The 57,671-nt window shown below is 68.0% G+C and carries 47 protein-coding genes (1 of these 47 cut by a window edge); 24 read left to right on the top strand and 23 right to left on the bottom strand.

The window, feature by feature from the left end:
- Positions 1–219 precede the first annotated feature (219 nt).
- The 6 genes from ACYX7E_RS02425 to ACYX7E_RS02400 all read left to right on the top strand — a co-directional run bounded on the left by ACYX7E_RS02425 (position 220) and on the right by ACYX7E_RS02400 (position 6,820).
- Complete coding sequence (locus tag ACYX7E_RS02425) at positions 220–1,461, top strand: site-2 protease family protein (protein WP_462078938.1); 1,242 nt, start codon at positions 220–222, stop codon at positions 1,459–1,461.
- Between the two features lie 195 nt (positions 1,462–1,656).
- Complete coding sequence (locus tag ACYX7E_RS02420) at positions 1,657–3,174, top strand: alpha/beta fold hydrolase (RefSeq protein WP_462078937.1); 1,518 nt, start codon at positions 1,657–1,659, stop codon at positions 3,172–3,174.
- Between the two features lie 187 nt (positions 3,175–3,361).
- Positions 3,362–4,120, top strand: a complete 759-nt coding sequence (locus ACYX7E_RS02415) for an ABC transporter ATP-binding protein (RefSeq protein WP_462078936.1) — start codon at positions 3,362–3,364, stop codon at positions 4,118–4,120.
- Positions 4,117–5,286 carry an ABC transporter permease gene (locus ACYX7E_RS02410; protein WP_462078935.1) on the top strand — a complete coding sequence of 390 codons (1,170 nt, stop codon included), beginning with the start codon at positions 4,117–4,119 and terminating at the stop codon, positions 5,284–5,286. The genes ACYX7E_RS02415 and ACYX7E_RS02410 overlap by 4 nt, the downstream gene beginning before the upstream one ends.
- Before the next feature lie 141 nt (positions 5,287–5,427).
- A complete protein-coding gene (locus tag ACYX7E_RS02405; protein WP_462078934.1) occupies positions 5,428–5,883 on the top strand; it encodes an Rrf2 family transcriptional regulator in 456 nt (151 codons plus the stop codon).
- Entirely contained in the window at positions 5,873–6,820 is a 948-nt protein-coding gene (locus tag ACYX7E_RS02400; protein ID WP_462078933.1) for an NAD(P)/FAD-dependent oxidoreductase, read from the top strand. The genes ACYX7E_RS02405 and ACYX7E_RS02400 overlap by 11 nt, the downstream gene beginning before the upstream one ends.
- Positions 6,821–6,872: 52 nt before the next feature.
- Here the strand turns inward: ACYX7E_RS02400 and ACYX7E_RS02395 are convergent, their stop codons facing one another.
- The 5 genes from ACYX7E_RS02395 to rpmH all read right to left on the bottom strand — a co-directional run bounded on the left by ACYX7E_RS02395 (position 6,873) and on the right by rpmH (position 12,001).
- Positions 6,873–7,934, bottom strand: coding sequence for an energy transducer TonB (locus ACYX7E_RS02395; RefSeq protein ID WP_462078932.1), 1,062 nt, complete (start codon positions 7,932–7,934; stop codon positions 6,873–6,875).
- 239 nt (positions 7,935–8,173) lie between these two features.
- Positions 8,174–9,514 carry a tRNA uridine-5-carboxymethylaminomethyl(34) synthesis GTPase MnmE gene (mnmE, locus tag ACYX7E_RS02390; RefSeq protein WP_462078931.1) on the bottom strand — a complete coding sequence of 447 codons (1,341 nt, stop codon included), beginning with the start codon at positions 9,512–9,514 and terminating at the stop codon, positions 8,174–8,176.
- A gap of 100 nt (positions 9,515–9,614) precedes the next feature.
- The gene (gene yidC, locus ACYX7E_RS02385; RefSeq protein ID WP_462078930.1) at positions 9,615–11,327 is read right to left on the bottom strand and encodes a membrane protein insertase YidC; all 1,713 of its coding nucleotides are present in this window, start codon (positions 11,325–11,327) and stop codon (positions 9,615–9,617) included.
- 13 nt (positions 11,328–11,340) lie between these two features.
- Positions 11,341–11,763 carry a ribonuclease P protein component gene (rnpA, locus tag ACYX7E_RS02380; RefSeq protein WP_462078929.1) on the bottom strand — a complete coding sequence of 141 codons (423 nt, stop codon included), beginning with the start codon at positions 11,761–11,763 and terminating at the stop codon, positions 11,341–11,343.
- A gap of 97 nt (positions 11,764–11,860) precedes the next feature.
- Positions 11,861–12,001 carry a 50S ribosomal protein L34 gene (gene rpmH, locus ACYX7E_RS02375; RefSeq protein WP_047138036.1) on the bottom strand — a complete coding sequence of 47 codons (141 nt, stop codon included), beginning with the start codon at positions 11,999–12,001 and terminating at the stop codon, positions 11,861–11,863.
- 244 nt (positions 12,002–12,245) lie between these two features.
- On the opposite strand from rpmH, the gene dnaA reads away from it, so the two are divergent.
- The 11 genes from dnaA to ACYX7E_RS02320 all read left to right on the top strand — a co-directional run bounded on the left by dnaA (position 12,246) and on the right by ACYX7E_RS02320 (position 25,388).
- A complete protein-coding gene (gene dnaA, locus ACYX7E_RS02370; protein WP_462078928.1) occupies positions 12,246–13,583 on the top strand; it encodes a chromosomal replication initiator protein DnaA in 1,338 nt (445 codons plus the stop codon).
- A 261-nt stretch (positions 13,584–13,844) separates the two neighbouring features.
- Complete coding sequence (gene dnaN / locus ACYX7E_RS02365) at positions 13,845–14,945, top strand: DNA polymerase III subunit beta (RefSeq protein ID WP_462078927.1); 1,101 nt, start codon at positions 13,845–13,847, stop codon at positions 14,943–14,945.
- 478 nt (positions 14,946–15,423) lie between these two features.
- Complete coding sequence (gene recF / locus ACYX7E_RS02360; RefSeq protein ID WP_462078926.1) at positions 15,424–16,524, top strand: DNA replication/repair protein RecF; 1,101 nt, start codon at positions 15,424–15,426, stop codon at positions 16,522–16,524.
- Positions 16,525–16,695: 171 nt separating this feature from the next.
- Complete coding sequence (gene gyrB, locus ACYX7E_RS02355) at positions 16,696–19,134, top strand: DNA topoisomerase (ATP-hydrolyzing) subunit B (RefSeq protein ID WP_462078925.1); 2,439 nt, start codon at positions 16,696–16,698, stop codon at positions 19,132–19,134.
- Positions 19,135–19,255: 121 nt separating this feature from the next.
- Positions 19,256–20,047, top strand: coding sequence for a M48 family metallopeptidase (locus ACYX7E_RS02350; RefSeq protein ID WP_462078924.1), 792 nt, complete (start codon positions 19,256–19,258; stop codon positions 20,045–20,047).
- A 124-nt stretch (positions 20,048–20,171) separates the two neighbouring features.
- Positions 20,172–21,377 (top strand): tetratricopeptide repeat protein, encoded by a 1,206-nt coding sequence (locus ACYX7E_RS02345; RefSeq protein ID WP_462078923.1) that lies wholly within the window; start codon positions 20,172–20,174, stop codon positions 21,375–21,377.
- Positions 21,378–21,509: 132 nt separating this feature from the next.
- Complete coding sequence (locus tag ACYX7E_RS02340) at positions 21,510–22,100, top strand: energy transducer TonB (RefSeq protein ID WP_462078922.1); 591 nt, start codon at positions 21,510–21,512, stop codon at positions 22,098–22,100.
- Between the two features lie 91 nt (positions 22,101–22,191).
- Positions 22,192–22,944: a MotA/TolQ/ExbB proton channel family protein gene (locus ACYX7E_RS02335; protein ID WP_462078921.1), complete on the top strand. Its 753-nt coding sequence runs from the start codon at positions 22,192–22,194 to the stop codon at positions 22,942–22,944.
- 27 nt (positions 22,945–22,971) lie between these two features.
- Positions 22,972–23,397, top strand: coding sequence for an ExbD/TolR family protein (locus tag ACYX7E_RS02330; protein WP_462078920.1), 426 nt, complete (start codon positions 22,972–22,974; stop codon positions 23,395–23,397).
- 12 nt (positions 23,398–23,409) lie between these two features.
- Positions 23,410–23,826: an ExbD/TolR family protein gene (locus tag ACYX7E_RS02325; RefSeq protein WP_462078919.1), complete on the top strand. Its 417-nt coding sequence runs from the start codon at positions 23,410–23,412 to the stop codon at positions 23,824–23,826.
- Positions 23,827–24,971: 1,145 nt separating this feature from the next.
- A complete protein-coding gene (locus ACYX7E_RS02320; RefSeq protein WP_462078918.1) occupies positions 24,972–25,388 on the top strand; it encodes an ExbD/TolR family protein in 417 nt (138 codons plus the stop codon).
- A gap of 187 nt (positions 25,389–25,575) precedes the next feature.
- Here the strand turns inward: ACYX7E_RS02320 and ACYX7E_RS02315 are convergent, their stop codons facing one another.
- The 6 genes from ACYX7E_RS02315 to ACYX7E_RS02290 all read right to left on the bottom strand — a co-directional run bounded on the left by ACYX7E_RS02315 (position 25,576) and on the right by ACYX7E_RS02290 (position 30,897).
- Positions 25,576–26,328 carry a pyridoxine 5'-phosphate synthase gene (locus ACYX7E_RS02315; protein WP_462078917.1) on the bottom strand — a complete coding sequence of 251 codons (753 nt, stop codon included), beginning with the start codon at positions 26,326–26,328 and terminating at the stop codon, positions 25,576–25,578.
- A 30-nt stretch (positions 26,329–26,358) separates the two neighbouring features.
- Entirely contained in the window at positions 26,359–26,688 is a 330-nt protein-coding gene (locus ACYX7E_RS02310; RefSeq protein WP_462078916.1) for a hypothetical protein, read from the bottom strand.
- Positions 26,689–26,777: 89 nt separating this feature from the next.
- Positions 26,778–28,328 carry a phospholipase D-like domain-containing protein gene (locus ACYX7E_RS02305; protein ID WP_462078915.1) on the bottom strand — a complete coding sequence of 517 codons (1,551 nt, stop codon included), beginning with the start codon at positions 28,326–28,328 and terminating at the stop codon, positions 26,778–26,780.
- Between the two features lie 207 nt (positions 28,329–28,535).
- Complete coding sequence (locus tag ACYX7E_RS02300) at positions 28,536–29,912, bottom strand: sensor histidine kinase (protein WP_462078914.1); 1,377 nt, start codon at positions 29,910–29,912, stop codon at positions 28,536–28,538.
- Positions 29,909–30,571, bottom strand: a complete 663-nt coding sequence (locus tag ACYX7E_RS02295) for a response regulator transcription factor (RefSeq protein WP_462078913.1) — start codon at positions 30,569–30,571, stop codon at positions 29,909–29,911. The genes ACYX7E_RS02300 and ACYX7E_RS02295 overlap by 4 nt, the downstream gene beginning before the upstream one ends.
- Positions 30,571–30,897, bottom strand: coding sequence for a PepSY domain-containing protein (locus tag ACYX7E_RS02290; RefSeq protein ID WP_462078912.1), 327 nt, complete (start codon positions 30,895–30,897; stop codon positions 30,571–30,573). Before ACYX7E_RS02290 ends, ACYX7E_RS02295 begins: the two co-directional genes overlap by 1 nt.
- A gap of 110 nt (positions 30,898–31,007) precedes the next feature.
- On the opposite strand from ACYX7E_RS02290, the gene ACYX7E_RS02285 reads away from it, so the two are divergent.
- A complete protein-coding gene (locus ACYX7E_RS02285) occupies positions 31,008–33,149 on the top strand; it encodes a TonB-dependent receptor plug domain-containing protein (RefSeq protein ID WP_462078911.1) in 2,142 nt (713 codons plus the stop codon).
- Here ACYX7E_RS02285 and ACYX7E_RS02280 read toward each other — a convergent pair.
- From ACYX7E_RS02280 to ACYX7E_RS02240, 9 genes are all read right to left on the bottom strand, one after another.
- A complete protein-coding gene (locus ACYX7E_RS02280; protein ID WP_462078910.1) occupies positions 33,115–34,578 on the bottom strand; it encodes an alkaline phosphatase D family protein in 1,464 nt (487 codons plus the stop codon). The genes ACYX7E_RS02285 and ACYX7E_RS02280 overlap by 35 nt on opposite strands.
- Before the next feature lie 10 nt (positions 34,579–34,588).
- Entirely contained in the window at positions 34,589–35,389 is an 801-nt protein-coding gene (locus tag ACYX7E_RS02275) for an inositol monophosphatase family protein (RefSeq protein ID WP_462078909.1), read from the bottom strand.
- Positions 35,390–35,398: 9 nt separating this feature from the next.
- Positions 35,399–36,745: an MFS transporter gene (locus ACYX7E_RS02270; RefSeq protein ID WP_462078908.1), complete on the bottom strand. Its 1,347-nt coding sequence runs from the start codon at positions 36,743–36,745 to the stop codon at positions 35,399–35,401.
- A gap of 63 nt (positions 36,746–36,808) precedes the next feature.
- Complete coding sequence (locus tag ACYX7E_RS02265; protein ID WP_462078907.1) at positions 36,809–38,308, bottom strand: CoA-acylating methylmalonate-semialdehyde dehydrogenase; 1,500 nt, start codon at positions 38,306–38,308, stop codon at positions 36,809–36,811.
- Between the two features lie 28 nt (positions 38,309–38,336).
- The gene (gene iolB / locus ACYX7E_RS02260; RefSeq protein ID WP_462078906.1) at positions 38,337–39,143 is read right to left on the bottom strand and encodes a 5-deoxy-glucuronate isomerase; all 807 of its coding nucleotides are present in this window, start codon (positions 39,141–39,143) and stop codon (positions 38,337–38,339) included.
- Entirely contained in the window at positions 39,143–40,048 is a 906-nt protein-coding gene (gene iolE / locus ACYX7E_RS02255; protein ID WP_462078905.1) for a myo-inosose-2 dehydratase, read from the bottom strand. Before iolE ends, iolB begins: the two co-directional genes overlap by 1 nt.
- Positions 40,045–41,904 (bottom strand): 3D-(3,5/4)-trihydroxycyclohexane-1,2-dione acylhydrolase (decyclizing), encoded by a 1,860-nt coding sequence (gene iolD / locus ACYX7E_RS02250; RefSeq protein ID WP_462078904.1) that lies wholly within the window; start codon positions 41,902–41,904, stop codon positions 40,045–40,047. Before iolD ends, iolE begins: the two co-directional genes overlap by 4 nt.
- A gap of 1 nt (position 41,905) precedes the next feature.
- Complete coding sequence (locus ACYX7E_RS02245; RefSeq protein WP_462078903.1) at positions 41,906–43,855, bottom strand: bifunctional 5-dehydro-2-deoxygluconokinase/5-dehydro-2-deoxyphosphogluconate aldolase; 1,950 nt, start codon at positions 43,853–43,855, stop codon at positions 41,906–41,908.
- Positions 43,856–44,069: 214 nt separating this feature from the next.
- The gene (locus tag ACYX7E_RS02240; protein ID WP_462078902.1) at positions 44,070–44,966 is read right to left on the bottom strand and encodes a MurR/RpiR family transcriptional regulator; all 897 of its coding nucleotides are present in this window, start codon (positions 44,964–44,966) and stop codon (positions 44,070–44,072) included.
- A 186-nt stretch (positions 44,967–45,152) separates the two neighbouring features.
- Between ACYX7E_RS02240 and iolG (ACYX7E_RS02235) the strand changes: the two genes are divergently transcribed.
- Both iolG (ACYX7E_RS02235) and iolG (ACYX7E_RS02230) read left to right on the top strand, forming a co-directional pair.
- A complete protein-coding gene (iolG, locus tag ACYX7E_RS02235; RefSeq protein ID WP_462078901.1) occupies positions 45,153–46,139 on the top strand; it encodes an inositol 2-dehydrogenase in 987 nt (328 codons plus the stop codon).
- A 10-nt stretch (positions 46,140–46,149) separates the two neighbouring features.
- Positions 46,150–47,127 (top strand): inositol 2-dehydrogenase, encoded by a 978-nt coding sequence (iolG, locus tag ACYX7E_RS02230; protein ID WP_462078900.1) that lies wholly within the window; start codon positions 46,150–46,152, stop codon positions 47,125–47,127.
- An 84-nt stretch (positions 47,128–47,211) separates the two neighbouring features.
- Here iolG (ACYX7E_RS02230) and ACYX7E_RS02225 read toward each other — a convergent pair whose 3' ends face one another.
- From ACYX7E_RS02225 to ACYX7E_RS02215, 3 genes are all read right to left on the bottom strand, one after another.
- Positions 47,212–47,574 carry a VOC family protein gene (locus tag ACYX7E_RS02225; RefSeq protein ID WP_462078899.1) on the bottom strand — a complete coding sequence of 121 codons (363 nt, stop codon included), beginning with the start codon at positions 47,572–47,574 and terminating at the stop codon, positions 47,212–47,214.
- A gap of 137 nt (positions 47,575–47,711) precedes the next feature.
- Positions 47,712–49,037, bottom strand: a complete 1,326-nt coding sequence (locus ACYX7E_RS02220) for a histidine-type phosphatase (protein ID WP_462078898.1) — start codon at positions 49,035–49,037, stop codon at positions 47,712–47,714.
- Positions 49,038–49,173: 136 nt separating this feature from the next.
- Positions 49,174–51,744, bottom strand: coding sequence for a TonB-dependent receptor (locus tag ACYX7E_RS02215; protein ID WP_462078897.1), 2,571 nt, complete (start codon positions 51,742–51,744; stop codon positions 49,174–49,176).
- A 330-nt stretch (positions 51,745–52,074) separates the two neighbouring features.
- Between ACYX7E_RS02215 and ACYX7E_RS02210 the strand changes: the two genes are divergently transcribed.
- The 4 genes from ACYX7E_RS02210 to ACYX7E_RS02195 all read left to right on the top strand — a co-directional run.
- Complete coding sequence (locus ACYX7E_RS02210) at positions 52,075–54,138, top strand: phytase (protein WP_462078896.1); 2,064 nt, start codon at positions 52,075–52,077, stop codon at positions 54,136–54,138.
- A gap of 217 nt (positions 54,139–54,355) precedes the next feature.
- The gene (locus ACYX7E_RS02205) at positions 54,356–55,528 is read left to right on the top strand and encodes a PAS domain-containing sensor histidine kinase (RefSeq protein WP_462078895.1); all 1,173 of its coding nucleotides are present in this window, start codon (positions 54,356–54,358) and stop codon (positions 55,526–55,528) included.
- Positions 55,529–55,537: 9 nt separating this feature from the next.
- Positions 55,538–55,975, top strand: a complete 438-nt coding sequence (locus ACYX7E_RS02200) for a response regulator (protein WP_462078894.1) — start codon at positions 55,538–55,540, stop codon at positions 55,973–55,975.
- Positions 55,976–56,305: 330 nt separating this feature from the next.
- Positions 56,306–57,671, top strand: the 5' portion of a protein-coding gene (locus ACYX7E_RS02195) for an FAD/NAD(P)-binding protein (RefSeq protein WP_462078893.1). The gene runs 23 nt beyond the window's last position; the window shows 1,366 of its 1,389 coding nt (coding positions 1–1,366); it begins with the start codon at positions 56,306–56,308; the stop codon falls past the right edge of the window.

Raw genomic sequence — 57,671 nt, 5'->3', positions numbered from 1 at the left:
GGTGTGGATGCCTGTGGCAGCGGGTGGGGGTGACGGTCAAGCGGGCGCGGCGCCGCGCGCATGCCGCGCGGCGGCAATCGATTACCCTACGAATCTTCGCCATCCCGGCCAAAGGATGCGTATTCCTGTCCTGATGAACTTTGGTCCGTCCCGCACGCGCTGCCGGCCCGAAAAGCCGCGCGGCCCGTACTCGAGCGCGGCCCTGCCGGTGCGCCTGCGATGCGTCTGCCTGCGATGAGCCTCTCGGCGCATGCCACCGAGGCGGAAGATCCCGCCGCGCAGGCCGGGACGCCCCGCCATGCCCGGCTCTACCCACCGCCGGTCGTCGCCACCCGTCGCCGCAAGCCCAGGCTGCGCATCGTCCTGGGGTTCCTCGGCTTCCTGGTCGGAGGCGCGATCGCCGGCTATGCCGTCGGCCGCTTCGGCGCACGTGCGTTCGGGCCCTCGACATCGGGCGTTCCTGCGATCAACGGGTTATGGCTGCTGGCCGGGATGGTGCTGTCGTTCTGGCCGGTCGTGGTGATCCACGAAGCCGGCCACGCGCTGTGCGGCATCGCGCGTGGCATGCGGGCGGTCGCGATCGGCATCGGGCCACTGCGGGCCGAGCGCGGCCTCGATGGCTGGCGGTTCCGGCGCGCACATGGCATCCGCGGCATCGGCGGCTTCGCGGCGCTGGTCCCGCAGGCCACGCGCGGGCAATCGCGGTTGGACCAGGCCATCTTCCTGGCCGGTGGGCCGTTGGCGAACCTGCTGACGGCGGCACTCGCCTTTGCGCTCGTCGCCTGGCTGGGTCCAGGCTTGCCGTCCCCAGTCTCCGCGCTGGTGCTGGGCTTCGTGCTCAGCAGCGCGCTGCTGGGCGGCGTCAACCTGGTGCCGTTCATGGCCGGCGGCCTGCGCACCGATGGCCGGGTCCTGCTCGACCTTGCGCGGCAATCGCCAGATGCCCTATTGCAATTGCGGCTGCAGCAGGTGCTGGCGCTGGCGATCGCCGGGCAGCGTCCCCGCGACTGGCCGGTGAGCCTGCTGGGGGTCGCCGACGACGACGCGGCCAACGCCTTGCTGTCGGTCAGCGCCGACAGCCTGCGCCTGGCGCACCTGCTCGACCGCAACGACCTGGCGGGCGCCGCCGATGCCGCGCAGCGCGTGCAGGCGCGCTATGCCGAGGTCACCGAAGCCTTTCGCCCGCATCTGGCCATCGACCTCGCCGGTTACGCCGCGCAGGCCTTGCGCGACCCTGCGCTGGTCGCTGCCTGGCGCCCCTTGTGCGAAGGCGGCGTCACCGACCTGTCGCCGTTCCGCCATTGGCTGGACGCCGAACAGGCTCTGCTGGCCGGCGACCACACCGGCGCGCGCACGGCCTCGCAGGCTGCGCGGCCGCTGGTCGCACGCACGCCCTATCCGTACAACGCGGTGCTGCTGACCGAAGCGCTCGACCGCATCGATGCGGCGTTGCCCGCTTGAGCACGGCCACGCCCGCCGGACAGGTCGCATGGCAGATGTAGGCACAGGCCCTCGTGTCGCACGATGGCCCGGTCACAATCGGGGACCTCGCCGCGTCTTGGCCATTCAAGACACTGCAGCCCGATCCCCGCATCGCACCTGGGCCGGCTACCGCGCCCGCCCACCGATCCATCCATTCCCCCAGAGGAGCCCTTCATGACGCCCTGGATACGCCCGGTTTCACTGCTGGCCGCCGCCCTGCTGCTGGCCGGCTGTAACAGCGCCGACCAACCCTCGGCCGGCCCCCGCGCCGGCGAGGACGGCACGCTCGAATACGGCAGCCTGTCATTCAAGCCCTGCTCGCTGAGCGCCGTCGGCGCCGAATCGGTGGAAGCGCAGTGCACCACCTTGTCGGTGCCCGAGAACCATGACGCCCCCGAGGGTCGCCACATCGACCTCGCGATCGCGCTGGTACCCGCCAAGGGCATGGCCGAAGCCGACCCGATCTATATGATCGCCGGTGGGCCCGGACAATCGGCGATCGAGTCGTATCCGATGGTGCACGCGGCCTTCGGTGACGTGCGCCGCAACCGCCACGTCGTGCTCGTCGACGCGCGCGGCACTGGTGGCTCGCATCCGCTGAAATGCCGCGACGACGACGGCAAGAACACCTTCGGCGACCCGGCCACCGAAACCCCGGACGCCGCGCGCACGTTCGCCGAACAGTGCCGCGACACCCTGTCCAGGGACAGCGATCTGCGCTACTACACCACCGGCGACCATGTCCGCGACCTCGACGCCGTGCGCGCCGCGCTGGGTGCGCCGCAGATCAACCTGGTCGGCATCTCCTACGGCACGCGCGTCGCGCAGCAGTACGCCAAGGCCTATCCGGCGCAGACCCGCGCGGTGGTGCTGGACTCGGTAGTGCCCAACACGCTGGTGCTCGGCCAGGACCATGCGCGCAACCTGGAAGTCGCGCTGGAGCAGCAGTTCGCGCTGTGCCGCAAGGACGCCGCCTGCGCACGCAACCTCGGCGATCCCGGCCAGCAGCTGGCGCTGGTGCGCGAGCGCCTGCAGGCCGGCCACCTGGCGCCGGTACGCTTCCGCGATCCGACCTCGGGCGAATGGCGCGAAGAGGTGCCCAGCTTCGCGCATCTCGCCGGCCTGCTGCGAATGTATTCGTACCAGCCTCAGATGGCGTCGACGCTCCCGTTGGTCCTGCATGAAGCCGCGCAGCAGCGTTACGAAAGCCTGCTATCGCAGTCGGCGATGCTGGCCGCGCAACTGGGCGACGCGTTCGCGCACGGCATGCAGCTGTCGGTGATGTGCAGCGAGGACGCCGACGAGTTCACCTCCAACCGCGAGGATTCCGACACCGTGCTCGGCAATGCGCTGGTGGATTTCGCCAAGGCGCAATGTGCGGTCTGGCCCAAGGGCCAGCGCGCGGCCGACTTCCGCGCGCCGCTGTCCGGCGATGCCGCTGTGCTGGCGATCAGTGGCGAGTTCGATCCGGTGACGCCCTCGCGCTACGGCGACGAGGTCATCGCGCAATTGCCCAAGGGACGTCACCTGGTGCTGCCGGGGCAGGGCCACAGCGTGCTCGGCACCGGCTGCATGCCCAAGCTGTTCGCGCAGTTCATCGAGAGCGCCGATGCCACCACGCTCGACGCGCAATGCCTGCAGCGTCTGTCCGCACAACCGCCGTTCGCCGGCAACTACGGCTGGGAGCCGTGAGCACCTTTCCGCGGCCTTGTCGCCGCCTGCGTGGCCGCATCGCGGCCACCCGTTGGGCAGGCCATGTGACCACGCAGCACGGCGTCATCGCTCGGTCATGCATCGGCATGTACTCCCTCGCTTTTCCTTGCTCTGCGCGGCCACACACCCTGCGCAAGCTCCGCCAAGACCATGAAAAGGTGCTGCCATGATCCGTATCGACAACCTGCACAAGTCCTTCAAGGCCAAGAGCGGTACCGTGCATGCCGTGCGCGGCGTCAGCTTCGAAGCCCGCGATGGCGAAATCACCGGCCTGCTCGGCCCCAACGGCGCCGGCAAGACGACCACGCTGCGCATGCTGTACACGCTGATGGCCCCCGACCAGGGCAGCATCGAGGTCGACGGCCTCAACGTGCAGAAGGCGCCGACCGAGGTCCGCCAGCGGCTGGGCGTCCTGCCCGATGCGCGCGGCGTCTACAAGCGCCTGACCGCGCGCGAGAACATCGCCTATTTCGGTCGCCTGCACGGCCTCGACGAGGCCACGATCCAGCAGCGCATCGAACAGATGGCCGAGACCCTGGTGATGAAGGATTTCCTCGACCGCCGCACCGAAGGCTTCTCGCAGGGCCAGCGCACCAAGACCGCGATCGCACGCGCGCTGGTGCACGATCCGCGCAACGTGATCCTCGACGAACCCACCAACGGCCTGGACGTGATGACCACGCGCGGCCTGCGTGGCTTTCTGCAGCGCCTGCGCGGCGAGGGCCGCTGCGTGATCTTCTCCAGCCACATCATGCAGGAGGTCGCGGCCCTGTGCGATCGCATCGTGGTGATCGCGCATGGCGAGGTGCGTGCGATCGGCACGCCCGACGGACTGCGCGAACAGACCGGACTGGCCGACCTCGAGGACGTCTTCGTGCGCCTGGCCGACCTTGAAGGCGAAGCTGCACTGGGAGCACACGCATGAAGACGATCTGGACCGTGGCCAGGAAGGAACTGGTCGACCTGTTCCGCGACCGCCGCACGATGCTGCTGGGCCTGTTGATGGGACCGATCCTGATCCCGGCGCTGATCCTGGGCATCGGCGCAATGGCCGAGAAGAAGATGCGCACCCAGCTCGACTCGACGCTGGAACTGCCGGTGATCGGCGCCGAGCACGCGCCCAATCTGGTGCGCTTCCTCGAAGGCCGCAACATCGCCGCCAAGCCCGCGCCGGCCGATCCCGAACGTGACGTCCGCGAGCAGACCTACGACGTCGTGCTGCGCATCGACCCCGAGTTCGGCGAGCAGTGGCGCGGCAGCAAGAGCGCACGCGTCGAGCTGATCTACGACAGCTCGCGCCAGGACTCGCAGATCCCGGTCAACCGCCTGCGCGGCGTACTGATGGAGTACAGCCGCACCGTCGGCGTGCTGCGCGGCATCAACCGCGGCGTCAGTCCGGAAAGCGGTTTCGCGGTGCAGCTGGCGCAGCGCGACGTCGCCACGCCGGAAGCGCGGCGCGGCATGCTGCTGGCGTTCCTGCCGTACATGCTGATCCTCTTCAGCTTCCTCGGCGGTGCGGCGCTGGTCATCGACGTCACCGCCGGCGAGCGAGAGCGGCAGTCGCTGGAACCGCTGCTGGCCACGCCGGCCGCGCGCAGCGCGATCATGAGCGGCAAGATCCTCGCCGCCTGCCTGTTCGGCATGCTCAGCCTGTTGCTGATCCTGGTGTCGTTCAAGCTCAGCTTCGCCTTCGCACCAGGCCCGTTCCGGATGGTGCAGGTGTCGTTGCCGGTGATCGCGCAGCTGCTGTTCGTGCTGCTGCCGATGGTGCTGATCGGCACCACGCTGCTGACGCTGATCGCGGCCAGCGTCAAATCGGTCAAGGAAGCGCAGAGCTACATGAGCGTGCTGATGTTCCTGCCGATCATCCCGACGATCGTGCTGATGGTGAACCCGATCAAGAACGAGCTGTGGCAGTTCGCCGTCCCGTTCCTGGCGCAGAACCAGCTGATCCTCAAACTGATCCGCAGCGAGACCATCGCCGCCGTCGAATGGGCGACCTACCTCGGCGCCGGGTTTGGCCTCGGCATCGTGCTGTGGCTGCTGGCCGCACGCCTCTACCACCGCGAGAAGCTCGCCATTTCCGCGTAAGCCCGGCCAGCCCGGACTGGCCTGGACCCGGCACCCGCCAACGCGCCCGCCTGACCGGCTTCGCACCGGTCAGGCGGTCCGAGATGCCGTCAACCGCACCGCCGCGTGCATCCCGCCCTTTCATGTACTAATATCAGTTACATGAAAAAAGACAGCCGCCTGTCCTCCGTGCTGCACGTGCTGCTGCACATGGCCCACAGCCAGCGCCCGTTGACCTCCGAAGAGCTCGCGGGCTACCTGCACAGCCACGCCGTCGTCGTGCGACGCACGCTGGCAGGCCTGCGCGACCTGGGTTACGTCGATTCGGCCAAGGGCCATGGCGGCGGCTGGTCGCTGAGCTGCGACCTGGCCAAGGTCAGCCTGCGCGATGTCTACGACGCCGTTGGTGCGCCCACCGTGTTCGCGATGGGCCATCGCATCGACGCGCCCGAATGCCTGGTCGAACAGGCCGTCAACGAAGCGCTGGACAGCGCCTTCGAGGATGCGCACGCGCTGCTGATCGAACGGCTGGGGGAGGTCTCGCTGGCCGACCTGTCGGCCGATTTCAACCGCCGCATGGCCGCGCACCGGTCGCCCGGAGTCGTGCATGGCCACTGAGCAGGGGGCGTCCGTCGAGACCCCCGCGCGCACCGATGCGCGGGTCCGCGATACGCACTTCGACGCCGTGGTCATCGGCGGCAGCTATGCCGGCCTGTCGGCGGCGCTGCAGCTGGCGCGCGCGCGCCAGCGCGTGCTGGTCGTCGATGCCGGATCACGACGCAACCGCTTCGCCACCACCTCGCATGGTTTCCTCGGCCAGGACGGCCGCGCACCCGATGCGATCGCCACCGACGGTCGCCGGCAATTGCTGGCCTATCCAAACGTGCAGTGGCACGACGGCAGGGTCACCCGGGCCCAGGCCGCGACCGATGGCTTCGACCTGCAGCTCGATGAAGCCGCGCAGGTCTATGGCCGTCGCCTGGTGCTGGCCGTTGGCGTCGTCGACGAGCTGCCGGCGATCGATGGCCTGGCCGAACGCTGGGGCCGCAGCGTGTTCCATTGCCCGTACTGCCACGGCTATGAACTGCAGCGCGGCCGCATCGGCGTGCTCGCGGTCGGGCCATTGTCGCAGCACCATGCGCTGATGCTGCCGGACTGGGGCACGGTCACGCTGTTCACCAATGCCGCTTATGTCCCCGACGAGGCGCAGCATTCCGCACTCGCCGCGCGCGGTGTCGCCATCGACACCACGCCGGTCGCGCAGCTGCGCGATGTCGCGACGGTCGAGTTGAGCGACGGCCGCCGCATCGCACTCGACGGGCTGTTCACGCTGAGCCGGACGCGCATGGCCAGCCCGGTCGCGGAACAACTCGGCTGCCGCTTCGAGGACGGCCCGACCGGACCCTTCATCGCGACCGATGCGATGAAGGCTACCAGCGTGCCGGGCGTGTTCGCCTGCGGCGATGCCGCGCGCGCGGCCGGCAGTGTCGCGCTTGCGGTCGGCGATGGCGCGATGGCCGGGGCGGCCGCGCACCAGTCGCTGATCTTCGGCTGAGGTCGCGCGCGGCGCCCCGCGTCGCGGCACCAGTGGGCGACAGGCGACCGGCTCAGTTCGCCGGACTGAACGCGATCGCGCGGCGTGTCGTCACCGGCGCGGCGATCGGTTCGAAGCGCCAGCGACGCACGGCCGCGACCGCTTCGCGATCGAAGACCCGCGGCGGATCGGCACGCACCACGCGCGCATTGCTGACCGAACCGTCGACGTTGACGGTGAACTCGACCTGGACTTCGCCGGACAGGTTCGACCGCAGCGCGTCGGCCGGATAGCGTGGCGCCACGGTGCTGATCGCACGCAGCTGGATCTGGGCGGCGGGCGCCGGTCGTGGCGCGGCATCGGCGGCGGGTGCGGCGTCGGTGCGGGCAGGCTCCTGCCGCGACTGCTCCTGCCGCGCTTGCTCCGGACGCGCCGGCTCCTGGCGCGCAGGTTCCTGTGCCTGTGGGGCCTGTTCTTCGCGACTGCGCTCCGCCTGCGCGGCTGCCTGCCGCTGCGCTTCCTGCTGGGCCGCCAGCGCCTGTTGCTGGGTGGCCTGCTGCTGCGTGCGCTCCTGCTCGAGCTGGCGCACCCGCTGCGCGTCCTGTTCGGCGCTGAGCCGCTGCTGTTCGGCCCGCTGGCCGACCGCGGCTTCGGCCGTGGCGATGCTCTCGCGCAGTCGCCGCACCGCCGGATGCGAGCTGTCGGCTTTTTCGATCAGCGCCAGCAGGCGCCGCGCTTCGGCGAAATCCTCGCGGTCTCGGCTCTGTTCGGTCGCGATGACGGTCATCGGCAGCAGGTCGATGATCGCGCTGCTGACGCCGGCATCGCCAGCCTGCTTGTCGCGCAGCGCCAGGTAGTACTCCATCGCGTTCTCGCCGGCCGGTGCGTACAGGCGGCTCTCGCGATAGGCCTTGGAGGCGGCCTCGCGCAACTGTTCGCTGCTCAGCGCCGCGACCTCGGCCGATACGGCATCCGCCGGTGCGGCGGGCGTGGTGGCGCCGGGTTGGGCGCCCTCGGCATCGGCATCCGCCGACGCGGGATCCTTGCTGCAGCCGGCCATTGCCAGCACGGCCGCCAGCACTGCGATTCCCGGCCAATGCCTGCCCGGATGAGTTCCTTGTCTGCTCGACACCATCAACGCTTCCCCTTGCGGCGCGGTCAACGTGCACCACGGCGTAGAACGCGTCAGACGGCCGGATTTGTCAACTCCCGGCCCGGCGCGCACCGGCAACAGGCGACTCGCGGCCGGGACAACTGTGACCGCCGGCCCAATATTGCGCGCCTCCGGGCGCGGAATGACGGCGGTCCGATGTGACCATCGGCGAATTCATCTTCCCGAACGCGGGCGGCCGATGAACCGCCAGTGCGCCAGCGCTATTTGCCGATGCAGAAGGTGGAGAAGATATGCCCGAGCAGGTCGTCGGGAAGGATGCGGCCGGTGATGTCGCCCAGCGCGTCGTGCGCCTGGTGCAGGGCCTCGGCGGCAAGATCCAGCGCCTGTTGCCGCCAGGCCTGTTCGGCATCGTCGAGCGCATGTGAAGCGCGGATCAGGCTGTCGACCTGGCGCTGGCGTGCGCTGAAGCTGCCCTCGCTACCGCTGTCGAGGCCAGCGAGTGCGGCCAGCCGCGTGCGCAAGGCATCGAGCCCGGCACCGGTGCGTGCCGACAACAGCAGCATCGACGGCGGAGCGGACGCCGCATAGGGTTGCAGGTCGATCTTGTTGAGCAGCCACAACTGCGTCGGCACGCCGGCGATCGCCTGTTCGATCTCGTCGCGACCACGCAGGGGGTCGGCGGCATCGAGCACGATGATCGCTAGATCCGCACGTTGCAGTTCCGCGCGCGCGCGGCGCATGCCTTCGCGTTCGATCGCATCGCCGCCGTCGCGCAGGCCGGCGGTATCGACCAGGGTCAGTTCGATGCCGGCCACGCGCACGGTTTCGGTCAGCAGGTCGCGGGTGGTGCCGGCGATGTCGGTGACGATCGCGCGATCGCTGCCGGCCAGCGCATTCAACAGCGAGCTCTTGCCGGCGTTCGGCGGACCGACGATGACCGCATGCAGGCCGTCGCGCAGCTTGCGTCCGCGCTCGGCGTCGGCCAGCAGCGCGGCCAGTTGCGCGCGTGTGGCCGCCAGCCGCTGCTGCACCTGCGCGGCGCCGAGCGTTTCGATGGGTTCGTCGACAAAGTCGATCATCGCCTCGACATGCACGCGGATCGCCAGCAGCGCATCGGCGATCGCATCGACGCGCTGCGAGAATTCGCCATCGAGCGCGCGCCGTGCCGCACGCGCCGCGCGCAGGTCGCTGGCGGCGATCAGGTCGGCGACGGCTTCGGCCTGGGCGAGATCGAGCTTGCCGTTGAGAAAGGCGCGTTCGCTGAACTCGCCGGGCCGTGCGATCCGCGCGCCCAAGGCGCAGCAACGCGCGACCAGTTGCTGCAGCAGGACCGGGCTGCCATGCGCCTGCAGTTCGACGACGTCCTCGCCGGTGTAGCTGCGCGGCGCCGGGAACGCCAGCGCGATGCCGTCGTCGATGACGCTGCCATCGGCATCGGCGAAACGCGCGTAGTGCGCCGTGCGCGCGGCCAGCGTGCGGCCGGCCAGCGAGCTGCCGATGCCGAGTGCCAACGGACCCGACACGCGCACGATGCCGACGCCGCCGGCGCCCGCGGGCGTGGCGATCGCGACAATGGTGTCGGTGGCATGCGCTTGGCTCATGTCGCTATGGTCGCAGAACCCGGGCGCCAGAAACACGCAACCCGCCTTGTGGCGGGTTGCATGCGCGGCGCGTGGCGCGCCAGCCGGGCGGTCGAAGCGGTCAGGCCTTGACCGGCTCCTCGCTGTAACGCTTGATCATCCACCACTGCTGCAGCAGGCTCAGGCCGCCGTTGACGACCCAGTACAGCACCAGGCCCGACGGGAAGAACACCATCATCACGCCGAACACCAGCGGCATGAACTGCATGATCTTCTGCTGCATCGGATCCATGCCGACCATCGGCGACAGCTTCTGCGTGGCCCACATCACGGCGATGTTGATGACCGGCAGGATGAACCACGGATCGCGCGCGGTCAGGTCCTGGATCCAGCCCATCCACGGCGCGTGACGCAGTTCGACGGATTCCAGCAGCACCCAGTACAGCGCGAAGAAGATCGGCATCTGCAGCAGCAGCGGCAGGCAGCCGCCGACCGGATTGATCTTCTCCTTCTTGTACAGCTCCATCATCGCGACCTGGAACTTCTGCTTGTCGTCGCCGTAACGTTCCTTGAGCTGCGCCATGCGCGGCTGGAACTTGCGCATCTTGGCCATCGATTTGTACTGCGCGACCGACAGCGGGAACATCAGCAGCTTGACCAGCAGCACCAGGCCGATGATCGACCAGCCCCAGTTGCCGAACAGGCCATGCAGCTTGTTGAGCACCCAGAACAGGCCTTCGCCGAGCAGCGCGAAGCCGGAGAAGCGGCTGTAGTCGACCGCGCGGTCGAGGCCGGCGACCTGCTGGGCCTTGATCTGGTCGACCAGCTTGGGGCCGACCATCAGGCGGGCGCTGGTCGAGGCCTGCGCGCCCGGCGCGACGACGACCGGCGTCTGCGCCATTTCGCGGATCAGGTAGCGCGGCGCGCCGGTGCTGTTGTCGGTCGCCAGCGAGACTTCGGTGTTGTCGTCGGCCGCCGGAATCCACGCACTGAAGAAGTGGTGCTGCACGAACGCGATCCATGACTGCCTGGCGCGCTGGTTGACCGGGCCGTCCTCGTAATCCTTGAACCAGCGGCGGGTATAGCCGTGGCCTTCTCCGAACCAGGTCGCACCGGTCAGGCTGAAGGATTCGGGATTGGTCATGCCGCGCTTGAGGTTGGGCGCGGTGCGCGACAGCTGGCGGTAGATGAAGCCCTGCCACGGCTGGCTGCCGGTGTTGCTGACGTCGTCACGGACGGTGACCGCGTAGCTGCCGCGCGTCAGCACGAAGCTGCGGCGGATGCTGATGCCGTTGGCGCCGGTCCAGACGAAGGGCACGACCAGCTGGCTGTCGTCATTGGCCAGAACGCGCGTGCCCGCGCCGCCTTCGGGCACGAAGCCCGACAGGTGCGTCGGCGCCGGCAGGCCCTGGGTGACCCAGCCGCTCTGCGCGACATAGAAATGTGCGGGATCGTTGTTGAACAGTTCGACCGGCGGGCTGCCGGCGTCGCGCGTCTGCGGGTAGCGCAGCAGCTCGGCCTTCAGGATGCTGCCGCCGTCCACGACCAGGCGCAGCACGTCGGTCTCGATCGTCACGGCCTGGCCGGTGGTCGCCGCCGGGCGGGTCTCGGCTGCCGCGGCATTGGGGGCCAGCGGCGTGCTGGGTACCTGCGGGACGCCTGCGGCGCCCGGTGTCGCCGCTTCGGTCGACGGCGCGCCGGGGATGGCGGCGCTGGCGGCGGCGGTCTCGACCGTCGGTGCAGCCGTCACGGCCTTTTCCTTGCCCCACTCCATCCACAACAGGGTGGCCACCATCAGCCAGGCGAGGATCAGGAAGGTACGGGTCTGGTTCATCAGGCAGCCAAGCTCATTCGCCGCGCTCAGGCGCGGCCGGGGTCGAGGGAAGGGGGGCGGGCGGCATTGTGCCGTCCATACCCGCCGGCAGCAATGCGCCGGCACGCGTGAACAATGCCAGCAACATGTTGCGCAATGCCGTGTTGTCGCTCTGCGCGGCGCCCGGACGGGCGACGATGACGTAGGCACCGGGCTTGAGCCGGACCTGTTCGCTGCGGAACTGTTCGCGCAAGGCGCGCTTGATGCGGTTGCGGCCGACGGCGCGGCCATCGACCTTGCGCGACACCGCCAGCCCGAGGCGTGGACAGGTGGGCGCCTCGACGGCATCGGGCAGCACATGCAACGCCATCAACGGCGACGCGGTGCGCTTGCCTTCTTTGAAAACGCGATCGAATTCCACACGCGCGCGTACCCGCGACTGGCGCGGGTACGACATCGGGGTTCGACGCTGGAGCAAGGCCTGGCGGTCGTGATTCATTGCCAGGCCCGACGCTTGCAGGCCCGACTCACGCATGCCTGGCCGAAGCCAGGAATCAGGCGGACAGGACCTTGCGGCCCTTGGCGCGGCGGCGGGCAAGAATCTTGCGGCCATCGGCGGTCGCCATGCGGGCACGGAAACCGTGGTCGCGCTTGCGCTTGAGATTGCTGGGCTGGTAGGTGCGCTTGGTGGCCATGGCGTGGTCGCGTGATGTTGAAGCGGGAAAGAACCCGAAATTCTAGCGGCCGGGGTAATGTCAGGTCAAGTCAGGCCCTGAAGCCGGCCATCGGCGATGCGGGCGACGATGGGAGGGCGGTGGCGTCGCGGCAACGCGAAGCGTGGATGCGTCGGCAGGGTCGCGATGGTAGTCTGCGGTCCCGTATCCCCATCGCGCTGCGCACGGAGCTCTCCGGTCCGCGCAGCCTTTTTCGTAGAGTTGCATGGACGTCTGGCCCCGTTGCCTTGAACGCCTGGAGGCGGAGTTTCCGCCCGAGGACATCCACACCTGGCTCAAACCTTTGCAGGTGCGCCGCGGAGAGGACACCACTGTCCTGTATGCCCCCAATGCCTTCGTCCGCGACGAGGTGCAGACCCGCTACCTGCCCCGGATCCGCGAACTGCTGGGCCATTTCGCCGGCAACCCGAGCGTGGTGCTGGAGATCGGCTCGATGCCCCGGCCGCAAGCGGCCGCGCCGGTGTCATCCATGTCCCAGCACGGGGCGCCGGCCACTCGCGGCGTCGAGCTGGTGCCGTTTGCCGGCAACCTGGACAGCCATTACACCTTCGACAACTTCGTCGAGGGCCGCAGCAACCAGATGGCCCGCGCCGCCGCATGGCAGGCCGCGCTGAAGCCGGGCGACCGCGCGCACAATCCGCTGCTGCTGTATGGCGGCACCGGGCTCGGCAAGACCCACCTGATGTTCGCGGCCGGCAACGAGATGCGCCGCGCCAACCCGGCGGCGCGCGTGCTCTACCTGCGCTCGGACACGTTCTACAACGCGTTCTTCCGCTCGCTGCAGGAAAAGACCGCCGACCAGTTCAAGCGCCAGTTCCAGCAGATCGACGCGCTGCTGATCGACGACATCCAGTTCTTCGCCGGCAAGGACCGCACGCAGGAGGAGTTCTTCCATACCTTCAATGCGCTGTTCGACAGCCGCCAGCAGATCATCATGACCTGCGACCGCTATCCGCGGGAGGTCGACGGGCTGGAGCCACGGCTGAAGTCGCGGCTGGCCTGGGGCCTGTCGGTGGCGATCGACCCACCGGACTTCGAGACGCGGGCCGCGATCGTGCTGGCCAAGGCGCGTGAGCGCGGCACGATCGTGCCAGACGAGGTCGCCTTCCTGCTGGCCAAGAAGATGCGCTCCAACGTGCGCGACCTCGAGGGCGCGCTGAACACGCTGGCTGCCCGCGCCAACTTCACCGGCAAGAGCATCACCCCGGAGTTTGCGCAGGAGACCCTGCGCGACCTGCTCAGGGCGCAGCAGCAGGCGATCAGCATCGCCAACATCCAGAAGGTCGTGGCAGACTACTACGGTCTGCAGATCAAGGATTTGCTGTCCAAACGCCGGACCCGTTCGTTGGCCCGCCCGCGCCAGATGGCGATGGCACTGGCCAAGGAATTGACCGAGCACAGCCTGCCCGAGATCGGCGATGCCTTCGCCGGGCGTGACCACACGACCGTGTTGCATGCCTGCAAGCAGATCAAACTGCTGATGGAAAGCGACGGCAAGCTGCGCGAGGACTGGGACAAATTGATCCGCAAGTTGAGTGAGTAAAACGGGGGAAACCGGGCGGGACAAGGGGTGTGGATCCAGGCGGTACAAGCTGTGGATAAATCCGAGCCCCCAAAACTGTCCACAGGTTGTCCTGCCGCCATACCGGACCGGCCAGATGACTTTCCAACGCGAGAAACTTGTTTCAAATCAGTAGCTTGACTGCGTTATCAACAGCACTTGAAGCCCTCCAGCACCACCAGTTTTTGATTTATATCCTTCTTTTGAAAAGCTACGGCTACTGACACAAGGGAAAGCATCGACATGCGTTTCAGTCTGCAACGAGAAGCCCTTCTGAAGCCCTTGGCCCAGGTCGTCAACGTGGTCGAGCGCAGGCAAACCCTGCCCGTGCTGGCCAACCTGCTGACCCAGGTCAACGGCGGCCAGCTGTCGCTGACCGGTACGGATCTCGAGGTCGAGATGATTTCCCGCTGCGCGGTCGACGATGCGCAGGACGGTGAGATCACGATCCCGGCCCGCAAGCTGTTCGACATCGTTCGCGCCCTGCCCGACGGCAGCAAGGTCACCATCAGCCAGTCCGGCGACAAGGTCACCGTGCAGGCCGGCCGCAGCCGCTTCACGCTGGCGAGCCTGCCGGCCAACGACTTCCCGTCGATCGACGAGATCGAGGCGACCGAGCAGGTCAGCGTGCCGGAAGCCGCGCTGAAGGAACTCATCGAGCGCACCGCCTTCGCGATGGCGCAGCAGGACGTCCGTTATTACCTCAACGGCCTGCTGTTCGACCTCGCCGACAAGCGCCTGCGCTGCGTCGCCACCGATGGCCACCGGCTGGCGCTGTGCGAAGCGCCGCTGGAGGACACGATCCAGAACAAGCGTCAGATCATCGTTCCGCGCAAGGGCGTGCAGGAACTGCAGCGCCTGCTCGAGGGTGGTGATCGCCAGCTGGTGCTGGAAATGGGCCGCAACCACATCCGCGTCAAGCGCGACGATGTCAGCTTCACCAGCAAGCTGATCGACGGCCGCTTCCCGGATTACGAGGCCGTGATCCCGATCGGTGCCGACCGAGAGGTCAAGATCGAACGCGAGGCCCTGCGGGCATCGCTGCAGCGTGCTGCGATCCTGTCCAACGAGAAGTACCGGGGCGTGCGCCTGGAAGTGTTCCCGGGCCAGGTCCGCATCAATGCGCACAATCCCGAGCAGGAAGAGGCGCAGGAAGAGGTCGAGGCCGATACCAAGGTCGACAACCTCGCCGTCGGCTTCAATGTGAACTATCTGCTGGACGCGCTGACCGCATTGCGCGACGAGCACGTCATCATCCAGCTGCGCGACGCCAATTCTTCGGCCCTGGTCCGCGAGGCCAGCAGCGAGAAGTCCCGCCACGTGGTCATGCCGCTGCGGCTGTGATTCCAGGGATGTTCCACGTGAAACACAAGCGCCCGGGCCAGCCCGGGCGTTTTGTTTGGGACGCATGGCTGATGCGTGCCCGGCGGGCTGACGGTCGGCGGTGGTCCGTTGCCACGGACGCCACGGCGGCCTGGAAGTCCGCCGGGGGGACCCTGCGCCAGCCGCCTTCCCAGGCCATTGCCGTCAAGTCAGTGCGTCGCCTTCCAGCCAAAGGGCCTGTCCTTGGCGGGTCGGTGCCCCATGCCACCAACAAGCACCGGACGACGTCGCTCCGCCCCAGGCCTGGCTATGGGTTCGCAGACCTGCGCGCCATCCGGCGCGTGGCGCCCCGCCCCGCAACGACGTCAGGCGGATCGGGGTGGGCCCGGTCTTGTGGCGGCATCTCCGGCCCCAGCATCAATGATCCCGCGCTCAAGCGCGCCAATCCCCGGCTCTCGGGGATCGCATTGCACCGTCGCCCCGCTCAGGGAGCCCGCCGATGCAGGTGACCCGCTTGCAGATCCGCAACCTGCGCTGCCTGGCGGAGGTGGAGATCGCGCCGCAGCCCGGCCTGAACCTGTTGCTGGGCAGCAATGGCGCCGGCAAGACCAGCGTGCTCGAGGGCCTACACCTGATGGCCTATGGCCGCAGCTTCCGTGGCCGCGTCCGCGACGGACTGGTGCGCTCGGGCCAGGATGCGGTCGAGGTCTTCGTGCAGTGGCAGGAGCACGGCACCGCCCGGCCGCGTCGCGCCGGGCTGCGTCATACCGGCCAGGCCTGGGAAGGCCGGCTGGATGGCGAGACCACCCAGCACCTGGGCGAGTTGTGCGCCGCGATGATGGTGGTCAGCTTCGAACCGGGCAGCCACGCGCTGGTCTCAGGGGGCGGCGAGGCCCGGCGGAGGTTCCTGGACTGGGGCCTGTTCCACGTGGAACATGATTTTTTGCCGCTGTGGCGCCGTTATACCCGGGCGCTGAAGCAACGCAACGCCCTGCTGCGCTCCGGAGCCCCGCACCGGCAGCTCGACGCCTGGGATCACGAACTGGCCGAGGCGGGGACCCCGTTGTCGTCGCGACGCCAGCAATACCTCGAACGGCTGCAGGAAGGCCTCCCCGCGATCACCCGCGCGCTGGCGCCTGGGCTGGGCGAGGCGCGGCTGGACTATCTGCCCGGTTGGCGCCGTGACGAGATGTCGCTGGCGGATGCCCTGCTGGTGGCACGCGACCGCGACATCAAACTGGGCTACACCAGCATCGGCCCGCACCGCGCCGACTGGCGCATGGGGTTCCAGGCCATGCCGCACGGCGAGGCCCTGTCGAGGGGCCAGGCCAAGCTGGCCGCCCTGTGCTGCCTGATGGCGCAGGCGGCCGATTGCGCGGCACGCCATGACGGCGACTGGCCGCTGATCCTGCTCGACGACCTCGCGTCCGAGCTCGACCCCGCCCATCGCGAGCGGGTCCTGGCCTACCTGCTCGACAGCGGCGCCCAGGTGTTCATCAGCGGCACCGATCCGGGCGCATTGGCCCTGTCGGCACAGGCCGATCCGGCCGTGTTCCACGTGGAACACGGCCAGGTCCAGCCCGCATCGCAGGCTCCCTGAAGACGGCGTGAGGCCGCCCTGAGCCCGCTGGATGGCCGGTCCGGGCCCGGGCGGGGGGACGGGTGGCCCCAATGCTATAATTCACGACCAGCGCCCCATCACCAACGTCTCCGGGCCGCAAACACGCGGCACGGGACGCGGGCGACATAGCCGTCAACCAGACAAGCGCGAATGTCCGAAGAAACCACGACCAGCAGCAACTCCACCTACGATTCCAGCAAGATCACCGTGCTGCGTGGCCTCGAAGCGGTCCGCAAGCGCCCGGGCATGTACATCGGCGATGTCCACGATGGCACCGGCCTGCACCACATGGTCTTCGAGGTCGTCGACAACGCGATCGACGAGGCGCTGGCCGGGCATGCGGACGATGTCATCGTCACCATCCACGAGGATGGCTCGGTCTCGGTGTTCGACAACGGTCGCGGCATCCCGGTCGACATCCACAAGGAAGAGGGCGTCTCGGCGGCACAGGTCATCATGACCCAGCTGCATGCCGGCGGTAAGTTCGACGACAACAGCTACAAGGTCTCGGGCGGCCTGCATGGCGTCGGCGTCTCGGTGGTCAATGCCCTGTCGCGCAAGCTGACGCTGGATATCTGGCGCAACGGCTTCCACCATCACCAGGAATACGCGATGGGCGAACCGGTTGCGCCGCTGGTGCAGCTGGAACCCTCCGACAAGCGCGGCACCCTGGTGCAGTTCTGGCCGGCGGTCGAGACCTTCTCCGACATCGAGTTCCATTACGACATCCTGGCCCGCCGCCTGCGCGAGCTGTCGTTCCTCAATTCCGGCGTCAAGATCACCCTGATCGACGACCGCGGCGAAGGCCGCCGCGACGTCTTCCAGTACGAGGGCGGCATCCGCTCGTTCGTCGAGCACCTGGCGCAGCTGAAGACCCCGCTGCACCCGCACGTGATCTCGGTGACCGGCGAAATGAACGGCATCACCGTTGACGTCGCGCTGCAGTGGACCGACGCCTACCAGGAAACGATGTTCTGCTTCACCAACAACATCCCGCAGAAGGATGGCGGCACCCACCTGATCGGTTTCCGCGCGGCGCTGACGCGCACGCTGACCAACTACATCGAACAGAACGGCATCGCCAAGCAGGCCAAGATCGCGCTGTCCGGTGACGACATGCGCGAAGGCATGATTGCCGTGTTGTCGGTCAAGGTGCCCGATCCGAGTTTCTCGTCGCAGACCAAGGAGAAACTGGTTTCGTCCGAGGTCAGGCCGGTTGTTGAGAGCACGTTCGGTGCACGTTTGGAGGAGTTCCTGCAGGAACACCCCAATGAGGCTCGTTCCATCGCCGGCAAGATCGTCGACGCCGCGCGTGCCCGCGAGGCTGCGCGCAAGGCCCGCGACCTGACCCGCCGCAAGGGCGCGCTGGATATCGCCGGCCTGCCCGGCAAGCTCGCCGATTGCCAGGAGAAGGATCCGGCGCTCAGCGAACTGTTCATCGTCGAGGGTGACTCCGCAGGCGGCTCGGCCAAGCAGGGCCGCAACCGCAAGACGCAGGCGATCCTGCCGCTGAAGGGCAAGATCCTCAACGTCGAGCGTGCGCGCTTCGACCGCATGCTCGGCAGCGCCGAGGTCGGCACGCTGATCACCGCGCTCGGCACCGGCATCGGCAAGGACGAGTACAACCCGGACAAGCTGCGCTACCACCGCATCATCCTGATGACCGACGCCGACGTCGACGGCTCGCATATCCGCACCCTGCTGCTGACGTTCTTCTACCGGCAGATGCCGGAGCTGATCGAGCGCGGCCACGTGTACATCGGCCTGCCGCCGCTGTTCAAGATCAAGCAGGGCAAGACCGAGCTGTACCTGAAGGACGAAGCCGCGCTGGACGCGTATCTGGCCGGCAATGCCGTCGAGGGCGCGGTACTGATCCCCGCCGATGGCGAGCCGCCGATCGAAGGCGCCGCGCTGGAGAAGCTGCTGCTGGCGTATGCCGGTGCGCGCGAGGCGATCACCCGCAACGCCCATCGCTACGATCCGCAGCTGCTCGAAGCGCTGATCGACTTCACGCCGCTCGATACCGCGCGCCTGGTCGCCAATACCGACGAGCGCCACGAACTCGAAGCGCTGGAACGCCGGCTCAACGTGCCTGGCCACGGTCGCCCGCGTTACGCGCTGGACCTGCAGCCCGCCACCGATTCAAGGCCGCCGGCATTGCTGGTCACGCGCACGCACATGGGCGTGGAAATGATCCAGGTGCTGCCGCTGTCGGTGTTCGAGGGCGGCGACCTGCGTCCGCTGCGCGAGGCTGCGGCGCTGCTGCATGGCCTGGTGCGCGACGGCGCGCAGATCGTCCGCGGCAATCGCGCGCAGCCGGTGTCCAGCTTCGCCCAGGCGCAGGCCTGGTTGCTCGAGGAAGCCAAGAAGGGCCGCCAGATCCAGCGCTTCAAGGGCCTGGGCGAAATGAATCCCGAGCAGCTGTGGGAAACCACGGTCAACCCGGAAACGCGCCGCCTGCTGCAGGTGCGGATCGAGGATGCGGTCGCGGCCGACCAGATCTTCAGCACGCTGATGGGCGATGTCGTCGAACCGCGCCGGGCCTTCATCGAGGACAACGCGCTGAAGGTGTCCAACCTGGATATCTGAATGCGCAGAATGCTGGCCTTCGCCGACGAGGCCAGCAGGTTTTCGTGACAGCCGGCTGACGGTTTGACGAAAATTTAAGACGTTCCTCGCCAAACTCGGTGTTCTGGAGAGAGGGACTGTCATGAAGCAAGTGATCCTGGCGTGCGTCATCGTCGCCGTGGTGGCCGGTTGCGCCACAACGACCACGTCGACTGGCCGCAAGCAGATCGTCGGAGGAATGTCGCAGGCCGAGCTGAACCAGCTCGGTGCGCAGGCGTTCGCCGAGGCCAAGAGCAAGGGTCCGCTGAGCACTGACGCCAAGCAGAACAGCTACGTGCGCTGCGTGGTCGACGCCCTCGTCGCCCAGCTGCCGGCAGAACAGCGCAGGATCGCCTGGGAAACCGCGGTCTTCGCCGAGAAGGAACCCAACGCCTACGCATTGCCTGGCGGCAAGGTCGGCGTCAACACCGGCATCTTCACCGTCGCCAAGACCCAGGATCAGCTGGCGGCCGTGCTGGCGCACGAAATCGGCCACGTGGTCGAGAACCATCACGACGAACGTATCACCCGCCAGATGGGCGCGTCCGGTGTGGTCCAGTTGCTGGGTGCACTGGCCGGCAACTACGGCGACCTGGCGACCCAGGGCGGCGGCATGCTCGCGCAGACCGGATTCCTGCTGCCGGGCTCGCGCGCCCAGGAGAGCGAGGCCGACGTCGTCGGCCAGCGCATGATGGCGTCCGCGGGCTTCGACCCCGCCGCCGCCGTGGCGCTGTGGCAGAACATGATCGCCGCCGGCGGCAACCGCCCGCCGCAGTGGCTGTCCACCCACCCCAATCCGGAAAGCCGGATCAGCGAGTTGCAATCGCGCGCTTCCCAGCTGACGCCCAACTTCGAGCAGGCGCGGGCAGCCGGCCGTCGGCCACGCTGTGGCTGACATTCCGACTCGATCCACCTAGACCCCATGGCGAGTGGCTGGCGATATCTGCTAGCTTTACCGCCCGCTTCCCTCTTCCGACCAGCCGCCAAGGCGGCATCCGCAACGAACAAAGGTGAACGTCATGCCCCAGCTGTCTCCCTTCCGCCACTTGATCGCACCCGCCATTGCCGGCGTGCTGATGATGAGCACCACCGTGGCGGTCGCGCAGTCGGCGCAGCAGCGCTCCGAAGAGCGCCGCAACAAGCGCGGCGGGGACAGCGCCACCGCGAAGCAGGAAAACAAGTACCCCAACGCGACCCGCAAGGAACCCGAGGCGAAGCCGTCGTCGCGCATGCAGCCTAAGCTGCAGCGCCTGTTCAAGGCGTACGACGAACAGGATGCCGCAAAGGTCGAGCCGATCGCGCAGGAAATCATCGCCGACGAAAAAGCCAACGCCTATGACCGCGCGATCTCCGCGCGCATCGCCGGCGCGGTGCTGATCAACGAAGACGATGCCAAGGCCGCGACGTACCTGAAGCAGGCGCTCGAGTTCGATGGCCTGAACAACAACGATCACTTCGAGACCATGCTGATCACCGCGCAGCTGGCGATGCAGGAAGACAAGTACGACGAAGCGCTGCCGATCATCGAACGCTACTTCAACGAGAGCCAGTCGACCAGCGCCAACGACCTCGCGCTGAAGGCCAACGTCTACTACCGCCTCGACCGCCCGGCGGACGCGGTGCCGATCCTGAAGTCGATCGTCGAAGGCACGCCCGAGCCCAAGAGCGAGTGGGTGCAGATGCTGATGGCGGCGTATGCCGACACCGACCAGAACGCCGAGGCCACTGCGCTGGCCGAGCAGCTCGCGTCGAAGTCGCCGTCCGATCGCCAGTCGCAGATCAACCTTGCGGCGATGTACCTGCAGAGCGACCAGGACGCGAAGGCGATCGAAGTCTACGAACGCCTGCGCGCAGCCGGACAGTTGACCGAAGACCGCGACTATCGCAACCTCTCTGCGTTGTACCAGGGCCAGGACGGCAAGGAGCGGGAAGCGATTGCCGTGCTCAACGAAGGCCTCGAGAAGGGCGTGCTCAAGCCCGACTATCAGACCTACGTCGCACTGGCGCAGGCGTACTACTTCTCCGAGCAGATCGAGCCCTCGATCGAGAACTACCGCAAGGCGGCGCCTCTGGCCGAGAACGGTGAGGCGTATCTGAACCTGGCCAAGGTCCTGGCCAATGAAGATCGCATCGCCGAAGCCAAGCAGGCGGCGCAGCAGGCGCTGGACAAGGGCATCAAGAACCCCAAGGAAGCGCGAGATATTCTCGCCAGGCCCGGAAAGTGATTTTTATTGGTAGTTAGCGTTGGTACATCATTGCTTGATTGGTATAAGCTTCAAGGTTCCCGCCCCGGAAACGGGTAGCGGCTCAACAACACCCAAGGCGCCTAGGCGTCCAGCCAGACTTGAGTTTCCCGCATGACGCAACACTTGCCGAAGACCGACAAGAACGACGAAGACGAAGGTCTGAACTGGGCGCGAATCGCCGGCTTCACCTTGGTGGTCGCTTTCCATGCCGCCGCGCTGATGCTGTTGCTTGCGCCGGTGAATCCCCCGGGTGCTGCCCAGGACGAAGAGAAGACGATTGGCGTGGTGATCATCGAACCGCCGCAGCCGAGCCCGCTGCCACCGCCGCCGGAACAGCCGCCGGTGATCTTCGACGATCCGTCGCCGGTCGATACGCCGGCGCCGCCGCCGGCGCCGCCGGCGCCGCCCGCAGCGGTCGCAGACATCGGCGCCAGCGTCGACATCTCGTCCAAGGGCATGAATCCGCCGCGTTACCCGCCCGCCGCCATGCGTGCCGGCATCGAGGGCACCGTGATCCTGATCGTCGACGTCGACGCCCAGGGCAACGTGACCAACGTGTCAGTGGAGAAGTCCAGCCGCAACCGCGATCTCGATCGCGCCGCGATGGATGCAGCCCGCAAGTGGCGCTTCAACCCGTCGGTCAAGAACGGCCAGCCCGCCGCAGGTCGCGTCCGCGTCCCGGTGGACTTCAACCTCGGTTGATCGGACCGTTCGAACAGTTACAGCGTTTCGTTACACCCAGCGTCAAAATGTTCTACAACACCCAAATCACAACATCTAAAAGGTAAGCGTCATGCTGCAGGAAACAACCAACGCCCCCGTGACCGGAGCCAGCAACAACGCTGCAGCTCTGCAACAGATGGGCTTCGCCGACATGCTCCAGCACATGGATGCTGTCGGTTGGGTCGTGTTGATCGTGCTCGTCACGATGTCGGCCATGTCCATCTACTGGATCATCTTCAACGCCATCAAGAACGCCCGTCTGCGCGGCGCTTCGGATCGCGTCACCAGCACGTTCTGGGAAACCGCGAACGCGCAGGACGCCATCCGTTTCATGGAAGAGCAGCCCAAGAGCGAACCCTTCTCGAAGGTCGCCCTTGACGCCGCCCAGGCTGCCGCCCACCACCAGCGCCACGAAGGTTCGCGTCTGGTCGAGTCGCTGAGCCGCTCGGAGTTCGTTGATCGCGCCCTGCGTCAGGCCGTGACCCGCGAGTCGATGAAGCTCGAAGACGGCCTGACCGTCCTCGCGACCGTCGGTGCGACCGCCCCGTTCGTGGGTCTGCTCGGTACGGTGTGGGGCATCTATCGCGCCCTGATCCGCATCGGCGCCAGCGGCCAGGCCGACATCGGTGCGGTGGCTGGTCCCGTCGGCGAGGCGCTGATCATGACCGCGATCGGTCTGGGCGTCGCGATCCCGGCGGTGCTTGGCTACAACTTCTTCGTGCGCCTGAACCGCGGCACCAACAACAAGCTCGACACGTTCGCTCACGACCTGCACGACTTCTTCGCGACCGGTTCGCGCGTCGGCGACGCGACCCAGCGTTAATCCCAACGCGACTGACGGAGTCCGTATATGGCTTTCAGCTCTGGTGGCAGCGGGAATGACAAGGTCAATGCCACGATCAACATCGTCCCTCTGGTGGACGTCATGCTGGTGCTGCTGATCATCTTCATGGTCACGGCACCACTGATGGCGCACAAGGTGAAGGTGGAACTGCCGCAGGCGAATCTGGACGAACGTCCGGACAAAGCGCCTCCGGCACCCCCCGTCACCATTGCGATCACGGAGGCAGGCAGCATCTACTTGAATGACCAACCGGTCACGATTGAGTTGCTGGAAAGCGCGCTGTCGGTTGAGGCACAGAAAACGCCTCAGCCGCCGGTGAACATCCGCGGCGATTCGACGACGAAGTATCGCGTGGTGAACCAGGTCGTCAACATTGCGCAGGCCCAGGGCATGCGCAAGGTCGGCTTCGTGGCTACCCGCGAAAGCAACTAACGGAGACGGAACATGGCATTCAGTTCAGGTGGCGATGACGGCGCACCGATGGCCGACATCAACATCATTCCGCTCTGCGACGTGATGCTGGTGTTGCTGATCATCTTCATGGTGACGGCACCGCAGTTGTCTTATCCGATCGACATCGACCTGCCGCAGCGTTCGTTGAACCCGCCACCGACCACGGTCGATCCGCCGGAGCCGATCAGGCTTCGCATCGACGGTGCCGGCCAGGTGTTCTGGAACGACAGCCCGACGCCCGCGTCGGCGCTGCGCAACATGATGGAATCGGAAGTCCAGCGTGACCCGACCAACCAGCCGACGCTGGAGATCGACACCAGCGAGGACGCTGATTACGGCGTGCTGGCCAAGGTGTTGGCCGAGGCCAAGAACGCGCAGATGCAGAAGATCGGCTTCGTCCGCAAGTAATACGTACAACCGTAAAACCCGGGGGGTCGCCTGCAGCGCCTTCTGGGGGCTTACCTGGTTTCACCTTTCAACGCCGCCCTCTGGGCGGCGTTTTTTTGGCGCTTCGTCCGATCTCTGGCATCCAACGTCTCCCTCCGTTGCCGATGTGCGTGCTTCTGCTGGTCGGGGAGAAAGACTGCGGCTGCAAAGCAGGATCACCGGTATCGGATTTGCAGCGGCGTGTCGGGCTGCGGTTGCTCTTCCCTCGATCAGGGCATCCTGCCCCGACTCGGGCGCACGTCATCCATGGCGTGCTTGGCGCAGCCTCTGCCCGACCCGCTTCGCCGGGTCGCACAGCGGCACGGGCTGACCGAGCCGAGGAGCAATTCCTGGACGGGGCGATGTGGCCTCCGATGCCGACCAAGCCAAGCCGTTGCCCTCAGCCCCGGTAAAGATAGAGCTCAAAAGCAGAAAAGCAGAAGAGCAGATTCACTGAACCCGGATTTGAAGTGGCGTGTCGGGCTGTGGTTGCTCTTCCCTCGGTCAGGGCATCCTGCCCTGACTCGGGCGCACGCCATCCATGGCGTGCTTGGCGCAACCTCCGCCCGACACGCCACTGCCGCAAGCGTCAGGGTTGCGGCGTTGGCAGGCTGTCGACACCTGCTCCTCCATCAAAGACATCGGCCCATCCAACACCAGTGCGTCGCCCCGGCCGGGAGGCATGCGCGTGGACATCGAGTCGCGCCTGTATCGGTTCGATACCACGACCGGCACGATGCATTGCGGAGAGCGGGCCATGGATGGCTGACCGAGCCGAGCAGCAATTCCCGGAAGGGGCGAGGCGGCCCCGAAGCCGACAAAGTGTCCGCTGTACTTAGCTTGGAAAAAAAAGCCAAAGCGGATCGCCGCTGCTGGCTTCGTCGCGGCTGCACGTCTCTGCAGACTACTCATCCCCCGGCCTGTCAGTGGAAGGACACACAGGCACGAACAGCGACATTTTCTGGACGGCACTCCAGGGCTTGTCGAGGCGGCCCGGACAGGCGTAACGTCAAGCCGTGTCACGGCGTTGATCCAGCAGGTTCATCCCCGAGGCGTCCGCTCCCAGCCCCGCGCTGCAGGCGGACCGTCCAGACGGCCAGGCAACATTCCTAACCAGGAGGTGCGACATGGCGTTTTCCGCGACGAACGACGGCAACGATGTGGGGCCGATGGCAGAGATCAATATCATCCCGCTGTGCGATGTGATGCTGGTGCTGCTGATCATCTTCATGATCGCCTCCCCGGCCCTGTCCCACCGGATTCCGCTGGACCTTCCGCAACCCTCGCCGGACGTCGTGAGGACCACGCCACCGACCCCCATCGACCTGCGCATCGATGCCGCAGGCCAGTTGACCTGGAATGGCGATGCACTGCCGTGGTCGGTCCTGCCGGCCATGCTGGCCACCGAAGGACGTCGGCCCCTGGCCGAGCAGCCGCTGCTGCAGATCGACGCCAATGGCGATAGCGATTACCAGGTCATCGCGTCGGTGCTGGCCGAAGCGCGCAACGCAGACCTGCAGAAGATCGGACTCGTCAGCCGCTGAGGCGGCGCGATCAGGTCAGGCGTGGGGGCTCGCGCGAGTCCCTGCGCTGATCTCGACACACAAGCGCGATGGGAACGTCCGGCTGGACCTGCATCGCCATGCGAACGCAATGGCGCGGGGATGATGCCATGGGGGCGGCCATCCGCAATCGTGCCCGGCGAGGTGCGCCAGGTATCGCAGTGGAACGTCAGCGTGCGCCGACGATCGCCAGGTAACGCTGCACCGTCGTGCGCAGGCCGTCGTCGAGCGCTTCGCTGATCAGCGCGTGGCCGATCGACACTTCCAGCACGTTGGGGACGTTGGACAGGAACGCGCCGAGATTGTGCTGGCTCAGGTCGTGCCCGGCATTGACGCCGATGCCGAGTGCCTGCGCTTCGCGTGCAGTAGCGCTGCAGGCCTGCAGCACCGACGAGGTATCGCCATCGGCATGCGCGTGCGCGAACGGGCCGGTGTAGAGCTCGATCCGATCCGCGCCGATGCGCGCGGCGTCGGCGATCGATGCGCCGGCATCCGCGAACAGGCTGACCCGGCAACCCAGCGCCTTCAGTGAGGCGACGATCGGTGCCAGGCGCTCGGCGTCGCGCGCGAAATCGAACCCATGGTCCGACGTCAGCTGCGCATCGCCATCGGGTACCAGGGTGGCCTGCGCCGGACGTGCCTGCTCACACAATGCCAGGAAGCCCGGATAGCCCGGACGCGGGGCAGCGAACGGATTGCCTTCGAGGTTGAATTCGACGCCCCGCGCCGCCGTCAGGGCGGCCAGCGCGACCACGTCGTCGTGGCGCGTGTGGCGGGCATCGGGACGCGGATGCACCGTGATGCCATGCGCGCCGGCATCGAGGCAGACGTTCGCGGCATGCAGGATGTCGGGGTCATGGCCACCACGCGAATTGCGCAGCACGGCGATCTTGTTGAGGTTGACGCTGAGCTGGGTGGTCACGAAGAAGTCCGGGTGTGCAGGTGTGCGGGATCAGGGAGCGCCGTTGCCGGACGTGCCGCCCGTGCGGTGGATGGGCTCGCGGGCCGCGCCACCGCCGCCGCCGTCGACCGCCGACGCATCGCTTCCGGCGGTCTGCAGACGGACCTCGGCCTGCTCGCGCAGGCGACGCAGGTCCTGCGGATCCAGCAGCAGGGTGTCGTCGCGGGAGCGGCTGCCGACACGCTGGGCCAGCACGCCGAGCACCCCCAGCACCAGCAGGATCAGCGCGGCCAGCAGGCACAGCGCCGACAGCGCCACCGAGGTGCTGATGAACGCGATCACGAACGCGACAAGCGACAGCAACAACAGCAACCAGGCCATGGGCGCTTCCCCGTGGAAAACCCGCACAGTCTACCTGCTCGTCGCCGTTGAACGCGGTCCCCCTGGCCGCCTGCGCAGCCGCACTGCGACTACAGCAGCGGCGACAGCAACCGCGCCAGCGCCTCCGGCAGGCGCGCACCCAGCAACGAGCGCTGCCGGCCCTGGCGTACGCGCGGGGCGCTGGCCAGTTCGCCTTCGATCAGCTGGGCCAGCTGGCCTGCAATGCCGGCATCGTCGAACAACACCGAGACCTCGAAGTTCAGGCGGAAGCTGCGGTGATCGAAATTGGCACTGCCGATGATCGCCAGATGGTCGTCGACCAGCAGCGACTTCGAATGCAGCATCCGTGGGCCGTACTCATAGATCTTGACCCCGGCCTGCAGCAACGGCCCGAAGTACGACCGCGCCGCCAGCGTCACCAGCAGCGAGTCGCTGCGCATCGGGACCAGCAGACGGACGTCGAGCCCGGCCATCGCCGCCGAACTCAGCGCCATCATCGCCGCCTCGCCGGGCACGAAGTACGGCGTCGTCATCCAGACGCGCTGCTTGGCGGCATGGATCGCGCCGACGTGCAGGCGATGGATCGCTTCCCAGGGCGAGTCGGGCCCCGAGGTCAGCACCTGGGTGCGGATGCCGCGGCCGTCGTTCGTGCGGGAGCTGCCTGCGTCACGGGTGTCGGCGGCGGTATCGGTGTCCTCGTCCGGGCGGGCGTCCGCGATGCTGGCCTCGACTGCGCGCGCTTCGATGGCGCTGGCCTCGGCTGCGCGGCTGCGCGCGATCGCGGAGATGAAGCCGCGGTCACCGGTGGCATATGCCCAGTCCTCGACGAAGACCTGCTGCAGGGCGCCGACGACACGGCCTTCCAGGCGCAGATGCAGGTCGCGATAGGCGTCGTTGCGGCGCTGCTCGTCCTGTTCGTCGGTGACGTTCATGCCACCGGTGTAGGCGATCCGGCCATCGATGACGACGATCTTGCGGTGGGTCCGCATGTTCATCCAGGTGCGCTGCCAGATCCGCCCGAACCGCGGCGGATGGAACCACGCGAGTTCGCCGCCCGCGGCCAGCAGAGGAGCGAAGAAGCGGCGCGCGCGACTGGCGCCGACCGCATCCAGCAGCAACCGCACCTGCACGCCCGCGGCGGCGCGTTCGACCAGCGCATCGCGCAGGGCCGCGCCGCTGTGGTCGGGGGCGTAGATGTAGTACTCGAGGTGCACGTGGTGGCGCGCACGCGCGATGTCGGCCAGCAGCGCGGTGTACTTGGCGTGGCCGTCGATCAGCAAGCGCGCATCGCTGGCGGTGGTCATCGGCAGACCCGTGGTCGCCCGCCCCAGTCGCGCCAGTTCCGCGGCATCGTCATCGACCGGCGTCTGCTCGGGCGGCAGTTGCGCACGCGAGTGCGCGCGGCGCAGGCGGTGGCGGCGGATCTTCTGCGGGCCGAACACCAGGTAGACGATGAAGCCGATGTACGGCAGCAGTGCCAGGCCCAGCAACCAGCTCAGCGTCGCGACCGGCTCGCGCTTCTGCAGGATGATCCAGCCCCCCAGCAGGATCACGTACAGCGCCCAGGCCACGCCGAGCACCCAGTGCGACCAGGGACTGGAGACCAGCGACTGCCAACCCACCACCAACGAATCCAGCACCGCAGATCTCCAGGGAACAACGCAAGGGCGACGACAGCCGCCGCTAGGCTAGACGCATGCACGTGAATCGGAAAGCATGCTGCACGGTGCTTCGTTGCGCGCAGTGTCCTCGCACCCTGCCGGCACAGTCGCACTGCGACGCACGCAGGTTGGCGCAAGGCCTTGGCCGCAGGCGACGACCCGGGTGCGAGGCGCGCGGACAGGCGCTCAGCGGCGCGGCGTCGCCGGCTTGGGAGCAGTGCGCGGTGCGGTCCAGCTGAATTCCACCTTCAATCCGCCGGACGCCGCGTCAGACAGCGCGATCGCGCCGCCGCTGGCCTGCACCAGCTCGCGCGCGATCGACAGGCCAAGACCGGTGCCGCTACCGGATTCGTCGAGGCGCCCGCCACGCAGCAGGGCATGGCCGACGCGGTCGCTGGCAATGCCCGGACCATCGTCCTCGATCACCAGGCGCGTCCCGTCGGCGCCGGCCTGGCCGCTGACCCGCACCTGCCGGCGTGCGTAATTCACCGCGTTCTCAAGCACCGCGCCGAGGATGTCCGACAGGTCTTCCGGCTCGATCTGCAACGACATCGACGCCGGCACATCGATCGCGAACGCCAGCTGCCCACCCTTCTCGGTATGTTCGAGCACGTCGACCAGCCGCTCGACGGCGGGGCGGACCGCGGTGACGCGGCGGACGGCGGGGCCGCGCACGGCGATGCGCGCACGCGCGAGCTGGGCCTCGATGGTCGCGCCGATCGCCGCTACCGCCCGGTCCATGCCATCGGCGGCTGCTCCGGCGCCCGCCTCGCGTGCGCGCCGGCTCTGCGCGGCCAGCGCGGCCAGCGGCGTCTTCAGTCCGTGCGCCAGATCGCTGGCGCGTCGGCGTGCCTGTTCGAGGTCGCGCTCGCGGGCATCGGCCAACGCGTTGATGGCCTCGGTCAGCGGCTGGATTTCGGTCAGGTTCGAGACCGGCAGGCGGGCGCTGGCACTGTCCTGCAGGGCGGCAAGATCGCCACGCACGCCGCGCAGGGGCCGTAGGCCGAGGCTGACCTGCACCCACGCGGCCGCGGACAACACCGCCCATAACAGCACCAGGAAGCTCGCCAGCTCGCGGCCGAATTCGGCACGGGCCGACCGCAGCGGCCGCGTGTCCTGCGCGAGTTGCACGATGACCGGCGGATGATCGGAATCGACCAGCAAGCTGCGCTCGAGCACCGCGACCGGTTGCTCGTACGGCCCCGACGTGCGTCGCAGTCGCCAGTCGCCGGACGGTGGATCCGGCGGGACCGCCAATGTCTCGTCCCACAGCGAACGCGAGGTCAGCGTTCCCGACTGCGTCGACACTTGCCAGTAATAGCCGCCGGCGGGCTTCAGCATCCGTGCATCGGAGGGTTCGGAGGTCAGCAGCGGACGGCCGTCGGGGCCGAAGCCGATGGCTGCGACCAGCGTCAGCGCATCGCGGGTGATCTCGGCCTCCAACCGGCGTTCCAAGTGGCGTTCGAACAGCAGCGTCATGAACAGCCAGGCGACCACCAGCGCGGCCAGGATCGCCGCCGCCGCGCCGAACAACAGCCGCCATCGCAGCGAGCGCGCGATCACGCGGTGGGCTCGACCAGATAGCCGAAGCCGCGGCGGGTCACGATGACGTCGGCGCCGAACTTGCGGCGCAAGCGCGCGACGATTGCTTCGATCGCATTGGCATCGCCGCTCTCGCTGGCGCCGTACAGATGCTCGGCCAGTTCATCGGCCGATGCGGCTCGGCCATCCTGGTGCGCAAGATAGTCCAACAACCGGAACTCGAGCGGCGACAATCGTGCCGGTGCGCCGTTGAACACGGCTGTCATGCGCGCGGTATCCAGGCGCAGTTGGCCGATCACCAAGACGTTGGACACGCGGCCGGCGCCACGCCGGACCAGGCCGCGGACGCGTGCGATCAGTTCCCCCATCTGGAAAGGCTTGGCGAGGTAGTCGTCGGCGCCAGCCTCGATGCCTTCGACCTTCTCGGTCCAGTCGCTGCGCGCGGACAGCACAATGACCGGGAACGTACGCCCGGCACCGCGCCAGCGCCGCAGCACCGACAGGCCATCGAGTCGCGGCAGGCCGAGATCGAGGATGGCGGCGTCGTACTCCTCGACGTCGCCCTGATACCACGCGGTTTCGCCATCGCCGACAGCGTCCACCGAAAAGCCCGCCGCCTGCAGCGTGCGCTCCAGGTCCTGCCGGATATCAGGATCGTCTTCGACGACCAGGCAACGCATCAATCATCCCTGACTTTGATGATGACGCCGTTGCGTGCGTTCAAGGTGATCTTGCGCACCTGGCCGGTCGGCGTCAGCACCTTGACGTCGTATTCCCAGCCGCTGTCCTCGCGTTCGAGTTCGACTTCGATGACATCGCCCGGGACCCGGCGTTGGGCGGCTTCGAGGATGGTGCCCAGCGGCAGGATCTCGCCGCGCTGCAACAGTGCTCGGGCCTCGATGTGATCGTCGCGGTCGGCAAGCGCGGCGGCGACGGGAAGCAGGGTGACCGCTGCGACGAACGCCAGCGGGACGAAGACTCGGCGGAAGCGGGATGTGGTTTTCATGGGGCGAGCTTGCCTGGGTCGCGCTGACATCTGCCTGACACCGATCGCTGCCTTGCTATCAGCCAGGCCAGTCTAGCCTGAGCACTGACTTCAAGGGGACTTCACCGATCATGCCGAGCAAGACCATGCAGCGCGAGCGCAAGACGATACAGCCCAGGAGTTCGCTGATATCGACTGCGCTGGTGGCCTGCCTGTCGGCGATGTCGACGGCCTCCGCGCAGGACACTGCGCGCTCGCCCATCCCCTTGGACGTTCCTGTCACGCAGGTACCGCCTGCCTCTGCGCCTGTCCCCAATGCACCCGCCGGAAACGTCTACACCGCCGACTACTTCGCGGCGACGTCTCCGGCCAACGCCTACGACATGCTGCAGCGCGTGCCCGGCTTCAGCATCGTGCAGGCCGATGCCGACGTGCGTGGCTATGCGGCCGCGCAGGGCAATGTGCTGATCGACGGCGCGCGCCCGTCCAGCAAGCGGGAGGACATCGCCGACCTGCTCAAGCGCATACCCGCGGCCGCCGTCGAACGCATCGAACTGATCCGCAGTGGCACGCCCGGCATCGACATGGGCGGCTTCGCGCTGCTGGCCAACATCGTGCGCCGACGCGATGCGATCACCGAGGCGGCGATGGAGGGCGGCGCGCTTGCGTCCACCGATGGCTGGCTGGCACCGCTGGGTCAGGTCGAGTACGGACGCCGCTGGGACGGGCGTGCCTTGGATCTGGCGTTGAAGTACGAGCCCTATCTCGACGACGACAGCGGCCAGGGCTCGATCCGCACCTTCGACCCCAATGGCGCCTTGCTGGAATCGGCCAAGTTGAACACGCGGACCGTCAAGAACAGCGGCGAGGCCAGCGCGAGTTGGCGGCAGCCGCTGGCGGGGGGCCAACTCACCTTGACCGCGGCCGCGCGCGGCGAACGCGATCGTACCGACACGCGGATCTCGGCCTTGCTGCCCGGCAGCGACGACGAACGCGTGGCCGAGGACGAGGATTCCAACGAGGCCGAGATCGGTGCGCGTTTCGTGCGCCCGTTCGGCGCGCAATCCACGCTGGAGTTGATGGGCTCGCAGCGCATGGGCTGGCTCGACGAAGTGGAGCGCTCGGTGGAAGGCGACGACGAGGAGAGCTTCGAGGAGAAGACCCGGACCGGCGAAAGCATCGCGCGTGCCGACCTGACGCATGCCTGGTCGGAACGGCTGTCGTTCGCGGGTTCGCTGGAAGGCGCGTTCAACTTCCTCGAAAGCAATGCGGCGCTGGTCGAGAACGGCAGCCCGGTCGCGCTTCCCGGATCGGATGTGCGCATCGAAGAGCAGCGCGTCGAACTGGCCGGCGGCTTCAGCTGGTCGCTGTCGGACGCGTGGATGCTGGAAAGCAGCCTGCGCATCGAGCATTCCAGCATCTCGCAGACCGGCGACACGCCGCTCGAACGGGTGTTCACCTATCCCAAGCCGCGCATCGCGCTGCGCTGGGATGCCAACGAACACAATCAGTTCCGGCTGACACTGTCGCGCGAAGTCGGACAGCTGGATTTCGCGGACTTCGTTGCGTCGGCGTCGCTCGATGGCGGCCAGGTCAGCGCCGGCAATGCCGAACTCGAACCGGACAAGACCTGGCGCATGGTCGCGGCCTGGGAACGGCACTTCTGGACCGATGCCGCGTTCACCATCAGCTGGACCCACGACCGCATCAGCGACGTCATGGATCGCGTGCTGGTGACTACGGCCAACGATGTCTTCGATGCGCCCGGCAACATCGGCGACGGCCGCCGCGACACGCTGACCTTCGAACTGGCTGCGCCGCTGGATCGCTTCGGCTTCAGCGGCGCGCAGTTGCGCAGCGCGATCCTGTGGCGCGACAGCAGCGTCGTCGATCCGATCACCCAGCAGCGTCGCGGCATCTCCGGCGAGAAGCCGGTCGAGGCCTCGATCGAGCTGAGCCAGGACGTGCCGGCGTGGCGCTTCAACTGGGGACTGCAGCTCGAACACATCGGCGAGCGCAAGACCGAGTACCGCTACGACGAGGTCAAGCGCAAGTCCGAGGACGCCGGCTGGACGCTGTTCGCCGAACGCCGCTTCGGCCACCACTGGCGCGTGCGCGCGGAAGCCACCGACCTGTTCGGTCGCGATTTCGAGGAGACCCGCGACCGCTACGACGGCACGCGCGTCGACTACGCGGGCCGCGAGATCGAGCAGCGTCGCCGCGTGACGCCCGGATATTTCAGTCTGACCTTCCGTCGTAGTATGGGCGGCTAGGCCAGCCTTCCGGCGCGTCGTAGCCGTAGTAGCCGCCCCCTTGCTTGAAGCGTTCCAGCCGCTTGAGTTCCTTCGGGTCGGACTTGCTGTCCCAACTGCGCACGCCATTGCGCAGGTCGGCGGGCGTCAGCACCAGCGGATCCCAGACCGACTCGCCCAGCACGTCGTGCAGTGTGTAGGTCAGCACCGGCGTTTCGCCGGTCAGGTCGAAGCGCATCAGACCGACATTGACCGAGCGTGTCCAGGTATCGCGCACGCGTACTTCGGGGACCTGGCGGATGTTCTTGTTCGCCGGCATCTGTGCCAGCGGCGAGGAGCAGAAGTCGTAGATGTCGTAACCGCCCTGCTCCGAACGCGGAATGCAGTTGAGCTCGCCCATGTGCGAATCGCCCGAGATGCAGACGACGCCGGCGATGTCTTGGTCGCGGATGAAGTCGAAGATCTCGTTGCGCTCGGTCAGGTAGACGCCCCAGGAGTCGCCGCCGTTCTCGTTCTCGGCGCACGACCAGCCGCCGCCGATGGCCAGGACCTTGAACGGCGTGGTGCTGGCCTTGAGTTCGCGCTTGAGCCAGGCCTTCTGCGCGGCGCCGAGCATGCTCTTGTCGGCATTGTCGACCTGCCGGGTCGGGTCGCGGTGGTAGCGGCCGTCGAGCACGAAGAAGTCGACGCCGCCGTAGTGCTGCTTGAAATAGACGCCGGGATTTCCGGCCTCGCCGTAGCCCGGGTTGGCCCAGAAGTTGCGGAAGACCTTCAGCGACTGCGCCTTGTACGGACTGCGGCCGTCGGAATCGTTGTAGCCGAAATCGTGATCGTCCCAGGTCGCCAGCTGCGGCGTGCTGCGCAGGAAAGGTTCCAGCCGCTCGACGCTGCGGCCGCGACCATACAGGTCGGTCAATGCCGCCGGCTGGTCGCTGTCGGCATAGATGTTGTCGCCCAGCCAGAAGAACATGTCGGGCTCGAGCGCGCGCACCGCCGTCCAGATCCGCTGTTCGGGGTCGAACTGCTGGCGGCAGCACGAGCCAAACGCGATGCGGAAATCGGCGGGGCCTGCAGGCGCGGTGCGCGTGCGATGCGGTAGCGGCTGGTGGCGATCGGTCTCGCCGGCATAGCGCAGCCGGTACCAGTACGGCGTGTCCGCCTGCAGGCCTTCGGCACGCAGCACGACGCAGCAATCGTCTTCGGCGCGTGCGACCGCGCGTGATCCCTGCAGCACGGTGCCGAAGTCGCGATCAGTGGAATACTCCAGCGCCACGTCGAACGCGCCGCTGGCACGCACCCAGACCGTGAAATGATGCGGGCCGGGGGCGCCGATCATCGGCCCCTGCAGGGCGCGCGGATACCCCAGCACCGCGGCCCAGCTGGTCGGCATCGCCGACAGCAGCGTGGCCAGGGCCGAGCCTTTGAGGAAACGACGGCGGGGCGTGCTCATCGGCGCGCCCTCAATCGCGCGCGGCATTGAGCCGCGCGATCAGTGCCGCCTGCACGGCGCCGTTGGAGACGCAGACGTTCTGGCCATGCAGGTCGAGGGCGCCGCCATCGACCGACGTCGCGACGCCACCGGCCTCGCGCACCAGGATGATGCCCGGCGCCATGTCCCAGGCGTTGAGCGCGCGCTCCCAATAGGCATCCCAGCGGCCGGCGGCGACCCAGGCCATGTCGACCGCGCAGGCGCCGGTGCGGCGGATGCCGGCGACATCCGCGCTCAGCAGCGCCATCTCGCGCGCGAACACCGGATGGTCGGGCTTGCCGGCGAACGGGATGCCGCAGGCCAGCACGCACTCGATCAGCGTCGCGCGCGTCGACACGTGGATGCGCTGCCCGTTGAGCCAGCAGCCCTTGCCCTGCTCGGCGATGTACAGCTCGTCGAGCATCGGCAGGTAGGTCACGCCGGCGACGACCTCGCCGGCACGCGCCAGCGCCACGTTGACGCCCCACAGCGGCGAACCGAACAGGAAGTTGGTGGTGCCGTCGAGCGGATCGACGATCCAGGTCTGCGCGCCGTCGCTGCCCGAGAACGCACCGCCTTCCTCGCCGAGGAAGCCGTATCCGGGTTGGGCTGCGGCGAGGATGTCGCGCGTGGTGCGCTCGGCTTCCTCGTCGGCGATCGACACCATGTCGGCCGGTCCGCTCTTGGCGCGGATGCCCAGCTCGGACAGGCGGGCGAAATGCTGCTGCAGTCCGCGACCGGCCGCTTGCGCGGCCTCGATCATCGCCAGCAGGTCACGCGAAGGTTCGAGCACGTTGTCTCCTCAATCTCTCAAGGTGGTCCGCCACAGGCTGGTGGCGAGCACGGTGGCGAGCACGGAACAGCCGATCCAGAACCAGATCACCGTGTCGAAGTCGTAGTGGCGGACGTCGCCGACCAGGCGCATGCCGCGCTCGATCAGCAGCCCGGACACCTGTTCCTGGATGCCCGCGCCGATATAGCTGAAGATGCCGATGACGCCCATCGCCGCACCGGCCACGCGCTTGGGCGCGATGTCGACCGCGAACAAGCCGCCCAGCGACGTCACCAGGCCGGTCATGCCCATGCCGAACAGCAGCATGCCGGCGACCAGCACCGGCATCTGGGTGGGGCCGAAGAAGATCAGCCCGAGGCCGACCAGCTCAAGCACGCCGAACAGCAGGTTGGCCGGTGGCCGGCGGCCGCCGAAGACTTTGTCGGAGACCATGCCGAACGCGATCGCGCCGACGATGCCCGCCAGTGTGCTGATCATCAGCAGCGTGCCGGCCGCCGGCAGCGAGAAGCCGCGCGCCTCCTGCAGGTACAGCACGCCCCAGGAGTTGATCGCATAGCGGGTCACGTAGGTCAGCGCGCTGGCCAGGCACAACACCCAGATCGCCGGGATCTTCAGGATCGACACCTGCAGCGCCAGCACCGATCGAGCGACGGGTTTTGCGGCCTCGCCGTAGTGGTCGTCCTTCCAGTCGTTGACGGTGGGCAGCCCCATCGTGCGCGGTCGGTCCTGGATCAGCAGGTAGCAGCCGATCGCGGTGACGATGCCGATCAGGCCCGGTCCCCAGAAGCCCCAGCGCCAGCCGAACATCGCCACCGCCGTGCCGACGGCGAGGAAGGTCAGCCCTTCGCCGATTGAATGCGCGGTGCTCCAGACGCCATAGGCACGCCCGCGTTCGCGATTGGAGAACCAGTTGGTCATCGCCACCACACCGCCGGGCGCGCCGAAACTCTGGAACCAGCCGTTCAATCCCCACAGCATCACCGCGGCCCACAGCGCGGTGGTGAATCCCATCAGCAGGTTGCAGGCGGCGGTGGCCAGGAACGCGAACGCCAGGAAGCGCTTCATGTTGGCGTGGTCGGCCAGGAAGCCGTTGGTCAGCTTGCCGATCGCATAGGTGTAGAACAGCGCCGAACCGATCAGTCCGAGGTCGCTGGGCGAATAGATGCCGGCGTCGATCAGGGGCTTCTTGACCACGCCCAGGGCCAGCCGGCAGGTATAGATCAGCCCGTAGCCGAGCGTGATCGCCAGCATCACGCGGAAGCGATGGCGCTTGAACAGGCTGTCGATGCGTGCGCGATCGGCCAGCTCCGGCGCGTCGGCGCCGGTCGAGAAGAACTTCAGGATGCCACCGGCCATGTGTCCCTCCCCGGAACGATCACGTCTGTAAAGCTCGGGTCCGCTCAACCGCCCTGCCTGTGTTCAGCGCATCGTCGGGATGACGAAACTCTGGTCGGACACCGGACCGCCCTTCGGCCAGCGCTGGGTGATGGTCTTGGTCCGCGTGTAGAAGCGCACGCCGTCCATGCCGTACTGGTTGAGGTCACCGAAGCCGGAACGCTTCCAGCCGCCGAAGCTGTGGTACGCGACGGGCACCGGGATCGGCACGTTGATGCCGACCATGCCGACCTCGACGCGATCGGCGAACTCGCGCGCGGCATCGCCGTTGCGGGTGAAGATGGCGACGCCGTTGCCGTACTGGTGACGGGACGCCAGCGCCAGCGCGTCATCGAAGGTCTCGGCGCGCACGATCTGCAGCACCGGGCCGAAGATCTCTTCGTGGTAGGTCTTCATGTCGGCGGTGACGTGGTCGAACAGGCTCGGGCCGAGGAAGAAGCCTTCTTCGTGGCCCGGCAGCGAGAACCCGCGGCCATCGAGCACCAGCTCCGCGCCTTCGTCGACGCCGAGCTGCAGGTAGGCCTCGATGCGGCTGCGATGCGCGGCGTTGATGACCGGGCCGTAATGCGCCTGCGGGTCGGAGGACGGCCCGATGCGCAGGCCCTGGATGGCGACGACCAGCTTCTCGCGCAGCGCGTCGGCGGTGGCCTGGCCGACCGGCACGACCACCGGCAACGCCATGCAGCGCTCGCCGGCCGACCCGTAGGCGGCGCCGATCAGGTCGGCGACGGTCTGGTCGAGGTCGGCGTCGGCGAGCACGATGCCGTGGTTCTTCGCGCCGCCCATCGCCTGCACGCGCTTGCCGTGCTGTGCGCCGACGGCGTAGACCGATTGCGCGATGTCCGATGAGCCCACGAAGCTGACCGCCTTGATCGTCGGGTGGCGCAGGATCGCCTCGACGGTGTCCTTGTCGCCATGCACGACGTTCAGCACGCCCGGCGGCAGGCCGGCCTCGATCATCAGTTCGGCCAGCCGCACCGGCACCGAGGGATCGCGTTCGGAGGGCTTGAGGATGAAGGCGTTGCCGCAGGCGATCGCCGGACCGAACATCCACATCGGGATCATCGCGGGAAAGTTGAACGGGGTGATGCCGGCGACGACGCCCAGCGGCTGGCGCGCCGAATAGACGTCGATGCCCGGGCCGGCGCCCTGGGTGTATTCGCCCTTCAGCAGGTGCGGGATGCCGCAGGCGAATTCGATGACTTCCAGTCCGCGTTGCAGGTCGCCCTTGGCATCGGACACCACCTTGCCGTGTTCGGACGACAGCAGCCGGGCGAGGTCGTCCATGTGCAGTTCGAGCAGGCGCTTGAACTCGAACATCACGCGCGCGCGCCGCTGCGGATTGACATGGGCCCATTCCTTCTGCGCGATCGCGGCATTGGCGACCGCATGGTCGAGCTCGGCGCTGGACGCCAGCGAGACGCGCGCCTGCACGCCGCCCCGGTTGGGGTCGAAGACCTCGCCATGCCGTCCCGAGGTGCCGGCGACCGACTGCCCGCCGATGAAATGTTCGATTGCACGCATTGCGATGTGTCCTGCTGGTGTGGGGACGTCAGGGCTTGCGCACGATCCAGTCGTGTGCAGGATCGTTGCGGAACACCCAGCGGCGTTCCGGGCCGGCCATGACGTTGAGGTAGTACAGGTCGTAGCCATGCGGCGCGCCGACCGGGTGGTAGCCGCGCGGCACCATGACCACGTCGCCGTCCTCGACCGAGACGGTCTCGTCGAGGCTGCGGTCGTCGGTGTAGACGCGCTGGATCGCGAAGCCCTGCGGCGGCTGCAGGCGGTGGTAGTAGGTTTCCTCGAGCACGGTTTCCTGCGCCGGCGATGCGGTGTCGTGCTTGTGCGGCGGATAGCTCGACCAGTGCCCGCCCGGCGTCACCACCTCGACGACCAGCAGGCTGTCGGCGGTTTCGGTTTCCGGGAGGATGTTGCGCACGTAGCGCGTGTTGGTGTCCTTGCCGCGCACTTCGCGCGACATGCTGGCCTCGCCGATCGCGCGCGCGCGGCCGCCGCTGTTGCCGGGGGCGGTGCAGACCGCGAGTTCGAGCGCGCTGGTGGCCTCGACACGGTAGGCCTGGCCGGCCGGCACGTAGACGGCGCCCGGCGCCTTGTCCTCGAACGGCGTCGCGCGTCCACCCAGGCCTGCGAAGCGTTGCTCGCCGACCTGCACATCGGCGCTGCCGGTGACCAGCACCAGGCAGGTTTCGCGCTGCGCATCTGCGTCTGCGAACGACTGCCCCGCCTGCAGGCGCACGACCTTGAAGCCGACATGCTGCCAGCCCGCGCTCTGCGGCGTGATCTCGAGCACCGCACCGCTGGCATCGGGGGCATGCGGACGCACGCGCAGCTGTGACATCAGCAGAGCCCCGCCCTGGCGGCTTCGTCCTTCAGCGTCTTCAGACCGAGCGCGGCATACGTGCGTGGATCGGCCAGCTTCGGATCCTGTTCTGCCTCGATGACGATCCAGCCCGAGTAATCCATCGCCTTCAGCGCCTGCATGACCCTGGCGTAGTCGAGCCCGCCGTCGCCGGGCACGGTGAACATGCCGGCAAGCACGCCGTCGAGGAAGCTCGCGCCCTCGCGCTTGACGCGCGCATGCGTGTCCCAGCGCACGTCCTTGCAGTGCACGTGGGCGACGCGATCGGGATGGCGGGCGATGATGTCGAGATAGTCCACGCCGCCGAGCGCGGCATGCCCGGTGTCCAGCGTCAGCCCGACCGAGGGTCCGGTGTGGGCGAAGAACGCCGTCATGTCGTCGGCGGTCTCGACCACCGTGCCGAGGTGGTGGTGGTAGGCGAAGCGGAAGCCCTGCGCCTGCAGGTAGTCGGCGACTGCGGTCAGGCGCGCGCCGAAGGTCTTCCAGTCATCGGCACCCAGGCGCGGCGTGGCCGACAGCGGTACGCTGCGGTTGCCGTGCACGGCATTGCTGGTCTCGGCGAACACGAACACATCACTGCCGACGGCCTTGAGCAGTTGCAGGTGCGGCTGGAGCGCGGCGATCTCGGCCTCGGCATCCTGCACCAGCAGCGAGCCGCTGTACCAGCCGCCAATCAGGTCGATGCCATGGCGTTGCAGCAGCGGCGCCAGCGTCGCGGCGTCGCGCGGGAACTTGCCGCCCAGTTCGACGCCTTCGAAGCCGACCTCGTGGATGTCGGCCAGGATGCTCTCCAGCGGCGTATCGCCGCCGAGCTCGGGCATGTCGTCGTTGGCCCAGGCGATGGGGCTGACGCCGAAGCGGATGGTGTTGGCCGGTGACGTCATGAGAGATCTCGCTTGCTGCGCACGCCGTTTTCATAGGCGCGACGTGCGTCGTTGACTTGGGGGCGGTCGGAGACTTCGGGGACGGCGACGTCCCACCACCAGCCGCCGGCTTCGGTGGTCTTCAATGGATCGGTATCGATGACCACGACATAGGAGCGCTCGGCGGCACGCGCGCGCGCCAGCGCCGCGGACAGCTCGCCGAGCGTGCTGACGTGTTCGGACAGCGCCCCCAGGCTGCGCGCATGCGCGGCGAAGTCGATGTCGGGCAGGGTCTGGTGCAGCGTATCGGCCAGCAGGTTGTTGAAGCCCGGGCTGCCGGTCGCCTGCTGCAGGCGGTTGATGCAGCCGTAGCCGCGGTTGTCGAGCAGCACGACGATCAGTTTGTGGCCCAGCATCACCGACGTCGCCAGCTCGGAGTTCATCATCAGGTAGCTGCCATCGCCGACCATGACCACGACGTCGCGATCGGGCTCGGCCATCTTGACGCCGAGGCCCCCGGCAATCTCGTAGCCCATGCACGAGTAGCCGTATTCGACGTGATAGCCGCCCGGCGTCGCCGTGCGCCACAGCTTGTGCAGTTCGCCGGGCAGGCCGCCGGCCGCGCAGACCACGACGGCATCGTCGCCGACGCCGCGCTGCACCGCGCCGATGACCTGGGCATCGCTGGGCAGGCGCTGGCCGTCGTCGCCCGCGGTCGCGGCGTCGACGGCCTGGTGCCAGTGCGCGAGCGCTTCGCGATCGCCCGCCTGCGTGCCGGCGTCCACGTGCCAGTCCCGCAGGCGGTCGCCGAGCGCTTCGATGACGCTGCGCGCGTCGCCGACCACGGAACGGGCCCCCTGCTTGCCGGCATCGAAGGCCTGCACGTTGACCTGGAACAGCGCCTGCCCGGCGTCGTCCTGGCGAGGGAACAGGCTGTGCGAACCGGTGGTGAAATCCTGCAGCCGCGTGCCGATGCCGATGATCAGGTCGGCCTCCTGCGCGGCGCGGTTGGCTGCCGAAGAACCGGTCACGCCGATGGCGCCGAGCGCCTGCGGATCGCGCCACGACAGCACGCCCTTGCCGGCCTGGGTTTCCGCGACTGCGATCCCGGTGGCGTCGGCCAGCGTGGCCAGCGCGGCTTCGGCACGGCTGTAGCGCACGCCGCCGCCGGCCACGATCAGCGGACGCTTCGATGCGCGGACCGCGCCGACCAGCGCGTCGAGCTCATCGGCATCGGCGGGCGGGCGACGGATCTTCCACAACCGGCGTTCGAAGAAATCTGCGGGATAGTCGAAGGCTTCGGCCTGCACGTCCTGGCAGAACGCCAGCGTGACCGGCCCGCAACTGGCCGGATCGAGCAGGGTCGCCAGCGCCTTCGGCAACGCGTCCAGCAATTGCTCGGGACGCATGATGCGGTCAAAGTAGCGCGACACCGGCTTGAAGCAGTCGTTGGCCGACACCGTGCCGTCGTTGAAATCCTCGAGCTGCTGCAGCACCGGGTCGGGCCGGCGGCTGGCATAGACGTCGCCGGGCACCAGCAGCACCGGCAAGCGGTTGACGTGGGCCAGCGCGGCCGCGGTCACCAGGTTGGTCGCGCCCGGTCCGATCGACGTGGTGACGATCATCGCGCGTTGCCGGCGCATCTGCTTGGCATACGCGATCGCGGCATGCGCCATGCCCTGCTCGTTATGCGCGCGCCAGGTCGGGATCGCATCGCGCGCGGCGTGCAGCGCTTCACCGAGGCCGGCGACATTGCCATGGCCGAAGATCGCCCAGACGCCGGCGAAATATGGCACCCGCTGGCCATCGACCAGCACGTCCTGCATCGCCAGCCAGCTGACCATGGCCTGCGCGGCGGTCAATCGCAGCGTCGCCATCTCAGGCCACCTCGCTGGTGTTGGCGACGGTGCTGGCGATGGCGCGCTGCCGGGCGGCACGCCAGGCATCGACGAGCACGCCGAAGCGACGTGCCAGGTCGGCGATCGCGGTGTCGTCGTCGATGCTGCCGGCCAGCCACTTCGCGGCGGCATCGGCGAAGATCGTGCGGCCGACCGCGAAGCCCTTGACGATCGGCGTCGACGCGGCGGCCTCGAACGAGGCGATCAGTTCATGTTCCGGCGCCGACAGGCCCAGCAGCACGACGCCGCGACACAGCGGGTCGTTGCTGGCGATCGTGCGTTCGATGTGGCGCCAGGCCGCGGCGCTGTCGTTGGGTTCGAGCTTCCACCAGTCGGGTTTCATGCCCAGATCGTAGAACCGTTGCATGACCCGCGATACCGTCAGGTCGTCGATGGCGCCATTGCGGGACGCGATGATCTCCACCAGCAGTTCGTGCCGGGTCTTGCGCGCGGCATCCTGCAGGCGCAGCAGCTGGCGTTCCTGGCGCTCGCGTAGCGGCTGCGCGTCGTCGGGGTGATAGAACGCCAGGCACTTGATGACATGGTTGGCCGGCCACGTCGCGATCTCGGTGGCGACATCGGCCGAGCTTTCGAATTCCAGCGGGCACGAGCCCGGCAGTTCGATCGGTCGGCCGATCCAGTACGGATGGTTGGCCGCGGCTTCGAGGCCGCGCATGCCGAAGCGACCGTCCAGAAGCACGCCGAAGCGCGGATCGCCCTGGGCCAGCCGGTCGACTGCTTTCAGGGCCAGCGTCTTGAAGCCGACGATGCGCGCGGGATCGGCGCCGACCTCCTGGCAGATCGCCTCGAACTGGCTGCGATGGTCCATCGCCAGCACGGTCAGCTCCTGCCAGTCGCCGACGCGGGTGCCGGCCCAGTGCACATGTTCGAGTTCGGCATCGTCGCGCAGGCGGAACGGGCGCGGCGTGTCCTGCAGGAACAGCTGCAGCTCGTCCCAGGTCGGCATCGCCGGCGAGCAGCCGTGTCGCGAGACCACGATCGCGCCGCAGGCATTGCCGTACTCGCAACTGGTCTCCAGCGGTGCGTCGCGCAGCCAGCCGCGCAGGAAGCCGGCCATGAAGGCATCGCCGGCGCCCAGCACGTTGAAGACCTCGACCTTGAACCCACGCCCGACCACCCCCTCGTCAAGGTGGCCGGGAATGGATCCGGGAAACGCGGAACATCCCTGCGCGCCGCGCTTGCAGACCAGCAGCGCGGGGGTCCGCGCGCGGATCGCGCGCAGTGCGGCGATGGTGTCGGTGCTGCCGCCGAGGATGTGCACTTCTTCCTCGGTGCCGACGATCAGGTCGCACAGCGGCAACACTTCCTGCAGGCGCGCGGTGACCGCATCGTGCGCGACGAAGCGGTTCTCGCCCGCGTCCTTGCCGGTCAGGCCCCACAGCACCGGGCGGTAGTCGATGTCGAACACGACCCGTGCGCCATGGGCGCGCGCGATGGTGCAGGCGCGCAGCGTGGCGTCGAAGACATTGGGTTGCGACAGGTGGGTGCCGTTGATCAGCACCGCACCGGCCGAAGCGATGAAGGCCGGATCGACGTCGCCGGTGTCGAGCGCCATGTCGGCGCAGTTCTCGCGGTAGAACACCAGCGGGAACGTATCCGGGTCGCGGATGCCGAGGAACACCAGCGCGGTCAGCCGTTCGCTGTCGGTCAGCACGCCCTGCGTGGACACGCCCTCGCGGACCAGCTGCTCGCGGATGAAGCGGCCGAAATGGTCGGCGCCGACCCGGGTCAGCAGGCCGCTGCGCAGGCCCAGGCGCGAGGCGCCGACGGCGGTATTGGTGGGGCTGCCGCCGATGTACTTGGCGAAGGAGGTCATGTCCTCGAGCCGCCCCCCCACCTGCTCGCCATACAGATCGATGCAGGATCGGCCGATCGTGATCAGATCAAGTTGTCGCTCGGTCGCCGCCATGCAGGCCGTTCCTCAGCCGGTTGTGGACGCCACTCGTCCCAATGGATGTAACATATATTCCATATTCTAAAACAAAGCAACATATGTTTCATTTCTTGGATGGCATTCCATTCCGTTGCCCGTGCCGGGACAGGCCGGCGGGTGCCGATCGGCGCGGTCGCGTCCGCCCGGCGCCGCGCGCGCGCCGGTCATCGCCCGGACGCTGGCAGGCGTTTCATTTTTTCGTCCGCCGCGGCGCCGCGCTGCCGGTCTTGCGCGCCGGGGCGCCGGCCGGACTGGCGGCGAACGCGTAGGAAATCACCAGCGCTTGCGCCAGGCACATCGAAGCCGACAGCGAGCGGAACTTGCGGATCTCGGCCTCGCGCACCTGCAGGACCAGGGTGGCCGGCTTGGCGACCGGGCTGACCAGGCTGTCGCTGATCGACAGCACCTTGCAGCCGCGCTCGACCGCGGCGTCGACGACCTGCACGGCCTCCTCTGCATACGGGTGGTAGCTGACTGCGATCAACAGGTCGCGCTCGGTGATCGCGTGGACCTGCTGCAGCGACATGCCGCCCAGGCTGTCGATGAACACCGTGCGCTTGTCGACCTGCAGCAACGAATACGCCAGGTAGGCGGCCACCGGGAACGAACGGCGAAATCCCGCCACATAGACGGTTTCGGCCTGCGACAGCAGCTTGACCGCGCGCGCCAGGTCCTCGCCGCCAACGATCTTGCCCAGGTTCTGCAGCGCCAGCACATTGCCCTCGACAAACTCGCCGAGCACGCGCACCGGGTCGCCGATCGCCTTGCCCTCGACGCTCTGGGTGAACTCGCGCACGCGCTCGCCGTAGCCCAGCGGCGCGGTGCCCGACAGCAGGCCGTCGCGGAACAGGCGCTGCATCTGGGTCGCGCCGTCGAAGCCGAAGGATTTGGCGAAGCGCACGATCGCCGAGGGCTGCACGCCGGTGCGCTCGGCCAGCACGGCCAGGGTCTCGAGCGCCATCGCATTGGGCTCGTCGAGCACGTAGCGGGCGATCTGCTGCAGGCGTTTGCTCAGCGACTCGTAACGGGCGAGGATCGCCGCGCGCAGTTCCTCTGCGCTCGCCGGCGGGATAGTCGATTCGGCCATGCAGCCGCTCCTTGAAGTGGGGTTGGACCCGCTGGCGACGCGCCGTCGCGGCCACGCGCCAGCAGGTTGGGGGCGACGATGTCCGCCGCCAGTTGGAATGTAAAGTATTTTCTTGGAAATTCTATTACAGTATAAAATAGAATATAACTTCCATTCGCCGGGCCGGCTGGCCCCTGGGGACGCACCGTGGAACGAATCGACGTCGCGCTGATCGGCGCAGGCCGCATGGGGCAGGTGCATGGCCCGAATGCGGCGCGGCACCCGCGGCTGCGGCTGAAGTCCGTGGTCGACCCCCGGCCCGAGGCCGCCGAGGCCATGTGCCGGCGCTTCGACGCCCGGCCGGCGACGCTGGAGGCGGTGCTGGCAGATCCGTCGGTGGCCGGGGTGCTGGTCTGCAGCTCGACCGACCAGCACCTGGCGCATGCGCTGGCGGCGGTGGAAGCCGGCAAGGCGGTGTTCTGCGAGAAGCCCATCGACCTCGACCTGCAGAAGGTCCGGCAGGCGCAATCGCGCTTCGACGGCGCGCGCTTCCTGCTCGGCTTCAACCGGCGCTTCGACCCGCACTTCAAGGCGCTCAAGCACAAGCTCGATGCCGGCACGGTCGGCGCGCTGGAGTCGCTGCACCTGATCAACCACGATCCGGCCGCGCCGCCGCCGGGCTTCATCCCGACCAGCGGCGGCCTGTTCAAGGACTTCACGATCCACGACCTCGACATGGCGCGCTGGCTGCTCGGCGAAGAGCCGGTGTCGGTGTACACGGCCGCCAGTTGCCTGGTCGATCCAGAGATCGGGCGCCTGGGCGACGTCGATACCGCACGCACCGTGCTGAAGACCGCGTCGGGACGGCTCTGCGTGATCTCCAACACGCGCCGCAGCGGCTACGGCTACGACCAGCGCATCGAGGCCCTCGGTGCGACGGGCATGCTCAGCGCCGGCAACGTGCAGCAGGACACGCTGCAGACGCTGACCGAGACCCTGGTGGCCGGCGCGCCGATCCATCCCGGATTCGCGTCGCGCTACCAGGCCGGCTACCGCGACCAGATCCATCACTTCGCCGACGTGCTGTGCGGCCAGGCCGAACCGCTGGTGGGTTACGCCGATGGCGTCGCCGCGCTGGTGCTGGCCGAGGCCTGCGAGGCATCGCTGCGCAGCGGCACCGTCATCCATCTCTGAAGGAACCACCATGCACAAGGTCGTACTCGTCGGCGCAGGCCGCATCGGTCGCATCCACGCCAGGAATGCCGCCTTCGATCCGCGCCTCGCGCTGGCCGGCGTCATCGACGCCATCGACGCCTCGGCGCAGTCACTGGCGCAGGAGTACGCCTGCCCGGTGCTGAGCCTGGAGCAGGCCATCGACGATCCCTCGATCGCCGGCGTCATCATCGCCAGCTCGACCGATACGCACCTCGACTACAGCCTGCGCGCGGCCGCGGCCGGCAAGGCGATCTTCTGCGAGAAGCCCATCGACCAGAGCCTGGCGCGTGCGCGCAGCGCGGCCGACGCGCTCGGCGACGCGCGCCTGCTACTGGCGTTCAACCGGCGCTTCGATCCCAACTTCCAGGCCTTGAAGGCACGCCTGGACAGCGGCGACATCGGCACGCTGGAAACCCTGCAGATCACCTCCAACGATCCGTCGCCGCCGCCGCCGTCGTATGTCGCGGTGTCGGGCGGCCTGTTCAAGGACATGGCGATCCACGACTTCGACATGGCGCGCTGGCTGTTGGGTGAGGACATCGTCGAGGTCTACGCCGCCGGCAGCTGCCTGGTCGATCCGGAGATCGGCAAGCTTGGCGACGTCGACACCGCACGCACCCTGCTCAAGACCGCCAGTGGGCGCCTGTGCGTGATCTCCAACAGCCGCCGTTCCGGCTTCGGCTACGACCAGCGCATCGAAGCCTATGCCTCGCGCGGCATGGTCCGCGCCGACAACGTCACCGAAAGCACGGTGCAGGTCTGGAGCGAACAGGGCGCGGCCGCCGACCGTTTCCAGAACTTCTTCCTCGACCGCTACGCCGAAGCCTATCGCCGCGAGATGGACCACTTCGCCGATATCCTCGACGGCGCCGCGCCGTCGGTCGGCTACGTCGATGGTGTCGCCGCGCTCGCGCTGGCCGAAGCCGCCGCGGAGTCGCTGCAGCGCGGCGGCCCGGTCAGGCTCTGAGGCGGCGGGCTTGTCGGGACGGGGCGGTCGCGGTCCCGGCACCGCGGTCCGCGGCTGAAGCCGCTCCTACATCTATCGCAGGGCTTACACCTCCGCCGGCCACTCGCGGAACACCACGCAGACCGTGGTGCTGTCGAGCATCGCGAACTCCCGCGCGCCCCACGGACGCAGCGTGACGCGGCTGACATTGGGATGCAGCAGCTGCGGCGCGCGCGTCGACATCTCGGCGTAGATCGCATCGATGTCGTCGGTCTCCACCGCCAGTTCGGGACGATCCTGCCGGGCCAGCGCGGTGTTCTGCATCAGGTAGGCCTTGGCGCCATCGCGGGCGATGACGGTGATGCTGGCATCCTGGTACAGGACTTCGAAGCCCAGGCCGTCGACGAAGAACGCCAGTCCGTCCTCGAGGCGCTCGTAGAAGATCTTCGGGATCAGGTTCTTGAACATGGGGCGCTCCGGGGCCTGTGGCGACGACTGCGGCGGGATGACGGCATGGAATGACATCAGCCCGATGACATCGGCGATTGGACCGCAACCGCCGCAGCAACGCCAGCCGCACGCGCCGCACGCGCGTGAACAGGTTCTCAGCTGCGCGGCGTGCGCGGCAACGGTGCGACCAGCCTGGCGCGCACGAGGGTGGCGAAGGTCTCCAGCGCGCAGGGCGCGTCGCATCCGGGAATCGGCAGGACCTGGTAGGCCGGCGGATTCGTCGCCGACAGCGTCTGCATCCCGCGCACCTGGTCCATCGTCTGCGCGCGATAGAACGCGCGCACGATGCGCTGGCCGCGGGCATCGACCAGTACCTCGAAGCCGAGCGCGCCGCCGGGGGGCGGATCGTCGCGCGGGTAGCTCGGCACCTGCCAGTGCAGGTCGAGGAAACCACCGAGGTCGGCGATGTTGGTGTCGTGTCCGACCAGCACCGTCAGCCGTGGACCGGATTGCATCGCCTGCAGCATCCGCGACGCCAGCGGCGACGCCGCGCGCGCGGCGACATACGGCGCGCGACCCTCGTAGTAGAACTTCAGCGAATGGAAGGCCAGCAGGTCTTCGATCTGCTGTCGCGTCAGCCGGCCCCAGGCGACGTCCGACATCGGCATGCCTTCGAGGTACTGCAGCAGGAAGGTCTGGCTGACGGTGGACGCGAAGCCGAAGGGATCGCCGATGTCGGGTCGATCGCCTTCGTTGCGCACCAGGGCCGCGGGCATGTCGGCCAGCTGGCAACCGCTGTCCGCACGCGCGCCGGTGCATCCCAGCGCGCGGTCCAGCAGGGCCAGGCCGTCGGCATGCGCCGCCACTTCCGCTGGCATGCCGCCCGGCGGCGCCAGCGCCTGCACTGCGCGCAGGGCCTCGTCGGCGTCGATCGGCATCGCGCCGGCATCCAGCGGGTGGAACTCGACGTCGTCGTCGGCGTGGCCGGGGAAACCGATGGCGATCGTGCAGCCGGGCGCCAGGCCTTCGACCAGCGCGCGCGCGGTCGCCTGCGTGCGCGACTTGGCGCTCGCGGCCACTTCGATGTCGGTCGCGGCCGGGCAACCGTTCGCCGGCAGCAGGCCCTGCGCGACCCAGTGGCCACGGTCCCATGCGCCGAGCAGGCGCACCGCGTCGTAGCCGCGCTGGGTCAGCTCGCCCCAGCCGACCGACCAGGTCGGCCACGGGCGATCGTGCATGCCCTCGGGCACCACCTGTGCCTTGGTCGGGGGACGCACGCCATGGCGCATCAGCATGACCACGCGTTCCAGGCGCAGGCCTTCGGTGGAGGCCGTGCCCCGGGGGGAGGTTGTGGCTGCGGGCGTGGCAGAGGTGATGGGAGTGGGGGTGCCGTCCGTCATGGAGGACGGATGCGTGCTGCATGCCCCCAGGACCGACAGCGCGGCGGACCACCACAGCACGGACGCGACGTTCGATTTCATTGCATGCTCCTGGCGTGCAGGCGGACGTGACGACGGACGCGACACGATCCGGAAAGACAAGGACAGAAACGACAAGGGCGACCCGGTGGCCGCCCTTGCGTTGACTGCGATCAGACCCACGACGGCTGCAGCGGCATCAGAACGAGATCTGGATGCCCATGCGGGCCGACCAGCCGTAGATCTCCTTCTCGCCAAGGCGGTTGCGATAGCCGACATAGGTCCGCATCGCCGCATCGTTGAGGTTGGAGCCTTCCAGGAACACCGACACCTTCGGGTTGAAGGCATATCCGAACTTGATGTCCCACTGCTTGAAGTCGTCGAGGTAGATGTCGCCTTCCGGATCTTCCTCGTGCGCTTCGCTGAGGGCCGCCGAGCGGTAGCTGTAGGCCACGCGCGCCGAGAACCCGTACTTCTCGTAGCTCAGCTGCGCCGAGGCCACGCGGTCGGACTGGTTGATCAGCGGCACCTCGTCGGTGCGGTTGGGCAGGCCGCTGGCCTCGGAATCGACGAAGGTGATGTTGCCGCTGACGCTGAAGCCATCGAACGGCGACGGCAGGAAGCTCAGTTCGTACTGCGCATTGAGTTCCAGGCCGGTGACCGTGGCCTCGTTGGCATTGGTCCAGGTGCCGACTTCGGCATTGACCAGGGCCAGGCCGCCATAGGTGCCGTCCTGGCCGGTCAGCGTCACTTCGTAGATCGGGTTCCTGATCTTCTTCATGAACAGTGCCGCTGCCACCACGCCGCGGTTGCCGACGTAGTACTCGGCCGACAGGTCGAGGTTGGTCGAGTACAGCGGCTTCAGCGCCGGGTTGCCCATCGTCACCGCGGGCTCGTCGCCCTGCGCGTCCTCGATCTCGACGAACGGCGCCAGCGACTCGTAGTTCGGGCGGCCGATCGCACGTGTGACCGCGGCGCGGAACACCAGGTTGTCGCCGACGTCGTAGCGGAAGTTGATGCCCGGGAACCAGTCGATGTAGCTGCGGTTGCCGAAGGTGTTGAAGCCCTGGTCCAGCGAGGACTCGCCCAGTTCGAAGCTGTTGGCCGAGTACTCGCCCTTGGTGTGCTCCACGCGCACGCCGGGGATCATCGTCAGTGCGCCAAAGCGCAGCCGCGTCATCAGGTAGGCCGCGGCGATCTTTTCCTTGATCAGGTAGTCCGAGGCCAGCGTCGCGCTCAGCGTGCCGTCCTCGTCCTGCTCGAACTCGCCGGTGTTGGCATTGAAGTAGGCGTTGGCCAGGCCGCTGTTGATCGTCGGCCCGAAGCGGTAGCGGCCACCGAAGATGCTGCCCAGCGGATCGCCGGCGACGTTGGCCAGCACCAGGTCGCCGTCGTCATATTCCCAGGCCTCGCCGTTGGCGTCGTTGGTTTTCTTGCGATGCGTGTACTTGACGCCGAACTGCAGGTCCGAGCCGTCGTCGAACGGGATCAGGTAGTCGGCGCGGACCTGGAACAGGTCTTCGACCGCGCGCCGCGATTCGGGCTCGTAGAAATCCGGTTCGTACAGGCTGGCGTCGTAGGCCGACTCGCCGTCGGGCGTGACGCTGTAGGTGTCGCCGCCCAGCAGGTAGCTGCCGGTGATGTCGCCCTGCACGAAACCCCACTCGTCGCGATGCGGGTCGCGCTTGGTCGCGCGCGAGTAGGTCGCCTCGAGCGTCAGCTTGCGCTCGTCGAACTTGAACTCGCCGCCGGTCGACGCCGTGAACGAGCTGGTGTTCTCCTCGCGGGTCCGCAGCGCGCGGAAGGCTTCGCCATCGCTGAAGGTGCCGGCGGTCGCCGACGACGGCGCGATGCCGTCCTCGTCGAACTCGATGCCGAAGCGGTCGCGCGTTTCCGAATCCTCGTACTTCGAGTACAGCAGGCGCAGGAAGGCCTTGGTGTCGTCGTTGGGACGCCACTCGAAATTGGCGACCGCGCCGCTGCGCTGGCGATGCGTGTTGTACTGGCGGTAGTCGATGCCTTCGGGGACGATCTGGTCGTCCACCTCGATCCAGTCGCCGGTGTTCTGCACGTTCTGCGTGCCCAGTTTGCGATCGGAATGGTTGATCGCCAGCACCACGCCGAACTGCTTCTCCGGGCCGAACAGCGTGCCGAACGAGCCGTCGTACTCGAACGGGTGCTCGCCGTTGATGTCGCTGTAGCCGTAGGCCGCGCGCGCGGTGCCGAAGGTGCGGTTGCGGTCGAAGGCGCTCAGCGTCTCAATGTTGACCTGGCCGGCGATCGCGTTGGCGTCGAGGTCCGGGGTCAGCGTCTTGGAGACCGTGACCGCGCCGATCAGCGAGGACGGGATGTCGTCGAGCTTGACCTGGCGCCCATCGGGTTCCGGCGCGGCGGCGGTCTGCCCGTTGAGCGTCACGTTGAGCAGGTCCGGCGAGATGCCGCGCACCGTCAGGTAGCGGCCTTCGCCCTGGTCGTTGACGCTGGTGACGCCGGGCAGGCGGCGCACGGCCTCGGCGACGTTCTGGTCGGGCAACCGGCCGACGTCGTCGGAGCGGATCGAATCGACCTGGCCGTCGGCAAAGCGTTTGTCGTCGACCGCGGCACGGTCGGCGGCGCGGCGGCCGGTGACCACCACGCCGTCGAGGTCGGTGACCTCGCGTGGGGTCTGTGTGGACGGGCTGGCAGCGTCCTGTGCCATCACATAGGCCGGCGACGTCGCCAGCGTGCCCAGGATGATGGCTGATAGCGCGTTCTTACGGATCTTCCGCATGGTCTAGTCCCTCCCGAGGACGTCGATCGCCACTCGGCGAAGGCCGGGCGCGGGCGATTGACCGGAGGTTACGAACAAACATTCCAAAATGCAACACATTTAGAATTTTTCTTGCAAAGCCGGATCGGGCGTGTGATCGTGCCCCTTATGCTGGTCCCCGATGACAGGGCGGCATTCATCCATAGGGAGGAGAAGCACATGAAGGCATGGCCCGTATCCGGCTTGCTTGTATCGGCTCGGCTTGAAATGGCTCGACTTGAAGTGGCTCGGATTGAATCGGCGCGACGGACATCGGCTCGCCTTGTCTCCGGCCGGCGCGTCCCGGGCCTGTTGGCATCTGGTCTGCTGGCAGCCGGCCTGGCGTCGTCGATGGCGCTGGCGCTGGCCGCCGACGTGATGGCGGCCGACACGCCTGTCGAGGCGCCGCGCGTCGACGCCAGGCGCCAGACCCAGCCCTCGGCCAGCGCCGAGGTCAACAGTGCGGCGATCGTGCGCAACGCGGCCCGTCCCGGCGACAGCCTGATCGTCGGCACCGCCGCGCTTGGCGGGCTGGAGGTCTACGACCTGTCCGGCAAGCGCCTGGGCAGCACGCCGGCCGGCGAAGTCGCCTCGGTCGACGTCGCCCACGACATCGCGATCGGCAACCGCAAGGCGACGGTGCTGGCCGCCATCGACACCACCGACAACAGCCTACGGCTGTTCACCCTCAGCGGCGCCAAGCTGACCGAAGTCGGCGCACGTCCGCTGCCGCTGGGATTCGCGGGTGAAGGCGTCTGCCTGTTCCAGAGTCCCCTCGATGGCGCGCTGAATGCCTTCATCGTCGGCGACGGCGGCGAGGTCGACCAGCAGATCCTGTTCCCGACCGCGCAGGGCAAGCTCGATGCACGCCAGGTGCGCCGCATCAGCCTGCCGTCGACGCTGAAGCAATGCGTCGCCGACGCCAGCGGGCATGTCTATGCCTCCGAAGAGGCGGTCGGCATCTGGCGCTTCAATGCCGATCCCGAGGCCGATACCGGCGCCACCGTCGTCGACGCGCCGCGGCTGGGCCATATCAGTGAAGAGACCGGTGGCCTGGCCCTGTACGAAGGCGGTGCCGGCAGCCGCTGGCTGATCGCGTCGGATACGTCGGCCGGTCGCCTGCACCTCTACGACCGCGACAACGACGATGCCTACCTGGGGACCTTCACCGTCGGCGCGTCCGGCGCGGAAGAGGCGATCGGCGAGCCCGGGCCGCTGTTCGCGTCGGCCGGCGCGCTCGGGCGCGATTTCCCGCACGGCGCCCTGCTGGTCACCGACGAGGACGGCGCCAACTACAAGGCGGTGGCGATGCACGACGTCGCCGCGGCGTTGAAGCTGCCGCTGGTCGCGGCCGCCACCACCGCGCCGGCCAAGCGCGTGGCCGCGGTCACCGCGACGGTCGAGACCGTGCCCGCCGGCAGTTATGGCGACGCGGCCGACGACCCGGCGATCTGGGCCAACCCGACCGACCCGGCGCGCAGCCTGGTCATCGCGACCGACAAAAAGGCCGGCCTGTACCTGTACGACATGCAGGGCAAGGTCGTGCAGTTCCTGCCCGATGGCAAGATGAACAACGTCGACCTGCGCGAGGACTTCGCGCTCGGCGGCGACAAGGTCGTGCTGGTGACCGCCAGCAACCGCACCGACAAGTCGATCGCGATCTACCGCCTCGATACCGTCGCGCGCCGGCTGGTCAACGTCGCCGATGGCGTACAGCCCACGGGCCTGGGCGATCCGTACGGCCTGTGCATGTACCGCAGCAAGGCGAGCGGCGACACCTACGTCTTCATCAACGGCGATGACACCCGCAAGCGGCAATGGCGGCTGGTCGATGCCGGCAACGGCAAGGTGCGTGCGCAGCACGTGCGCGACATGACGTTCGATTCGCAGACCGAGGGCTGCGTCGCCGACGACGAGACCGGCGCGCTCTATGTCAACGAGGAGGATGTCGCATTGTGGCGGATGTCGGCCGAAGCCGATGGCGGCAACGACAAGACCGCGGTCGATCGCGTCGACGCCAATCCGGCCGTCAAGGACGACCTCGAAGGCATCGGCCTGTACGACCTCGGCGGTGGCCGCGGCTACCTGGTGGTCTCCAGCCAGGGCAACGACACCTACGCCGTGTACCGCCGCGAGGGCAAGCAGGAGTACCTGGGCTCGTTCGCGGTCGTCGCCGATCCCGAGCGTGGCATCGACGGCATCTCCGAGACCGACGGCCTCGAGGTCAGCAGCCGCAACCTCGGCCCGGGCTTCGAGCACGGCGCGATGATCGCCCAGGACGGCCGCAACGTGATGCCGGTCGAGAACCAGAACTACAAGTACGTGCCCTGGGCCGCGATCGCGCGTGCCCTCGGGCTGGAAGTCCGCAAGGACTGAGCCGGTCCGGCCGGATCGTCCCGTTCTGATGGCGGGGCGAGCCGGCGTGGCATCCGGGTGACTGCGGACTAACGCCCCCGTGGTGCCGCCATCCGCGGCACACGAGGGCGCGGCATGAATGCGCGTCAAGCGGGCGGCGCACCCTACACCCGGCGTGGACACCGGCTTTGCTTACACTACGCAGTCGCTCCCACGGCTGCCCGCCGCCGCCCCACCCGTGTCGCTTGCCCTCACCGACCGCCCCGTTCCCGAAGTCGCCGCCCCGGCGTCGACAGGCAGCGCCGTGCTGTCGAGCCGCGGTCGCTGGCTTGCGGTCGATGCTGCGTTCTGCGCGCTGCTGGGGCGTGATGCCGATTCGCTGGTCGGCACCCGCGCGCATGCCGCGTTGTTTCCCGACAGCGCCGACGCCTTCGAACACGTGCTGCAGCGACTGGCGACCGACGCTGGCGCGCGAGGCCACTTCGAGGTCGCCGCCGGGCTCGACGGTCGCCCTGCGCTGCGATTGCAGTGGCAGGCCCTGCCGTGCATCGCGGGCACCGAGCCGCAATGGTTGCTGCAGGCGCAGCCATACGACGCCGAGGCCTCCCACGGCGATAACGCTTGGGCAGCGCAGGCGTCGACAGCAGTGCCGGCGTCCGGCGCTGGCAGGCAGACCGACGACGTCCGGAGCGTCGACACACAGAGCGCCGACACCCAGACCATCGAGACGTTGCGCCAGCAACTAGACCTGCTGAGCTACGGCATCTCGCACGACCTGCGCGCGCCCTTGCGTGCGATCGCCGGATTCTCGCGCCATCTGCAACGCACCCAGGCCGAGCGCATGGACGAGGATGGCCGGGCCCAGCTGGCGCGGATCCAGGCCGCCGCGCTCTCGGCGGGTGGACTGATCGATGCGCTGCTGGAACTGTCGCGCGCGTCGACGCAGGCGTTCGACATGGCGCCGGTCGATGCCAGCATGCTGGCCGAATGGGTTGGCGCCGAACTGCGCGATGGCGAGCCCGCGCGCGACGCAGTGATCGAGGTCGAGCCCGGTCTCGAAGTGATCGGCGACGAACACTATCTGAAGCAACTGCTGGCCAAGCTGATGCACAACGCATGGAAATTCTCGGCCAGCGGCGAGCGCGTGCGCATCCAGGTCAGCGGCGAACGCGCGGGCGATCGACTCGCCCTCGCGATCCGCGACCATGGCATCGGCTTCGACAATCGGTATGCTGACCGCATGTTCGCACCGTTCCAGCGCCTGCACAGCGCCGAGCAGGGCGGCGGCAATGGACTCGGCCTCGCCGTAGCCCAGCGCATCGCCGAACGCCACGGCGGCAAGGTCTGGGCACGGTCCGAACGCGACGCCGGCAGCACGTTCTTCGTGGATCTGCCGGCTGGCACGCTTTGAAGGCATGACATGACTCAGCAAGACATCCTGTTGGTGGAAGACAATCCCGACGATGTGGAACTCACCCGCATCGCCTTTTCCGAAGCCGGCATCGAACGCCAACTGTCCGTGGTCCGCGATGGCGCCGAAGCGCTGGATTACCTGTTCGCGCGCGGCCGCTACAGCCACCGCGAAGGCCAGGACCACCCGGCCATCGTCCTGCTCGACCTCAACCTGCCCAAGCTCGACGGCCGCGAAGTGCTGCAGGCGATCCGCTCCGACGAACGTACCCGCGCGCTGCCGGTCGTCGTGCTGACCACCAGCAATGAACCCTTCGATGTCGAGGCCAGCTACGCGCTCGGCGTCAACAGCTACATCCAGAAGCCGGTCGACTTCGAGCAGTTCGTCGCCGTGGTCAAGCAGATCGGCCTGTACTGGCTGGTGCTGAACCACCCGCGCACCGACTGAGGCCGCGGCCGCCCGCGCCGTCGCCATCGCGGGCGGCGCCCGACGCCCTCCGCGCCGGGGCCACGTGGTCTCCCGCGGCACCGTTGACACCCTTGCGTCCGGCCACGCGCCGTCACGCCGACCGCGGCCGTCGGTGGCAGGCGGCTGTCCGTCTGCAGTTCGCCCGCTTGCCAGGCCCCCGCCTGCCCTGCTCCGCAACCGCGTCATGCCGATTGGATATGTCCATGTGCTCAGGTGTTTTTACGTAGCGGCCTCCGGCTAACGCGGTTTTTACCTCAGTGGACGCGGCTTGCCTTCCAATGGAGTCCATTCATCAGGGAGTTAACCAGCATGCGTATCACCATCGTCGGCGCGGGCTTCAGCGGCGTCGCCCTGGCCCACACGCTGGTGCACACCGCGCCGGCCGGGACCACGGTCTATCTGGTCGGCGTGGCCGAGTCCCATGGCAAGGGCGTGGCCTACGGCGAGGCGCGGCCCGAGCATCTGTTGAACGTGCGCGCACGCGAGCTCGGCCTGACCCCGGAGACGCCGGAGGATTTCGCCGACTGGTTCAACCTGGGCGAGCGTGGCCGCACCGCCTTCCAGCCGCGGGCGCTGTATGGCGAATACCTCAGCGATCGCCTGCAGGCGCTGAAGTCGGCGGACACCGGGGTCACGCTGCATGCGCTGGAGCGCGAAGTCATCGCCATCGACCGCGGCCATCGCGGTTTCCATGTCCACCTCGACGATGGCGCGGCGCTGATCAGCGACCGCGTCGTGCTGGCGGTCGGCGCGCTGCCGCCAGCGCCGCTGGCCGGCGTCGGCCCGCGCCTGGCGATCCATCCGCGCTATGTCGGCTGGCCCTGGCAGGAAGGCGCGATCGACCGCATCGAGCGCAATGCGCGCGTGCTCGTGGTCGGGACCGGCCTGACGATGGCCGACGTGGTGGCGACGCTGCGCCATCGCGGCCATGCTGGCCCGATCACCGCGCTGTCGCGGCACGGCCTGTTGCCGCAGTCGCACACTCGCGAACCGGCGCCGCCGGTCGCATTGCCGCCGGCGGTGCTGCAGGCGCTGGCCACGCACGACCTGCGCGAACTGGTCCGCAGCATCCGCCAGCTGTCGTCGGTGGTGCCGGACTGGCGTCCCTTGATCGATGCGCTGCGCCCGCACACGCAGGCGTTCTGGCGCGGCCTGCCCGACCACGAGCGCGGCCAGTTCCTGCGCCACCTGCGCAGCTACTGGGAAGTCGCGCGCCACCGCGTGGCGCCCAAGATCGCGCGCCAGCTCGATACGCTGCAGGCCAATGGGCAACTGCAGGTACGTGCCGGCCGCCTGGTCCGCGCGGGCCGTGGCGACAACGCGGTCGAAGCCCTGATCCGCGACCGTGGCAGCGACAGCGTCCGCCACGAGCAGTTCGACGTGCTGGTGCGCGCAACCGGCCTCAACAGCGACATCGCGCGCACCACGCATCCGCTGCTGTCGCAGATGCGCGAGAGCGGCATGCTGGCGGCCGAGCGGCATGAGCTTGGCCTGGCGGTGACGCCGTCGTTCGAGGTGCTCAACGCACGCGGCCAGCCGGTGCGCGGTCTGTACTGTCTGGGCCCGCTGCTGCGCGGCAAGCTGTGGGAAATCACCGCGATCCCCGAGCTGCGCGTCGCCGCGCGACAACTGGCCGACACCCTGCTGGTCGAACGCGAGCCCACTGCGGAGACCC

This window comes from Luteimonas sp. RIT-PG2_3 (assembly GCF_054902115.1).
Note: the sequence above shows the minus strand (reverse complement) of the source record. Positions and strands in the feature narration are given on the sequence as shown.

Coding starts and splice junctions, on each gene's coding strand:
- ACYX7E_RS02425 (WP_462078938.1), top strand. CDS start 220: ATGCGTCTGCCTGCGATGAGCCTCTCGGCGCATGCCACCGAGGCGGAA.
- ACYX7E_RS02420 (WP_462078937.1), top strand. CDS start 1,657: ATGACGCCCTGGATACGCCCGGTTTCACTGCTGGCCGCCGCCCTGCTG.
- ACYX7E_RS02415 (WP_462078936.1), top strand. CDS start 3,362: ATGATCCGTATCGACAACCTGCACAAGTCCTTCAAGGCCAAGAGCGGT.
- ACYX7E_RS02410 (WP_462078935.1), top strand. CDS start 4,117: ATGAAGACGATCTGGACCGTGGCCAGGAAGGAACTGGTCGACCTGTTC.
- ACYX7E_RS02405 (WP_462078934.1), top strand. CDS start 5,428: ATGAAAAAAGACAGCCGCCTGTCCTCCGTGCTGCACGTGCTGCTGCAC.
- ACYX7E_RS02400 (WP_462078933.1), top strand. CDS start 5,873: ATGGCCACTGAGCAGGGGGCGTCCGTCGAGACCCCCGCGCGCACCGAT.
- ACYX7E_RS02395 (WP_462078932.1), bottom strand. CDS start 7,934: ATGGTGTCGAGCAGACAAGGAACTCATCCGGGCAGGCATTGGCCGGGA.
- mnmE (WP_462078931.1), bottom strand. CDS start 9,514: ATGAGCCAAGCGCATGCCACCGACACCATTGTCGCGATCGCCACGCCC.
- yidC (WP_462078930.1), bottom strand. CDS start 11,327: ATGAACCAGACCCGTACCTTCCTGATCCTCGCCTGGCTGATGGTGGCC.
- rnpA (WP_462078929.1), bottom strand. CDS start 11,763: ATGTCGTACCCGCGCCAGTCGCGGGTACGCGCGCGTGTGGAATTCGAT.
- rpmH (WP_047138036.1), bottom strand. CDS start 12,001: ATGGCCACCAAGCGCACCTACCAGCCCAGCAATCTCAAGCGCAAGCGC.
- dnaA (WP_462078928.1), top strand. CDS start 12,246: ATGGACGTCTGGCCCCGTTGCCTTGAACGCCTGGAGGCGGAGTTTCCG.
- dnaN (WP_462078927.1), top strand. CDS start 13,845: ATGCGTTTCAGTCTGCAACGAGAAGCCCTTCTGAAGCCCTTGGCCCAG.
- recF (WP_462078926.1), top strand. CDS start 15,424: ATGCAGGTGACCCGCTTGCAGATCCGCAACCTGCGCTGCCTGGCGGAG.
- gyrB (WP_462078925.1), top strand. CDS start 16,696: ATGTCCGAAGAAACCACGACCAGCAGCAACTCCACCTACGATTCCAGC.
- ACYX7E_RS02350 (WP_462078924.1), top strand. CDS start 19,256: ATGAAGCAAGTGATCCTGGCGTGCGTCATCGTCGCCGTGGTGGCCGGT.
- ACYX7E_RS02345 (WP_462078923.1), top strand. CDS start 20,172: ATGCCCCAGCTGTCTCCCTTCCGCCACTTGATCGCACCCGCCATTGCC.
- ACYX7E_RS02340 (WP_462078922.1), top strand. CDS start 21,510: ATGACGCAACACTTGCCGAAGACCGACAAGAACGACGAAGACGAAGGT.
- ACYX7E_RS02335 (WP_462078921.1), top strand. CDS start 22,192: ATGCTGCAGGAAACAACCAACGCCCCCGTGACCGGAGCCAGCAACAAC.
- ACYX7E_RS02330 (WP_462078920.1), top strand. CDS start 22,972: ATGGCTTTCAGCTCTGGTGGCAGCGGGAATGACAAGGTCAATGCCACG.
- ACYX7E_RS02325 (WP_462078919.1), top strand. CDS start 23,410: ATGGCATTCAGTTCAGGTGGCGATGACGGCGCACCGATGGCCGACATC.
- ACYX7E_RS02320 (WP_462078918.1), top strand. CDS start 24,972: ATGGCGTTTTCCGCGACGAACGACGGCAACGATGTGGGGCCGATGGCA.
- ACYX7E_RS02310 (WP_462078916.1), bottom strand. CDS start 26,688: ATGGCCTGGTTGCTGTTGTTGCTGTCGCTTGTCGCGTTCGTGATCGCG.
- ACYX7E_RS02295 (WP_462078913.1), bottom strand. CDS start 30,571: ATGCGTTGCCTGGTCGTCGAAGACGATCCTGATATCCGGCAGGACCTG.
- ACYX7E_RS02290 (WP_462078912.1), bottom strand. CDS start 30,897: ATGAAAACCACATCCCGCTTCCGCCGAGTCTTCGTCCCGCTGGCGTTC.
- ACYX7E_RS02285 (WP_462078911.1), top strand. CDS start 31,008: ATGCCGAGCAAGACCATGCAGCGCGAGCGCAAGACGATACAGCCCAGG.
- ACYX7E_RS02280 (WP_462078910.1), bottom strand. CDS start 34,578: ATGAGCACGCCCCGCCGTCGTTTCCTCAAAGGCTCGGCCCTGGCCACG.
- ACYX7E_RS02270 (WP_462078908.1), bottom strand. CDS start 36,745: ATGGCCGGTGGCATCCTGAAGTTCTTCTCGACCGGCGCCGACGCGCCG.
- ACYX7E_RS02265 (WP_462078907.1), bottom strand. CDS start 38,308: ATGCGTGCAATCGAACATTTCATCGGCGGGCAGTCGGTCGCCGGCACC.
- iolB (WP_462078906.1), bottom strand. CDS start 39,143: ATGTCACAGCTGCGCGTGCGTCCGCATGCCCCCGATGCCAGCGGTGCG.
- iolE (WP_462078905.1), bottom strand. CDS start 40,048: ATGACGTCACCGGCCAACACCATCCGCTTCGGCGTCAGCCCCATCGCC.
- iolD (WP_462078904.1), bottom strand. CDS start 41,904: ATGGCGACGCTGCGATTGACCGCCGCGCAGGCCATGGTCAGCTGGCTG.
- ACYX7E_RS02245 (WP_462078903.1), bottom strand. CDS start 43,855: ATGGCGGCGACCGAGCGACAACTTGATCTGATCACGATCGGCCGATCC.
- ACYX7E_RS02240 (WP_462078902.1), bottom strand. CDS start 44,966: ATGGCCGAATCGACTATCCCGCCGGCGAGCGCAGAGGAACTGCGCGCG.
- iolG (WP_462078900.1), top strand. CDS start 46,150: ATGCACAAGGTCGTACTCGTCGGCGCAGGCCGCATCGGTCGCATCCAC.
- ACYX7E_RS02225 (WP_462078899.1), bottom strand. CDS start 47,574: ATGTTCAAGAACCTGATCCCGAAGATCTTCTACGAGCGCCTCGAGGAC.
- ACYX7E_RS02220 (WP_462078898.1), bottom strand. CDS start 49,037: ATGAAATCGAACGTCGCGTCCGTGCTGTGGTGGTCCGCCGCGCTGTCG.
- ACYX7E_RS02215 (WP_462078897.1), bottom strand. CDS start 51,744: ATGCGGAAGATCCGTAAGAACGCGCTATCAGCCATCATCCTGGGCACG.
- ACYX7E_RS02200 (WP_462078894.1), top strand. CDS start 55,538: ATGACTCAGCAAGACATCCTGTTGGTGGAAGACAATCCCGACGATGTG.